Here is a 55346-nt window from a genome sequence, read left to right as displayed (position 1 = left end):
AGTACTGATCAGCTACATGCAGGTCCTGGTGTTCGTGGTCACCCTGGTCGCCATGACCCTGCTCACCCTGTTCATCTCCCGCTCCCGCCTGGGCCGCGCCTGCCGCGCCTGCGCCGAGGACATCAAGATGGCCAACCTGCTGGGCATCAACACCAACAACATCATCGCCCTCACCTTCGTCATCGGTGCCGCCCTGGCCGCCGTGGCGGCCGTGCTGCTGAGCATGCAGTACGGGGTGATCAACCCCAACGCCGGTTTCCTGGTGGGCCTGAAGGCCTTCACCGCGGCGGTGCTGGGCGGCATCGGCAGCATCCCGGGCGCCATGCTCGGCGGGCTGGTGCTGGGCGTGGCCGAAGCGTTTGGCGCCGATATCTTCGGCGACCAGTACAAGGACGTGGTGGCATTCGGCTTGTTGGTTCTTGTCCTGCTGTTCCGGCCGACCGGCATCCTCGGCCGCCCGGAGGTTGAAAAAGTATGAACAGAAATCTCAAACAGGCGTTCTTCAGCGCCTTGCTGGTATGGGCCGTGGCCTTCCCGGTGCTGGGCCTGAAACTGAGCATCGACGGCATCAGCCTGGTCGTGCACAGCCAAGGCTCGTTCACCATCAGCATCATCGCCGTGTGTTCGGTGCTGATGTTCCTGCGCGTGCTGTTCGACAAGCAGTGGAGCGCGGTGATGGGCCGCCGTTCGGATCGCAAACTGATCCCGCCGGCTGTCAGCAACTACCTGACCCTGCCGAAAACCCAGCGCTATGTGATCATGGGGCTGATCGTCGCGGCACTGGTATGGCCGTTCTTCGGTTCGCGCGGCGCGGTCGACATTGCCACGCTGATCCTGATCTACGTGTTGCTGGGCCTGGGCCTGAACATCGTGGTCGGCCTGGCAGGCCTGCTCGATCTCGGTTACGTCGGCTTCTACGCCGTCGGCGCCTACAGCTACGCCATGCTCTCGCACTACCTGGGCTGGAGCTTCTGGGTGTGCCTGCCGATCGCCGGCCTGATGGCCGCCACCTTCGGCTTCCTCCTCGGCTTCCCGGTACTGCGCCTGCGTGGTGACTACCTGGCGATCGTGACCCTCGGCTTCGGCGAGATCATCCGCCTGTTCCTGCGCAACCTCACCGACTGGACCGGTGGCCCGAACGGCATCAGCAACATCCCCAAGCCAGAGTTCTTTGGCCTCACCTTCGAACGTCGTGCCGCAGAGGGCATGCAGACCTTCCACGAGTTCTTCGGGCTGGAATACAACTCGATCAACAAGGTCATCTTCCTCTACCTGGTCGCCCTGCTGCTGGCGCTGCTGGCGCTGTTCGTGATCAACCGCCTGCTGCGCATGCCGATCGGCCGTGCCTGGGAAGCACTGCGTGAAGACGAGATCGCCTGCCGTGCACTGGGCCTGAACCCGACCGTGATCAAGCTCTCGGCGTTCACCCTGGGTGCCTGCTTCGCCGGTTTCGCCGGCAGCTTCTTCGCCGCGCGCCAGGGCCTGGTCACACCGGAGTCGTTTACCTTCATCGAGTCGGCGATCATCCTCGCCATCGTCGTGCTCGGCGGCATGGGCTCACAACTGGGCGTGATCCTCGCGGCCATTGTGATGATCCTGCTGCCCGAGCTGATGCGTGAGTTCAGCGAATACCGGATGCTGATGTTCGGTGCGCTGATGGTGTTGATGATGATCTGGCGTCCGCAAGGCTTGCTGCCTATGCAACGTCCACACATGGAGCTGCATCGATGAGCCGTGAAATTCTGCAAGTCAGCGGCCTGAGCATGCGCTTCGGCGGCTTGTTGGCGGTCAACGGCGTGGCCCTGACCGTCAAGGAAAAACAGGTGGTGGCATTGATCGGCCCGAACGGTGCCGGCAAGACCACCGTGTTCAACTGCCTGACCGGCTTCTACAAGCCCAGCGGCGGCACGATCCTGCTCGATGGCCAGCCGATTCAGGGCCTGGCCGGCCACCAGATCGCCCGCAAGGGCGTGGTGCGGACCTTCCAGAACGTGCGCCTGTTCAAGGAAATGACCGCACTGGAAAACCTGCTGATCGCCCAGCACCGTCACCTCAACACCAACTTCTTCGCCGGCCTGTTCAAGACCCCAGGCTTCCGCCGCAGCGAGAAGGAGGCCATGGAACGCGCGCAGTACTGGCTGGAGAAAGTCAACCTGACCGAGTTCGCCAACCGTACCGCCGGCACCCTCGCCTACGGGCAGCAACGCCGCCTGGAAATCGCCCGCTGCATGATGACCCAGCCACGCATCATCATGCTCGATGAACCGGCAGCCGGCCTGAACCCGAAGGAAACCGAAGACCTCAAGGCTCTGATCGCCTACCTGCGTGAGTCGCACAACGTCACCGTGCTGCTGATCGAGCACGACATGAAGCTGGTGATGAGCATCTCCGACCATATCGTGGTGATCAACCAGGGTACCCCCCTGGCGCACGGCACGCCGGAGGAGATCCGCGACAACCCTGACGTGATCAAAGCCTACCTGGGGGAAGCGTAAATGCTGAAGTTCGAAAACGTTTCCACCTTCTACGGCAAGATTCAGGCGCTGCACAGCGTCAACGTGGAGATCAACCAGGGCGAGATCGTCACCCTGATCGGCGCCAACGGTGCCGGCAAGTCGACCTTGCTGATGACCCTGTGCGGTTCGCCGCAGGCGCACAGCGGCAGCATCAAGTACCTGGGTGAAGAACTGGTTGGCCAGCCGTCATCGCACATCATGCGCAAGAGCATCGCGGTAGTGCCGGAAGGCCGTCGCGTGTTCGCTCGCCTGACCGTCGAGGAAAACCTGGCCATGGGCGGTTTCTTCACCGACAAGGGCGACTATCAGGAGCAACTGGACAAAGTCCTGCAACTGTTCCCGCGCCTGAAGGAACGTTACATCCAGCGCGGCGGCACCATGTCCGGTGGCGAGCAACAAATGCTTGCCATCGGCCGGGCGCTGATGAGCAAGCCCAAGCTGCTGCTGCTCGATGAGCCTTCGCTGGGCCTGGCGCCGATCATCATCCAGCAGATCTTCGACATCATCGAACAGCTGCGCCGCGATGGCGTGACGGTGTTCCTGGTGGAGCAGAACGCCAACCAGGCGCTGAAGATCGCCGACCGGGCGTATGTGCTGGAGAACGGCCGGGTAGTGATGCAGGGCACCGGTGAGGCACTGCTGACCGACCCGAAGGTGCGCGATGCCTACCTGGGGGGTTGAATGAAAAAGGGCCTTCGGGCCCTTTTTTCTGCCCGCAGGACGTGTATCGTGGCCAGCTCTTTGGCAAAGATTTCCGGAGCCCGCCCCATGCGCCTCACCCCGACCCTGCTGCTCAGTGCCCTGCTGCCCCTGTTCGCTGGCTGCCAGTTACTGGCCGAGCAGCCCCGTGACCCGAACATCGGCACCACGCGCATGCAGGGCGAACTGAGCGCTAACGGCGGCCGCCTGTTGTTCAAACCCTGCGGCGAAGCACGCCGCTTCGTGATCAACGACGTCGCCAGCACCGGCATCCTGCAGGAGTCCGCCAACCTGGCCAAGGACGCCAACGCCAAGTTGTTCGCCGACGTGCGCGGTCGCCTCACGGGCGCCAAGCAGGCCGACAACGACGGCCAGCTGGAAGTCAGCCGCCTGTACCGCCTGGAGCCCTCCACCCGTGCTTGCGACGACCCCAACTTCAAGCAGCTGACCCTGCGCGCCAATGGCCATGAACCGGACTGGGACATCAAGGCCAGCGGCAAGGGCATGGTGCTCAACCGCATCGGCAAAGACCCGCTGCCCCTGCCGTTCCTCGAAGAAGAAGTGCCCGGCGGCGGCCTGACCCTGACCAGCGAAGCCAACGGCCAGCACGTGGAACTGTGGGTCGCCCCGCAACGCTGCGTCGACAGCGCCACCGGCGCCATCCACCACCTGCGCGCCGAACTGCGCATCGACGGTCAGACCCTGCGAGGCTGCGGTTACTACGGGGGTGCGCGCGACAACTGATCGCCGGGCGCTTTTATCCTGCCAGTCGGGGCGGCTAACAGCTTATACTTGGCGGTTTGAGTAAAGCCGCCGGCCGCCCATGGCCGGGATACTGGACCCTGCCATGCTACGAATCACCGAACTGAAGCTGCCCCTGGACCATCCCGACGAAGCGTTGCGCGAAGCCATCGTCCAGCGCCTGGGCATCCGCGACGAGCAACTGCTCAGCTTCAACCTGTTCAAGCGCAGCTACGATGCGCGCAAGAAGAACAGCGAACTGCTGTTCATCTACACCATCGACCTGGAAGCCAGCAACGAAGCCGAACTGCTCGACAAGTTCGCCGACGATCGCAACATCGGTCCCGCCCCGGACGTTACCTACAAGTTCGTTGGCCAGGCCCCGGCCGACCTGCAAGAGCGTCCGATCGTGGTCGGTTTCGGCCCGTGCGGCATCTTTGCGGGCCTGCTGCTGGCACAAATGGGCTTCAAGCCGATCATCCTCGAACGCGGCAAGGAAGTGCGCCAGCGCACCAAGGATACCTGGGGCCTGTGGCGCAAAAGCGTGCTCAACCCAGAGTCCAACGTGCAGTTCGGTGAAGGCGGCGCCGGCACCTTCTCCGACGGCAAGCTCTACAGCCAGATCAAGGACCCGCAACACCACGGCCGCAAGGTGCTGGAAGAATTCGTCAAGGCCGGTGCGCCGGACGAGATCCTCTACATCAACAAGCCGCACATCGGTACCTTCCGCCTTACCGGCATGGTCGAGCAAATGCGCCAGGACATGATCGCCCTGGGTGCAGAAGTGCGCTTTCAGGAGAAGGTCACCGACCTGCTGATCGACAATGGCCAACTGACGGGTGTGGTCCTGGAAAGTGGCGAGCAACTGCATTCACGTCACGTCGTCCTGGCCCTGGGCCATAGCGCCCGCGACACCTTCCGCATGCTGCACGCCAAGGGCGTGTACATGGAAGCCAAGCCGTTTTCGGTAGGCTTCCGTATCGAACACCCGCAAACGCTGATCGACAAGGCACGCCTGGGCAAGTACGCCGGCCACCCAAAACTCGGTGCTGCCGATTACAAGCTGGTGTATCACGCCAAGAACGGACGCTCGGTGTACAGCTTCTGCATGTGCCCAGGTGGCACCGTGGTCGCGGCCACCAGCGAGCCGGGCCGGGTGGTTACCAACGGCATGAGCCAGTACTCGCGTAACGAGCGCAATGCCAACTCCGGCATCGTCGTCGGCATCGACCCCGAACGCGACTACCCGGGCGGCCCACTGGCCGGTATCGAACTGCAGGAGCGCCTGGAAGCCCACGCCTACGTGATGGGTGGCAGCAACTACCAGGCCCCGGCGCAACTGGTAGGCGACTTTGTCGCCGGCCGGCCATCCACCGCATTGGGCAGTGTCGAGCCGTCCTACAAGCCGGGCGTGACCTTGGGTGACCTGGCGCCGAGCTTGCCGGACTTTGCCATCGAGGCGATCCGCGAGGCGCTGCCGGCGTTCGATCGGCAGATCAAGGGTTACAACCTGCATGACGCGGTGTTGACCGGGATCGAGACGCGTACCTCGTCGCCATTGCGGATTACCCGCGCAGAGGATTACCAGAGCCTGAACGTCAAGGGGCTGTTCCCGGCGGGTGAAGGGGCCGGTTATGCCGGCGGGATCCTGTCGGCAGGTGTCGATGGCATTCGTATTGCCGAGGCGGTGGCGCGGGATATGCTCGGGCTCTAACCCTTTTATCGACAGACAGGCATTCTTCGCGGGTACACCCGCTCATGCACGTGACAGTGATCTCACTGCAGGAGCGGTTTGCCCGCGTAAGGGCCCTGGCAGGCATCAGAAAAATCCACCCCAGACGCCAGACTTCCCCTCCCCCTTCCTTCCCTGAATCCATCTAGGCTTGCTCCAGGCCTGTCTGCAACAACATATAACGAAAACGAATATAGTTTTTGTTTTAAAGCATATCCCTACAGGCTAGGGTGTACGCCCGTACCATTCTTAAACTGCTCATGGAGAGCCAACAGCCCGTGCGTAGCCTGTTCACCCGTTTCTTCCAGCTGGAAGCCGCCAGCGGCCTGCTGCTGATTGCCGCCGCCGTATTGGCACTGCTCATCAATAATTCGCCACTGTCCTACCTGTACAGTGGCCTGCTCGACGTGCCCGTCGCGGTCCAGGTCGGCGCGCTGAACATCGCCAAGCCATTGTTGCTGTGGATCAACGACGGCCTGATGGCCCTGTTCTTCCTGCTGATCGGCCTGGAGGTCAAGCGCGAGGTGGTCGATGGCCACCTGTCCAAACCGTCGCAGATCGTGCTACCTGCCACGGCCGCCATCGGCGGCATGGTGGTGCCCGCGCTGATCTATTGGTTCATCAACCGTCACGACCCTGCCGCCGTTGCCGGATGGGCAATCCCTACCGCTACCGACATCGCCTTCGCCCTGGGTGTATTGGCGCTGCTGGGCAAGCGCGTGCCGGTATCGCTGAAACTGTTCCTGATGACCTTGGCGATCATCGACGACCTGGGGGCGATCATTGTCATCGCGCTGTTCTACTCCGGCACCCTGTCCAGCCTATCGCTGCTGCTTGCCGCAGCCTGCCTGGTGGTGCTGGTGGCGATGAACCGGCTTGGCGTGGTCAAGCTCGGGCCCTATATGGTGGTTGGCCTGATCCTGTGGGTCTGCGTGCTCAAGAGCGGCGTGCATGCCACCCTGGCCGGTGTCGCCCTGGCCCTGTGCATCCCGCTGCGCACGCGCAACGCCGAAACTTCGCCACTGCTGGCGCTCGAACATGCCCTGCACCCTTGGGTCGCCTACGCCATCCTGCCGCTGTTCGCCTTCGCCAATGCCGGCGTTTCGTTGGCAGGCATGAGCGTGCAGAGCTTCACCCACCCCGTGCCGATGGGTATCACAGCCGGCCTGTTGCTGGGCAAGACGGTGGGTGTATTCGGCCTCACCTGGCTGGCAGTCAAACTGCGCCTGGCCGCACTGCCTGCAGGGGCCCGTTGGGGGCAATTGCTCGGGGTCGCGATACTCTGTGGCATCGGCTTTACCATGAGCCTGTTCGTGGGTTCGCTCGCCTTCGTACCGGGTAGCAGCGACTACGCGGGCATGGACCGCATGGGCATCCTGACCGGCTCGTTCTTCGCCGCTGTTATCGGCTATGCCGTCACCGCCATGGCCAGCCGCAAGCCGACTGCAGGTTAACTGCGTGAGGCATTGAAAAAACCCCGACTGGCAGCCGCCAGGTCGGGGTTTTGTTTTACTGCGTTACGGTCAGTGCGAGACGCGGCTGGTACCGTCAACAGTCATGATGCGCACACGGTCGCCAACGCGGAAGATTTCGTTCTCCTGCACCGCCTGCACATAGGCACGCATGCTGCCGTCGTCTTCACGCACCGTGATCTCCACACCCTGGGTGCGGGTCAAGCCCTCTTCGGCAGCGGAACCGGCCAGGCCACCGGCCACGGCACCGATCACTGCGGCAACGATGCTGCCGCGGCCGCCACCCACCGCACTGCCGGCCACACCACCGACGATGGCGCCAGCACCACCGCCGATCGGAGTCTTGGTGCCCTCGATCTTGACCGGACGCAGCGATTCGATGGTGCCCATGCGTACGGTTTGCACGCGGCGGGCTTCATCACGGGAGTAGCTGTCACCGGTCAGGCTCGAGGCACAGCCTCCCAGCAACAGCGACATGGTGGTAAAGGTCGCCACCAGCAAAGCGGATTTACGCATGGGTAAAGTCTCCATAAGTCAGGTGCTCATTAGACGCTGCACGTTGACGGCTGTCACGGTACAAACGTAATAAAATTGTTTTCATTCAGCCGGGGTACAGCCTGCATGGCTGTGTCCAAGGGCCTTTAATGTGAGACCAAGGATAGCCATGGATTACTTCATCGTCGTGGTCGCCACCGTTGCAGGGTTGTATTTCCACGGGTGGCTGTATGTGCGCATGCGCCGATGGATGGACCGTGACCAGGCGTTGTCGCTGGCGGGGGCGGATCCGCAGAAGCGGGTCTACATGCTGCAGAAGCTGGAGCAGGCGCGGGTCGAGAGGGTAAAGCGCAAGGAACTGGCGGGGTGGTTGGAGCGGGAGGCGGCGGGCTATCCGGGGTAAGCGTGAACATTGCAGGGGCCGCAAAGCGGCCCCAAAACCTCAGGGCGCCAGCCGCTCGCGCAGCCATTGCCCATCCACCAACCGGTAGTTCAGACGGTCATGCAGGCGGCTAGCCCGCCCCTGCCAGAACTCGATACGCTCAGGCAGCAAACGGTAACCACCCCAATGCTCCGGGCAATGCGGCTGAGTATCCGAGAAACGCGCTTCGGTTGCCTTGACCAAGCCCTCCAACTCTTCACGCCCGGCAATGACCCGGCTCTGCGGCGAAGCCCAAGCCCCCAGGCGGCTGCCCAAGGGGCGCACCTGGTAGTAATCATCCGACTCCTTGGCCGAAACCTTTGCCACCCGCCCTTCGATTCGAACCTGGCGCTCCAGCGCCGGCCAGAAGAAGGTCATGGCGGCAAACGGGTTGGCCTGCAGTTGCTGGCCTTTGGCGCTTTCGTAGTTGGTGAAGAAGGTGAAACCCTGCTCATCGAGCCCCTTCAGCAGCAATACACGGCAATGTGGGCGGCCTTCGCCGTCCACAGTAGCCAGGGTCATGGCATTGGCTTCCACAGGGGCCTGCTCGGTTTTCACCGCATCGGCAAACCACTGGTGAAACAGTGCGAAGGGCTCCCCCGGGGCCTGGGCTTCAGCCAGGCCATCACGGGTGTAGTCGCGGCGCATATCGGCCAGGGATTGGGTCATTGCTGCGTTCCTTGACGATCAGTTGGTCTTCGCAGGGCTGTTGGCAGCTACTTTTTTATCAGTGGTAGCTTTTTTCGCGGCTGGCTTGGCGGCTGGCTTGGCCGGCGCGGCTTTTTTCTTGGCGACAGTCTTGGCAGGGGCCTTGGCCTTGGCGACCGGCTTTTTAGCTGCCGGCTTGGCCGCCGCCTTGCTGTCGGTGGCCTTGGCGGCGGGTGCCTTGGCGGCGGGTGCCTTGGCATCCTGGACTGCCACCATCGAGGCCGGGACGGGTGTCGGGGCGGCCTGCTGGTACTTGGCCAACAGTGCGACCATGGTGTTTTGCGGGGTCAGCAGCATTTCCACACGGCGGTTCAGTGCGCGGCCCTCGGCGCTGTCGTTGGCGGCGCGCGGCATCACCGAGCCCATGCCCTTGAGAGTGAGGCGGTCACGCTGCAGGCCGCTGAGACGGAAGATGGCCGATACCGAAGCGGCGCGCTCCAGGCTGAGCTTCTGGTTGGCAGCGGCGGCACCACTGGTGTCGGCATGGCCGAGTACCAGCACGGCAGTCTTTGGGTCACCTTCAACCGTCTTGGCCACCCGGGTGATCGGGCCAAGGGTCATTGGCAGCAGCATGTTTGGGCGGTCGGGGTTGTATGAACTGTCCACCGGGAGGGTAACGGCCAGCACGTTGTCGCGGCGCTCCAGTTCCAGCTTGCTGTCCTTGATCGCTTCACGCAGCTTGGGCTCGTACTCGTCCAGCCAGGCCTGGGTAGCCTTCTGGTCGATTTTCGGCACCACAGGGCCCTTGGCCTGCGCTTCGTCACCACCGAACGGCCACCACCAGCGGCTGGCGCTTTCGGACTTGGCATCGGCCTTGGCCACTTTTTCAGTGACGGCTGCCTTCACTTCCTGCTCGGCAACCTTGTCCGAACCGAAAGGCCACCAGCTGGAGCCACCTTCCTTGGAGCCGTCCGGGGCGTGGCTGGCGCAGCCGGTAACGGCGGTCAGGCACAGGGCGAGTGCTAAGGTTTTATGTGAAGACATCAGCGATACACCATGAAATAGAAAGATATTTTGCCTAGGCACTTCAGGCGTTGGCATTGAGGATAGTCAAAGGGGTGGGCCAATACCCGCATTACCCGATCAAAGGCAACTGGCGAGCACGCGTACCAGCTTCTGCGCGCGAGGGTCCATGAGTACATATGGGCCGAGGGTATTGACCACGAAACCGAATGCCACATCGTGCTCCGGGTCGGCAAAACCGACAGAACCTCCGGCACCTGGGTGGCCGAAAGCACGGGCGCCGAGACCAAAGGTAGCGTTGGCCACGTCAGGCTGGTCGAGCATGCAGCCCAGGCCGAAACGGGTCTGGGTGAGCAAGGTGCGGTCCTGGCCGAGGCTGTGCTCGCGGGTCAACTCGTCGAGCAGTTCGGATTCAAGCAAGCTGCCGTCCAGCAAACCGGCATAGAAACCCGCCAGGCTGCGCGCGTTGCCATGGCCGTTGGCCGCTGGCTGCTGCATGCGCCGCCATTCCGGCTTGTTGGTACTGGTCAGGATCGCCGGCGGGTTGGTAAAGGCACGGGTCGACAGGGCTTCGGGCTCACGCATGGTCACTTGCAGCAAGCGCTGCGCCGCCGCGTCCCCGGGGTTGCCCTTGCCACGGGCGATATGCGCCACGCGGTCGAATTCCTCATCGGCCAAGCCAACATGAAAATCCAGCCCCAGCGGCCGAGCGGTACGGGCCACGATCGAGTCACCTGGACCACGACCATCGGCACGCCGGATCAGCTCGCCGATCAGCCAGCCGTAAGTGATGGCGGCATAGCCGTGCTCCGTGCCTGGCGTCCACCATGGGGTCTCGGCCGCCAAGGCATCGACCATGGTCTGCCAGTCATACAGGGCCTCGGCCGGCAGCAACTCACGGATGGCCGGCAAACCGGCACGGTGGCTGAGCAACTGGCGCAGGGTCACCGACTGCTTACCGGCCTGGGCAAACTCGGGCCAATAGTTGGCCACCGGAGCATCGAGGGCCAGCTTGCCTTCGCCGACCAACTGCAGGGCAGTAACGGCAGTGAAGGTCTTGGTGCAGGAGAACAGGTTGGCGATGGTGTCGCTGTGCCAGGCCTGCTGGCCGTCCTTGTCGGCGCTGCCGGCCCAAAGGTCGACGACGGTTTCGCCACCCACCTGGATGCACAGCGCGGCACCACGCTCCTGGGGATCATCGAACAACGCGGCAAAGGCCTCGCGCACGGCTTCGAACTTCAGCTCATAGTGACCCTGGATCTGCACCCGCTGCTCTCCGTACGACCATATTCAAAAAGGTGTGCATTGTTTCAGTAGTTTGGCGTTTTGCAAACTGCCTTGGGCTGGGTGGTCGCGATGAAAGGTACCCAAGCTGGACGTGCTGTTTGCCAGAACCCCACAACCCTGAGCAATTTCTGTGGGGAGCAAAAGCGCCCGCGCCCCACGGAACTTGTGCATCAGTCAGGGAGCCGGTTTTTCCAGTTCGGTACGCAACTGAGCCATGGCCTGCACGTTGCTCTTGCGCACAGCATCGACAAAACCCGGATACGGCATGTCGGTGATCGCTACCAGCCCCAGATGGCCGTTCTCACCGTCGAGCAACCGGCCGCTGGCCGGCTGGTCGAGGTACTGGAACCAATGCGCGCCGACGATCATCGGCTGCGCCAGGGCCGCTTTGAGGAAGTTACCGTACGCCGGGCCACGGTCTTCCTCCCGAACCAGCTCCAGCGGGCCCGGCCAGAACGGTCCGCGGTCGCGCGAGCCGAACTGGAACTCCGACACCAGCACGGGTTTGTCCAGCTCGGCCAGGCGGGCAAAGTCGTAGCCGTCCTGTGGCTTGAGGGTATAGAAGTTGAAACTGAGCACATCACAGAACTCGGCACAGGCCTTGACCGCTTCGGGCGTGCTGACGGCATAGCGGCCACCCAGCAGCAGGTGGTTGGGTGCATGCCAATTCAACGCATCGGCAATGGTCTTGAAGTAGGTTTCGGCAAAGACCTGCTGGAAGTGCTGATAATCGCGCTCGATTTCGGGGTGCTCAGGGTTGGGCATTGGCGCCTCGAAGCCCGGGTCTTCCATCAGTTCCCAAGCCGTCAGTTCGATGCCCCAGGCCTTGGACAAACCTTCCTGGTTACGGTACTTGTCACGCAACTGCTTGAGGAAGGCGCGCTTGGCCGGCACGTCGGTGGTCAGCCGCAAGGTACCGTAGGCCAAGCCATAGCGTGCCTTGGGGTCGCTGCCAGGCGCAGCCCAGGCCAGCTCGTTGTCGGCGAAGTAGCCGATCAGCCACGGGTCGTCACGGTGATCACGGGCAGCAATCGCCACGGCGCGCTCGGTGGCCATGGCAAAACGTGGGTCGAACGGGTCGGGCATGCTGCCCCACCAGTCCATGCCGGTGCTGATGCTGGCGTAATCGCCGACGATCGACAGCGGCAGGGTATATGGCATGCGCCGGGCCTGACCCAAGGCAGGCTCGCTCCAGTTGCCGATAGTGTTGAAGCCCCAGGCCTGCAGCCGGTCGAGTGCATGGGCCTGCCAGCGGGCCGCGTCCAGCACCAGCGGTGGGCAACTGGCCGGCTGCCCTTCGGCGGCGGGAGGGCAAGGTTTGCCGTGGGTGCGCTGCAGGTTGGCGGCATAGAAGTCGAACCAGCGACCCTTCTTGAAATTGCGCCCTTTTGACGAGGCATTGCCATCGTCGTTGTTGCCTTCGCCGTAGAACGCCGACAGGGCATCTGCTTCGCCCGGCAGGGCCTTGAACATACCTTCACGCCCGGCGACGTAGGTCCGCCCGCCGTCTGCCGCTACGGCGTTCACCCCCAGGGAATAAAATGGGTGCCCTTCCGGAGTCACCAGGTACCAGCGGCCGTCACGCTTTTCCGTGCGGAAGAAGCCCTTGGCCGCGAAAGCCGGCCCGGCCACCAGGCCGCCGTATGCGTCCAGTTGCTGCTTGCCGCGCTCTGCCAGCCAGCCCTTGAGCTGTTGCTGTTCACGTGCACCCGCGGCCTTGAGCTGCTCGTCAGCCGCCACCTTTTCCGGCCAGTTGCCGCGGGTGGACTGGCCATAGGCATCGATCAACCCTTGATAGGCCGCCTGGTATGCCTGGTCGTCATCCTGGATGCCGACGCGCTCGATCAGCAGGCTCTGCGCCACCTGGGGGTTGGGAATACTGAGACTCACTGAAGCCACCTGCTTGAGGTCGACCGCGCCGGCGCTGCTGCTCAGCAGCAGGCGCTGACCACCGTGGCTCCACGGCATCGGTGGGCCGGCGCGCATGCCCTGGCTCAGCGGCGAGTTGGCGGTCAGCGGCACCATCACGGTTTGCGCGGGCCCAGCAGGCAGGTCGATACGGCTGGTCAGGGTGCGGCCGTCACTACCTTGCACCGTCACATCCACAGTCAGCGCCCAGTCCATGGCACTTTGCAAGCGCAAGGTCAGGAACTGCCCGGTGGACCAGTCCCATACCCCGCCTTGGGGGCTCAGGCGCAGGGTGGGCCGCTGGGCCGGATTGAACACCACGCGGCGCAACACCTCGCCCTCGGCCGTTTGCTCCGCGTTGTACTGCGGCATGCCGGCATCCTCGGTCGCCACATTGACCACCGAGGCCGGGCGCACGAAGCTGAACAGCGTCTGCTGCCCGGCCAGCAAGGGCGAGCTGAACAACAGGGCGAAAACGGCAGGCAGGGTACGGCGGACCATAAGGCTGAGGCTCTCCTTCAGGGCCGTCATGGCCCCAAGACTGAGTAATGGACAACACGCCGGCGCAAGTGCTCCGGCGGTCAGGAAATCTCCCGCCGGAACGGCGGCAGCGCATTGAGGATAGCCTTGCCGTAGCGCTGGGTGACCAGACGCCGGTCCAGCAAGGTGATAATGCCGCGATCCTGTTCGGTACGCAGCAGGCGGCCACAGGCCTGAATCAGCTTGAGCGAGGCGTCGGGTACGGCAATTTCCATGAACGGGTTACCGCCGCGGGCCTCGATCCACTCCGACAATGCCGCCTCGACCGGGTCGTCGGGCACGGAGAAAGGAATCTTGGCGATGACCACGTGCTCGCAGTACGCTCCTGGCAAGTCGACCCCTTCGGCAAAGCTGGCCAGGCCGAACAACACACTGTGCTGGCCGTCGTCGACCCGCGCCTTGTGCTTGTTCAGGGTTTCCTGCTTGGACAGGTTGCCCTGGATCAGTACCAGTTTGCGCCAGTCACGGTCCAGGCCATCGAACACATCCTGCATCTGCTTGCGCGAGGAGAACAACACCAGCGCGCCACGGGCGCCTTCGACGATGTTCGGCAGCTCGCGGATGATCGCTGCGGTGTGCGCCGTGGCGTCGCGCGGGTCGGCCTGCAGGTCGGGGACCCGCAACAGGCCGGCATCGCCATGCACGAACGGGCTGGGCACCACACAAGTGACGGCATCGCGTGGCAACCCCGAACGCATGCGAAAACGGTCGAATTTGCCCAGGGCGGTCAATGTCGCCGAGGTCACGAGCGCGCCATGGGCCACACTCCACAAGCTGCGGCGAAGCATTTCGGCGGCGAGGATGGGGCTGGCGTTGACCTCGATGTCGAACAGCGCACCACTCTCGGCCAAGGTTAGCCAGCGCGCCATCGGCGGGCTGTCTTCCGGGTCTTCGGCGGTGAAGGCCGTCCACAGTTCCCAGTTGCCCTGGGCGCGCGTGACCAGGCTGCCGAACAGCGGGTACCACTCCTCGGCCTGGTGGCTGGCGATACCGATGTTGACCTCACCGTCCATACCTTCTTTCAGCAGGTCGGCGAGGCGGGTAAACAGGTCGTTGAGGCGGGCAAAGCCCTTTTTCAGCTCGATGCCCACTTCGCGGATCTGTTCCGGCACCACGCCACCCTCAAAGCGGTAACGTGGGCGCTCGCGGCCTTCGGTGTCCTCGCTGGGGCGGAAGTCGGCCACCTGTTCGCACAGGGTGAACATGAACTGCTGCTGGGTGCGCACTTCGCGCGCCAGCTCGGGTACCTGCTCGATGTACTTGCCCAGGTCGCCAGGCAGTGGATGCTGGGCCAGCAGCTTGGTCAGGTTCTTGGCAGTCTGTTCCAGCCAGTCGGCGGTGGAGCGCAGGCGCGAGTAATGAGCGAAATGGCCAATGGCCTTGTCTGGCAGGTGGTGCCCTTCGTCGAACACATACATGGTGTCGCGCGGGTCGGGCAATACCGCCCCGCCGCCCAGGGCCAGGTCGGCCAGAACCATGTCGTGGTTGGTCACGATCACATCGACCTTGCCCATGCCTTCGCGAGCCTTGTAGAACACGCACTGCTGGAAGTTCGGGCAATGGCGGCCCGTGCACTGGCTGTGGTCGGTGGTCAGGCGCGCCCAGTCCTGGTCTTCCAGGGCTTCGGGCCAGCTGTCGCGATCACCGTCCCAGCGGTTGCCGGCAAGCTTCTCGATCATGCTGTTGAACAGTTTCTGGCTGCGCTCGTCGACTTCGATGTGGAAGCCTTCTTCCTCGAACAGCTGGGCGGTGGCCGACTGGGCGTGGCCCTCCTGCAAGAGGATGTCGAGCTTGGACAGGCACAGATAGCGACCGCGGCCTTTGGCCAGGGCGAAGCTGAAGTTGAGGCCGCTGCTGCGCATCAAGTCGGGCAAGTCCTTGATGACGATCTGCTCCTGCAAGGCCACGGTTGCAGTGGCGATCACCAGGCGCTTGCCTGCAGCCTTGGCGGCAGGGATCGCAGCCAGTGCATACGCGACCGTCTTGCCGGTACCTGTGCCCGCCTCCACCGCGACCACGGCAGGTTCGCCGGCACGGCGGCCGTCATCGTCGCAGGCGATGTCGCCAAGTACCTTGGCCACTTCGGCGATCATCAGGCGCTGGCCATAGCGCGGCTTGAGGCTCTTGGCTTCGAGAAAACGCGTATAGGCGCCCTGGATGGTGGCTTTGAGTTCGTTGCTGATCATGGTCTGCAGGCGCCCGGAGGGCTGGATATATTTTCAGTGTTTCGCATGGGGCGGCTATCATACCCCGCTATTGCCCATTGTGCCGCATGGAGATCCTGATGCTCGCCTTCGCCCTCCCCTACACACTGCATGTCCTGGCCGCCCTGGTGTGGGTCGGCGGCATGTTCTTCGCCTGGCTGGTGCTACGCCCGGCAACGGTTGCAGCCCTCGAAGGGCCTGCCCGCCTGCGCTTGTGGGTGGAAGTTTTCCGACGCTTCTTCGTCTGGGTCTGGCTGGCAGTGGCGATTTTGGCGATCAGTGGTATCGGGATGTTGCACATGCGCTTCAGCGGTTTCGAGACGGCGCCGAAGTATGTGCACGTGATGATCGGTGGCGGGATCGCCATGTTTGCCTTGTTCATGCGTATTCAGGCGCTGCTGCTGCCGGAGTTGAAAGCCGCGGTGCTGGCCGAGGACTGGCCGACGGGCGCGGCGGCGCTGGGGCGGATTCGGCGGATGGTGGGCATCAACCTGCTGCTGGGCCTGGCCGTGGTTGTGGTGGCCAGTTCGCGACTGGTGCTTTGACAACGGTGGGAGCTGCCTCCCACACGGTTCAGAGCCGCTGCAGGATCAACTCCCCTGCAGCCCCGGCCAGGCCAGGCTGCCCCGGCTGGCCTGGTCGGCCATTGGCGCCGGCATCTGTGCTGTACACCAGGCAACCCTTGCTCGCGCCACCTTTGCCGGCTTTGCCTGCTGCCCCGGGCTTACCCGGGGCGCCGCCATCCAGGCGCACGACGATGCGCGCTTGCGGGAAGCCCTGTGGCAAGCTCAGGCGAATGCGACCGCCCGGGGCACCATCGTGCCCGTTGCCGCCATCATCGCCATTGGCACCGCGGCTGGCCTGGCCCCACGTGCACCCACCGGCCTGGCCGTTGCCACCATCGAGCCCCACGTAACCCGGTGCCCCTGCGCCGCCGCGGGCATCGATCGCTAGCCGCTCGGCATCCACTTCCGCCAGCTTCAGGTCCAGGCTGCGACCCGAGCGGGCTGCCCGCTGATAGCTACCCGCCGCCCCGGTGGCGCTGAACTCGCTGCCCTCGCCCAGCCGCGCGCTGCGCGCCTCGATCAGCAGCGGGCTATCGGCGGGGGCCACGACAATTCGCGCATCGCGGCCCAGCTCCAGCTGGTCAATCTTCAACTCTGTCAGCGTAGCCGGCAGCATCAGGGTCGCCGCATCAGCGACATGCAACTGGGTCAAGTGCACACTGGCCGACTTGTCGGGCAGGCGCAGCATGGAGTTAGCGGCAACCTCCAGGTTTTCGGCCTGGGCCAGGGGGGTGGCCAACATGGCCAGCAATATCAGATTACGCATTGCGCGGCGCCTCCTGCGCACGGGGAATGGACATGACATGGAAGATACCCGTCAACAGGATCTGCAAACGGTCGAACCAGCGGTGACTACGCCCGCGCAGGCTGCGATTGAAGAACAGTACCTCAAGCAGGTGCAGGCCCAGCAGGAAGATGCCGGACGCATTGATCAGCAGATTGAAGGGCAACGGCTGTGGCATCAGCTGATTGAACAACACCACGCCCCAGAAAGCGACCGTCAGGACCTTGCCCAGGCCCAGGATGAACTTCATACCCCGCCCCTATGAATTGTCGTTATGTCGGGACGGCCCGCGCGCGAGCCGTGCGACCCACATTAACTGCAAGGCCAAGACCGGCGCCAGCACCGCTTAGTTGAGGTGCAGCTCCACCCGTCGGTTGCGTGTGCGGCCCTCTTCGGTTTCATTGTCCGTGACCGGTTCACTTTCGCCGCGGCCCTGGCTGGTGACCTTGCCGGCCTCGAGACCCTGGCCGATCAGGTACTCGGCCACGCTGCTGGCGCGGCGTTCGGAAAGCGCCTGGTTGTAGCTGTCGGAACCGACGCTGTCGGTGTGGCCGACCACCCTGACCTTGGCCACCGTCGGTGAATTGAGTTTCGCCACCAGGTCCTGCAAACGCGCCTTGGCCGCCGGCGTCAGTTCGGCGGAGTCGAAGGCGAACATCACCGCGCCGTTGTCATCGAGGATGATCACTTCAGGCGAGGGTTCGGGAGCAGTGGCCGGCGGCGCTGCCGGGTATTCCTTCAACGGGCAACCCATGTGGTCGACCGGGGTGTTGGCAGGGGTGTCGGGGCAATGGTCGCGCCGATCGAAAATACCGTCGCCATCTTCATCACCGTCCTGGGCATAACAGATCAACCCGCCGGCGATCGCGCCCAGGGCACCGCCACCAGCCGCCCACGTAGAGCTTTCGATAGCGCCCAGGCCGCCACCGACAAGGCCGCCCAACAGGCTGCAGACGGGCCAGGTCCTTTGATTGAGCGGCGCGCTGCCATCGCTGTGCGTAGCGCACCCTGCGAGCAGGCTAACGGCCACCAGCAGCGGCAATGCCGCCTTTGACGTCACACGCATGCTAAATGCTCCTGTGTCATTGGCCACCAACGTCTGACCGGCATGCAGACGCACCCGTGCCACTGCTCAAGGCACGGGCGCATACCGATTTACCGCTGGATCTTGATCTCGGTACGACGGTTCATGGCCCGCCCATCGGCCGTGGCATTGTCTGCCACTGGCTGGGTTTCACCGGCACCCACCACCGAAATGAAGCTGCTGCGCGGCACACCGCTCTCGACCAGGTAATCGGTCACCGAATGGGCACGGCGCTCGGACAGTTTCTGGTTGTAGCTGTCGGAGCCGACGCTGTCGGTATGGCCGCTGACGCTCAGCCGGGCTGATGGCGCTTCCTGTTTCAGGCGCGTGGCAATGGTATTGAGGCGTTCCTTGTCGCTGGCGGTCAGGCGCGCAGAGTCAAACTCGAAGTGCACATCGCGGATGACGATGACCTCTTCCTTCTGCACCACCACTTCCTCGACCACTGGGGCTGGCGGCTCGGGCGGGCAGCCATTGGCATCGACCTGCACCCCGCGCGGGGTGCCAGGGCACTTGTCACGGCTGTCCGGCACGCCGTCGCCATCCTCGTCGCCATCGCCATGGGCCCAGCAGTAGCCCGCTGCCAGGCCACCGCCCAGCAACGCACCCCAGCCCGCCCAGCTGGAACTTTCGATAGCGCCCAGGGCGGCGCCGCCGACACCCCCGACGGCAGCACATTTCGGCCAGTCGGTTTTTTGCAAACCTGCACAACCAGTCAACACACTGGTGAGCAGTACCAGGGGTAACGCTGTGCGTACTATGCTCATTTGATTGCTTCTCCTAGGGGAATCGGCATATGGCCGATCTCTGGGAGTAAAGACCGCGCATTCCAATGCTGCCAGCAATAAGCCACGACGCGGTCACATGCCTCTTTGCCCACACGCTGCGGCCAGCTAGTCTTGGACGACTTGAACGAGGACAGGCAATGACCGACGGTTTTTCCCAACGCACCCCGCAGCAGGCCCTGGCGGCGCTGCTCGAGCGCTTCACCCCGCAACGCCTGCTGCTGGTGGGCACGCGCTTCCCGGCACTGGATGCCTTCGCCCAGGCGCACCCTCACGTGACTATCGCCACTGCCGCCCCCGGCCCACTACCAGCCGAGCTCGCTGCCCAGCGCTTCGACCTGGCGGTGCTGGTGGACTGCCTGGAGCACCTGCCCAAGCGCACCGGCCTGGAATTGCTCGGTGGCATTCGCAACCTCAATGCCAGCCGGGTTGCCGTATTGGCCGACCTGGCCGCTTGTGGGTGGCAGGACACCGACTTCTTCGCCCTGGCCTTGTCGGCCAGCGAGAAATTCAGGCGTGACCAGCAGGTCTTGAGCCTGTTCACCTATGATCTACATGACTACAAGCAGGTCCCGGACTGGCTCAATGCCAGGTTCTGGGCCAACCCTGAAAACTTCGGCAAGTACTGGTGGTGATGATGAGTGTCTCGGTCTGCCCGTGTGGCAGTGGCAACCTGCTCGACGCCTGCTGTGGGCATTACCATGCCGGCACCCCGGCGCCGGATGCCCAGGCGCTGATGCGTTCACGCTACAGTGCCTACGTACTGGGCCTGGTCGACTACTTGGTGGCCACCACGCTGCCCGCCCAGCAAGCCGACCTGGACCGCGTCGCCATGGCTGCCTGGAGTGCGCAGAGCACCTGGCTGGGCCTGGAGGTGGAAAGCGCGGAAGTACTGGGAGGCCAGCCGGAGCACGGTTTTGTCACCTTCACCGCACGCTGGCACGACCTGGACGGCGACCACCAGCACCGCGAGCGCTCGGCGTTCGTCCAGCACGCCGGGCGCTGGTACTTCATCGACCCCACGGTCGGGCTGAAGGCCGGGCGCAATGACCCCTGCCCCTGCGCCAGCGGGCAGAAGTTCAAGAAATGCTGTGCCAGTTACGTGGCGAACTGATCATGACGGCCCGCGCCCGCCTGCTGCTACTCGCTACGCTGATGGCATGCCTGGCCGGCTGTGCGAGCTGGGGCGGTGACGACTGGCGCGAACCTGAGGTACGCCTGGTCGAGGTCGAAACGGTCAAGGCCAGTTTGCTGCAGCAGGAGTTCGTGCTGCACCTGCAGGTCGACAACCCCAACGACAGCCGCCTGTTCATCCGCAGCCTGTCATATGCCGTACGGCTCAACGACCTGTTGCTGGTGCAGGACGAGACCAGCCTCTGGCGCAGCGTCGGCGGGCATGCCGGGCGAACCTTCAAGATCACCGCGCGAACCAACCTGTGGCAACACCTCAAGCCGCTGGCCAAGCTGCTCAGAAGCAAGCAACCGCTGCACTACACACTGCAGGGCGAACTGGCCACCGGGCTGCTCATCCACCGGGACCTGCACTTATCGCGCAGTGGTGAGATAATCCCCGGCGATCATATCCCGGAGTAACCCTGCAATGTCCCAACAACCTCACGTTCATGGCCCTGACTGCAACCACGACCATGACCATCATCACGACCACGGCCATGTCCACGGCCCGCACTGCAACCACGGTCACCAGGAACCGGTCCGCAACGCCCTGAAGGACGTTGGCCGTAACGACCCGTGCCCATGCGGCAGCGAGAAAAAATTCAAGAAGTGCCACGGGGCTTGATTAGCCGCCCATCGCGGTAGGCAACCATCCTGGCGCTGGCGCTGTACCTGTGGGGGCGGCTGCAGCCGCGATCACCGGCACAGCCGGTGCCATCTACCGCGCTGGATCCGTCGCGGACAAGCCCGCTGCCACATGAACCGTGCAGGCTTCAGGCACACCTGTACCTGCATGGAGCTACGCTGCGTTACGCCGGCTCGTCCCCAGCAGGTCCTGATACCACAGGCCGGCGTCATAGGCGATGGTCACCAGGGTGGTCTCGACATAGCGCGGATGCTGCGCCATGCGCTGGGCAACCGCCAGGCAGGCGGCGGCGGTGTTGCCGACGAAAATGCCGCTTTGCATGTAGAACCAGCGTTGCGCGGCCAGCATTTCGGCGTGCTGCACCTGGGCCCGCTCGTCCACCAGCGACCAGTCCATGAAAGGCGGGCAAACCCCCACCGCCATGCCCTCGAAGCGATGATCGGCGAACACACCCGCCCGCGAATCACAGCCGCTGGGGTCAACCAGCACCGTCGACACGTCAAAACCATGATCCTTCAACCCCAGGGTAATGCCGGTGAAACTGGCACCCGTACCTGCACAGCCGACAAACAGGATGTCCCGCCCCGCACCGGCATTGGTCAGTTGCACGGCCAGTTCGCTGGCGGTCTGATACCGATGGGCTTCGACCCCCACAGGGTTGTTGAACTGGTCGGTGTAGAAGTATGACTTGCCCAGCGCGGCCTGGTTTTCCAGGTGGTGCATCACCACGTCCTTGGGTGTTGCACCGGCCAGGAGCATTTCCTTGCCAATCAACCGGGCACCGAAGCACTCCAGCAAGTCACGCTTGGTCTGGCTGAAACTCAGCCCAACGGCCAGTTCGACCGCAACCTGATACTTGTGGCAAGCCGCCAGCAGGCCGAAGCCGAAACTGCCACCGGTCTTCTCGATGACGGTCGTCACCCCAGGGATGATGTCGCCATTGCGCACGGCATGCTCGATGATGCGCCGGGCCGCACGGTATTTGTGGCTGCCACCCGGGTTGTTCATTTCCAGCTTGGTATAGATGCGTTCACTGACGCTGATCAGCTCGCTCATTTGCGGCCACCTTCCATTGAAGCACGCAGGCAGGCCTTGTTCTGCAGCAGGCCGGCAGTGGCGATGAGCAGGCCGATGCACAAGACCATGCAAATGGCATTGGTGCCGTCCCAGCCGACCGTACTCAGCAACAGCGAAGGGCTGAAGGCGCCGATGGTGGCGAAAATGGCGATGGCCAGGTCGTTCTTGCCCTGCATCTGCATCGCTGCCGGGCTATTCTGCAGCGACTGCGCCAGCAAGGCACCGCCCCCCACATACGTCAGGTTCCAGCCGAGCCCGAGAGCAACCAGCGCCAGGGTCATCATGGCGTAGCTGTGCGACCAGATATTCAACGCCGAGCAACCGATCAACAGGGCCAAGCCTGCGCAGATTGTGGTCCTGATGCCTAGCCGCTGGATGATTGCACCGGTGAAGAACGACGGCGCAAACATGGCAATCACATGCCATTGGATCGCCAAACGCACGTCAGTGAAGTCCTGGTGCATGTGCTTCATGTGCATCGAGGCCTGGATCATCAGCAGGTTCATGATCCCGTAGCCCAGCGCAGCGACGGCCATTGCCACTAGAACGCTCGGGCTTGCCGGCTCGGCGCGGGCACTGGCCGATCTGACGGCGCTGTTGGCCGCATTGGCCGTGTGGGTATCGTTGGGCAAGCACAGGGCGATCAGCAGTGACAGCAGCGCCAGGCCGACAAACGCGGCGTAACACAACGAAAACAACGGATAGCCGCCCATGTCGCGCAGCCATTCGGTGAGCGTCGGCCCCACCACGGCAGCGATGACGCCGCCGGCCACGACCAGCGAAAGGGCCTTGGGTTTCAGGGCCTGGGCAAGGTTGTCTGTGGCTGCAAAGCGGTTGAAGTTGGCAAAAGCGATGTACACACCCAGCGCAGAATGGCTGAGTATCAAGGTTGCGAAGTGCTGGTGCTGCACCGCCAGAAAGCCGCTGACGCCTGACAGCGCCAGGGGAATCGCGCCGAGCATGAAGGCTTTCTTGCGACCAATGCGGCTCATCAACCCGGAAACCGGATAGGTTGCCAGCATCAGGCACAGAAACTGGAAGCCATAAGGCACCGTAGACCACGCGGCATCTGGCGCCAGCGCGGCACCGACGATGGCAGCCATGGTTACCGACATGACCGCCGTGGTCAGGTTGATCGACTGTGCGCTGAAATACAGGTAAGTGCGCCGCGGCAGGGTGCTGGTCATAGTGCATGCTCGTGATAGGTGGACAGGTCGATTTCGGCATCAGGGAACACGCAGATCAGCCGTTCCTTGCCTTTGCCCAGACGCTTGCGCCGAACGCTCAGCCGCCCGATGCGTCGAGGTGAATCCAGGTGCGTGCCACCGCACGGGATCTCGATGCCGTCGTAGGTCCACAAGCGGGCGTCCTCCAGCCCCTCGACCGCGTAGTGCTCGATGGGCGCGTTGCAACCGATCAGTTCATTCGCCCGCCGTTCTATCTCGACCACGTCCTCGGCCGTGAAGGCGTCCTCGACCAAAAAGTCGAAGCGGGCCGTGTCCTCCTTGATATGGCAGCCGATGGTCCACTGCTTCAGCTCCTCCCGCAGCCCGACGGCAGCGGCATACAGAAAGTGGCTGGCACTGTGCGAAAGCGTTAGACGTTCGCGCCGTTCAACGTCGATGGTGACGCGGGCCGGCATGCCGACCGTGACCTCATCCAGCAAATGCAGGTCGTCAGGGTGCAAGCTGTGAATAATGATGCCGCCCAGCTTTCCGCCCTTGAAACCTTCCAGGCGGATGGGGCTACCGTAGAGTTTTTTAACCCAGACAAATCGCACGGTACCCATGGGGAGTTCAATCGTGCCGAAGTCCGCCTCCTGGCCGCCACCTTCGGGATAAGCGACGGTACTTTGCAACTCGATGCCGTCACTGTGCACCCGGGTTACTTGCGTGTTGGCACCCGCCAGGTATTGATCCTTGTAATACAGTTTTTCGGTATTGCGCATAACTTCATAGTTCAGAGCGTTCATGATTCAAGTACCACCTGCAATGATGTTTTAACCTGCACCCGGGCAGCAGCAGGAACGTCTTTGGTCACAATGCAACCCGGCCCGATAAAGGCGCCGTCACCGACATGGATTGCACCCAGTACACTGGCGAAAGCGCCGATCTGCACGCGGTTGCCAAGCGTCGGATGCCTCGCGTTCGACGGGTTGTCGCTGATACCGCGAGCACCCAGGGTGACGCCGCCGAGCACGTAGCAATCGTCACCAATGGTCGAGGTCTCACCGATGACGGTGCCCATGCCGTGATCGATGATGAAGCGCGCGCCGATGCGGCTACGGAAGTGGATCTCCGCGCCAGAAAGCATTTTTCCGCGCCGTGAGATCATGGCGGCCAGGCATTGGCCGCCGGCGCCGTATGCAGCTGCGGTGTTGCTGTAGACCCAGTGGGCAAGCCGGTAATGCAACACAGCGGAATAAGAGGTATAGGTTCTGGCAATGAAGATCAGGTCACGGCCGGCGGCCGGGTCCTTCATGGCAAATGCCAGCAGGTCGGCATGCGCCTGCTCGGTCACGTCATCAATAATCGCTGTTGTTTTCAGCGCTTCGAATTCTTCAATTGAACAGCACTCCAATAACGCAGAGGTCACAAGGTTTTTTACAACTTTGTATGACTCCAGTTCATCAGGCACAGGAAGCCTGGCAATGACGGCTGATTGCATGTCCATAGGGGGCAGGGCTCGATATCCAGTTGTCTGGTTTGAACAGACGTTAAATGTGCTGCCTAGGCGGGCAGCTGAAAGTTCCGACAAGGGGATAGTGGCATGTACTGGCCACTTGCAAACGAACAGTCGACAAGCATTTCCGTTAACTGTTAGGCTTTTTTTTCTAACGGTTTCGGACCTGCCATGATCACCAGCAACCTTCATCTCCTGTTGAAACAACGCCTGGATGCGGGTGAATGGTTGCCTGGCCAGCGCATGCCCTCGATTCGCAAGCTGACGGCTGCCGTCGACTTCAGTTACCACGATGTGGTGTCGGCCTATGCCCAGCTGGTCAGCGAGGGTGTGTTGACGGCGTCACCCGGCCGCGGCTACTTCGTTGCCAACCGCAGCCGCCAAGCCAGCGTGATCCACGAACCCGAGTGCATGGCCGGCGACCCGCTGTTCCGCCTGCTGCAGGGTGGGCAGCACTACACCAAACTGGGCAGCGGCTGGCTGCCGCCCGCCTGGCGCGACACCGAGCTGCTGGCCAAGGCGATACGGCGCACCGCGCGGCTGGAACAAAGTTCGCTGGCCGAATATGGCGATATCCAGGGCTACCTGCCCATGCGCAAGCAGCTGTGCGTGCACATGAAACGGCTGACCCGCGTCGAAGCCCGCCCCAACCAGCTGCTGACCACGCTGGGCGCCACCCAAGGGCTGGACCTGGTCGCCCGGCTATTGATCAAGCCGGGCGACCATGTATTCGTCGATGAGCCGGGCAACGGCAACCTGATCAAGCTGATCCAGCTGGCGGGTGGTCACGTGGTCGGCATCCGACGGACCCAGGACGGGCCGGATGTGGATGAAATGCGCAGCTACCTGGCCACGCACAAGGTCAAGGCGTTTTTCTGCAACAGCACCTTCCACAACCCGACCGGCAGCAACATCAGCCCACACATTGCCTTCAGCGTGCTACGCCTGGCGGTGGAGCACGAGTTCTACGTGGTCGAGGACGATGTGTATGGCGACTTCAGCCCGGCCGTGCGCCAGACCTTCGCCGAACTGGACAACCTGGACCGAGTCATTTACGTGGGCAGTTTCTCCAAATGCCTGTCGGCCTCACTGCGCGTAGGCTTCATTGCCTGCTCGCAAGACCTGATCGAACCGCTGACGCGGCTGAAGCTGCTGACCTGTGTCGCCGTGCCGGCGTTCTGCGAACGCTTCGTCAACACCATATTGTCGGATGGCACTTATGCCCGGCACATGAAGGACGTGCAGCAGCGCCTGATTCGCCAGCAAGTGCAAACCCAACGCCTGTTGCTCGAGCGCGGCTGGCAGTTCGAAATTGCCCCGCAAGGGGGTATGTTCCTGTGGGTCTACCACCCAGACCTGCCCGACCTGCAACCTTTCATGCGCAAACTGGAACAGCACAAGATCCTGCTGATGCCCGGTTCTGCATTTGCTGTCACCCGGGACTACCGGCGCTACGCACGTATCAATTGCACACATTTTTCGGACGCCCTGGCCGATCACTTCGACGTTTGATCCGCCGCCGGCAAATAAACCGACCCAGGACCTTGCATGGCGCCTGCGCGCTAACTACCTTTAGCGCCTTTCCAAACCAGCCTCGCCTTGCAGGAGCCCTTGCCATGGCCGCCCCCGCCTTTCCACCCTTCCGCCCGCGGTTCGCAACCGCTGCCACGCTGCTCGGCATGCTCGGGCTGGCCGGCTGCCAGACGGGCGGCTACCAGAACAGCGTGCCACCGACCAGTGGTGTGCAGCCGCTCAAGGGCCTGGCGCAGAATGTTTCGGTGCGGCGCAATGCCATGGGCGCGCCGCTGATCGAAAGCAGCAGCTTTCATGACGCGCTGTTCAGCCTGGGCTATGTACATGCCGGCGATCGCATCGAGCAGATGGTCGCCATGCGCCTGCTGGCCCAAGGCCGCTTGGCTGAACTGGCCGGCAGCGAAGCACTGGACATCGACCGCCTGATGCGCGCCGCCAACCTCAAGCAGAGCGCCGCCCAGCAATATGCCGACGCGTCGCCACGGCTCAAGCGCTTGTTTGAAGTGTATGCGCGCGGGGTCAACGCCTACCTGTTCCGCTACCGCGACAAATTGCCTGCCGAACTGGCCAGCACTGGCTATCGCCCGGAATACTGGAAGCCCGAGGACTCCGCGCTGATCTTCTGCCTGTACGCGTTCAGCCAGTCAGTCAACCTGCAGGAAGAGCTCAGCGCCCTGACCTTGGCGCAGAAGGTCGGCAGCGACAAGCTGGCCTGGCTGCTGCCCGGTGCCCCGGACGAGCCGTTGGCGCACAGCGAAATGGACAAGCTCAAGGGGCTGAACCTTGCCAGCCAGTTGCCGGGGCTGCCAGCCCTGGCGGCCACCAGCCAGAAACTGGCCGATCTCGACCTGCTCGGCAGCCCAGGCTCCGCCAACCTGGCCCTGGGCCCGCAGCGCAGCCGCAGCGGCAAAAGCCTACTGGCCAGCGACAGCCGCGCGGCCTGGGCCCTGAGCCCGGTGCAAATCCATACCAGCAAATATCAGGTTGCCGGGCTGTCGCTGCCTGGCCTGCCCATCGTGCTGGCCGGTTACAACGGCAAGCTGGCCTGGAGCAGCAGCGCGGTCATGGCCGACAACCAGGACTTGTTCCTGGAGCAGTTGCGTCGCCAGGGCAGCCAGCTGAACTATCTGGCCGACGGCAAATGGCTGCCCGCCCGCCCCCGTAGCGAAACCTTCTTCGTCCGCGGCCAACGGCCGCTGCGCGAGGTCATGTACGACACCCGTCACGGCACCCTGCTGGCTCAGCCAGACAACGCCAGCCTGGGCCTGGCGTTGAACCTGCCGCAGTTCAAGGCCGACCGCAGTCTGGATGCGCTGTTCAACCTGACCCGGGCCAGCAACGTCGAGCGGGCGTTCGACAGCACCCGTGAAGTGACTGCCGCGGCGCTAAACTTCGTATTCGCCGAACCCGAGCACATCGGCTGGCAAGTCAGTGGCCGCTACCCGAACCGCCGTGAAGGCCAGGGCCTGCTACCCTCGCCAGGTTGGGACGGGCGCTACGATTGGGACGGCTACGCCGACCCGATGCTGCACCCGTATGACCAGGACCCGAGCGCGGGCTGGATCGGCCACGCCAACCAGCGCAGTCAGCCGCGTGGCTATGGCATGCAGCTGTCCAATACCTGGTACTACCCTGAGCGCGCCGAACGCCTGGCCCAGCTGGCAGGCAACGGTCGCCACGACAGCCGCAGCCTGATGGCCCTGCAGAACGACCAGGTGACCTTGCTGGCTGACAAACTCAAGCAGATGTTCGACGCCCCCGGCATGGCCCTGCCACTGAAGCAGGCGATCGACGCCCTGCCTCCCGCCCAGCGCGACAAGGCCCGTGAGGCACTGACCCGGCTCAAGGCTTTCGATGGCCGCCTGAGCCCGGTGTCGGCGGATGCCGCGTTGTACGAACTGTTCCTTCAGGAAGTGGCGCGGCAGACCTTCCTCGACGACCTCGGACCGGAGTCTGGCCCGGCCTGGCAAGCCCTTGTCAGCAATGCACGGCTGTCATTCTCGGCACAGGCCGATCACCTGTTGGGCCGTGATGACAGCCCGTTCTGGGATGATCGCAACACCGCGCAGAAAGAAGACAAGCCCACCATCCTCGCCCGCAGCCTGGCGGGCGCGGTGGACGCCGGCACCGCGCAACTGGGGGCCGACCGCCGGGCCTGGCAGTGGGGCCAGCTGCACCAGTATCGCTGGCCGGCACCGGCCTACCATGGCCTGGGCGACGCCCTGAGCCGCTCGCCGCTGGCCGCAGGCGGCGACTTCAGCACCCTGGCCCTCACCCCATACGCCTGGGGCAGCGACTTCGATACCCGTCTGCCGGCCTCGGCGCGGATGATCGTCGACTTCAGTCAGGCCGAACCGCTGCAGGTGCTGACCAGCAGCGGCCAGTCCGGCAACCCGGCCAGCGCGCACCACGGCGACGGGCTGGATGCCTGGTTCAAAGGGCGTTTCATGAGCCTGCCACTGCAGCAGCAGAATTTCGGGCGGGCGTATGGCAACCAGCGTTTGACCTTGGTGCCGGGGCGGTAAGGCATATGTAACGGGGGAGGCAGGGAAACGCCCGGCCGGATATTGGCAGCGCCCGGAGCCTGCCAACCCCAACCCGTCCGAACTTCCCGTCTCAACCATGGCTCCTAACTGGTAACTCAACCGGTGCAAAACGCCCATGGACCTCGTAATTGCTCGCCCCGAAGGCCTGTACTGCCCGCCTGGGGATTTCTATATCGACCCCTGGCGGCCCGTGGACCGAGCCGTGATCACTCATGGCCACGGCGACCACGCACGCACCGGCAATGGCCATTATCTGACCGCCAGCCCCGGGGCCGGTATCCTGCGCAGCCGCCTGGGCCAGGACATCGATCTGCAGACCCTGCCCTACGGCCAGCGCCTGCTACACCATGGCGTGACACTGAGCCTGCATCCGGCCGGGCATGTGCTGGGCTCGGCGCAAGTGCGCCTGGAGTATCAAGGCGAAGTCTGGGTCGCCTCAGGCGACTACAAAGTCGAGCCCGATGGCACCTGCACGCCTTTCGAACCTGTGCCGTGCCATACCTTCATCACCGAATCGACCTTCGGCCTGCCGATCTACCGCTGGCCGAGCCAGGCCGAGATCTTCGCCGGCATCAATACCTGGTGGCGGGCCAATAGCGAGCAGGGCAAGGCCAGCGTGTTGTTCTGCTATGCCTTCGGCAAGGCCCAGCGGATTCTGCACGGGCTGGACGCCAGTATCGGCCCGATACTGGTGCATGGTGCCGTCGAGCCCCTCAACCGGGTCTACCGCGAGGCTGGTGTCCGGCTACCGGAAACCCGCTATGCCGGCGACATCCCACGCAACGACCCACTGCTGCGCCAGGCATTGGTCCTGGCCCCGCCATCAGCCGGAGGCAGCAGCTGGATGCGCCGTTTTGGTGACTACAGCGATGCGTTCGCCAGCGGCTGGATGCTGTTGCGTGGGACACGCCGACGCCGGGGCGTAGACCGCGGTTTCGTGCTTTCCGACCATGCCGACTGGCCAGGCCTGCTCTGGGCCATCGGCCAGACCGGCGCAGAACGGGTTATGGTCACCCACGGCTCGGTCAACGTGCTGGTGCGCTACCTCAACGAGCAAGGCCTGGATGCCCGTGCCTTCGTCACCGAATATGGTAACGAGGACGACGCACCGGACACTGGGCTTTCGCCATGAAAGCCTTCGCCATGCTGTACCTGCGCCTGGACGCGACCACCTCCAGCAACGCCAAGCTCGAGGCTCTGCGCGACTACTTCGCGGCAGCGCCCGCCGAAGATGCTGCCTGGGCCGTGTACTTCCTGGCCGGCGGGCGCCCTCGCCAACTGGTGCCCACGCGTCTTCTGCGCGAACTGGCCACGGCCTTGGCCGGCTTGCCTGACTGGCTGTTCGAAGAAAGCTACCAAGCCGTCGGCGACCTGGCAGAGACCATTTCGCTGCTGCTACCGCAGCATGCCCAAGGCAGCGACGAAGGCTTGGCGACCTGGGTTGAACAACACTTGCTGCCCTTGCGTGGACTGCCGCCTGAACAGGTCCGGCAGCGCCTGCCACCGCTGTGGGCGCAACTCGAACGCCCCACCCTGATGCTTTGCCTGAAACTGATCACCGGCAGTTTTCGCGTGGGCGTGTCCAAGTTGCTGGTTACCCGCGCGCTGGCGCAATTGGCCGGGCTGGATGCCAAACGCGTGGCCCAGCGCCTGGTCGGCTACACCGATATCAGCCATCGCCCTACGGCCGCCAGCTATCAAAAGCTGATTGCTGCTGAATCCGCCGATGAACACAGCCAGCGTGGTGGCCAGCCCTATCCATTCTTCCTCGCCCATCCGCTGCAAGTCCCAGTCGAGCAGTTCGATGCCTTCCTCGGGCCGCCGAGTGCCTGGCAAATCGAGTGGAAGTGGGACGGTATTCGCGCCCAGGTGGTCAAGCGCGATGGCCAAATCTGGATCTGGTCACGCGGCGAGGAACTGGTGACCGACCGTTTCCCCGAACTGCACAGCCTGGCGCAGACGCTACCGGACGGCGTGGTGCTCGACGGGGAGATTCTGGTCTGGAAGCCGGGAAATGGAGATGAACTGGCCGTACAGCCGTTTGCCTTGCTGCAGCAGCGCATCGGGCGCAAAACGCTGGGCAAGAAGCTGCTGAACGATGCGCCTGTCGTGCTGCAGGCCTACGACCTGCTGGAGTGGCAAGGCGAAGACTGGCGCAGCCGAGCGCAACACGAACGGCGCAGCCAACTGCAACGGCTGGTCGATGAACACCCGCTTGCACCGGTGCTGCTGTCGCCGCTGCTTGAAGGCCAGGACTGGGCCGACCTTGCCCGACAGCGCGAGCTTTCGCGCAGCCTGGGCGTCGAGGGCCTGATGCTCAAGCAGCGCGAAGCCCTTTACGGAGTGGGCCGGACCAAGGACATGGGCACCTGGTGGAAGTGGAAGATCGACCCGTTCAGCATCGATGCCGTGCTGATCTATGCCCAGCGCGGGCACGGCCGTCGGGCCAGCCTGTACAGCGACTACACCTTCGCTGTCTGGGACGCGCCAGCCGGCTCGCCGGGGCGGGCACTGGTGCCGTTTGCCAAGGCCTATTCCGGGCTCAGTGATGAAGAAATGCGCAAGGTCGACGCCATCATTCGCAAGACCACGGTGGAAACCTTTGGCCCTGTACGCAGCGTGACGCCCACGCTGGTGTTCGAGCTGGGCTTCGAAGGCATCGCCCTGTCCCGCCGGCACAAAAGCGGCATCGCCGTACGCTTTCCGCGCATGCTGCGCTGGCGCCTGGACAAGCCGGTGGATGAAGCGGATGACCTGGCGACGCTGCAGGGGCTGCTGGCCTGACCCCCGGTCCGGACCGTGCTGGCTGGTGCGCGGTAGCCAGGTAAACACCGATGGAGGCGCAAGGCCGGAAACTGTGCTTCTATCTGAATGCCGACCCGTGTCGCAGACCGTTTTCGCCACGCAGCCAGGACCACCATGCACCATTCAACCCACGACCTGCTCTCGCCCGTTCCGGGCATCACCCGTCAACTGCACAGTTTCCACTTCGGCCCCCGCGGTGGCGGCAAGGTGTATATCCAGGCCTCGCTGCACGCCGACGAGCTGCCGGGCATGCTGGTGGCCTGGCACCTGAAGCGCCACTTGGCAGAACTGGAGCAACAGGGTCACCTGCAGCGCGAGATCATCCTGGTACCGGTAGCCAACCCGGTCGGCCTGGAGCAGGTGTTGCTGGACGCACCACTGGGGCGGTTCGAACTGCAAAGCGGCGAAAACTTCAACCGCAACTTCGTCGACCTGTCGGACAGCATCGGCGACCAGATCGAAGGGCACCTGACCCAGGACCCGGCACACAACGTCGCGCTGATCCGCGAATTCCTGCGCAGGGGGTTGGACGCGCACCCTGCTCGCACCCCTCTGCAGGCCCAGCGCCTGATCCTGCAACGGCTGGCCTGTGACGCCGACATGGTGCTGGACCTGCACTGCGACTTCGAGGCGGTCGAGCACCTGTACACCACGCCAGACGCTTGGCCGCAGATCGAGCCGCTGGCCCGCTACCTGGGCGCCCAGGCCAGCCTGCTGGCGACCGACTCGGGCGGGCAGTCGTTCGATGAATGCTTCAGCCTGGTCTGGTGGCAGTTGCAGCAACGCTTTGGCAAGCGCTTCCCGATGCCGCTGGGTTGCTGCTCGGTAACCGTCGAGTTGCGTGGCCAAGCGGACGTAAGCCATGACCTGGCCAGCAAGGACTGCCGCGCGATCCTCGACTTCCTCACCCATGCAGGCGTTATCGAGGGCACTTGCGCGGCCCTGCCCGCCTTACCCCGCCCGGCTACACCGCTGGCAGCAGTGGAACCGGTGGCGACACCACTGGGCGGGTTGCTGGTGTATCACGCCAAACCCGGCCAACACCTGGAAGCCGGCCATTTGATAGCCGAAGTCATCGACCCGCTCAATGACCGGGTCACCGCCATACGCAATAGCCAGCCCGGCCTTCTGTATGCCCGCAGCGCACGGCGCATGGCAACGGCCGGTATGGTCATCGCCCATGTGGCCGGCGAGCAGGTGTGCCGTAGCGGCTACCTGCTGGGCAATTGATCCGGTAAAACCATTGCCGCCAACGGGAGGTCTGTAGAAGCACAGCCTTCGAAGGACCACCCGCCACATGCCCTCCACCCCCGACCTCGCCAATGCCTGGTTCGCCAAACGTGGCTGGAAGCCATTCGCATTCCAGCGTCGGGTATGGGCGGCGCTGGAGCGCGGCGAGTCCGGCCTGCTCCACGCCAGTACCGGCGCCGGCAAGACCTACGCGGTATGGCTCGGTGCGCTACGTGCATTCAAGGCTCCAGCCCAGGGTCGCCAGCCGGCGCCGTTGCAAGTGGTATGGGTTACCCCCATGCGCGCACTGGCCGCAGACACCGCACGCGCTTTGCAGGCGCCGCTGGAGGAGCTGGAGCTGCCCTGGAGCGTTGGCGTGCGCAGCGGTGACACCGGGAGTGCAGAGCGCGCCCGGCAAAGCCGGCGACTGCCAAGCGTGTTGGTCACCACCCCCGAGAGCCTGACCTTGCTGTTGACCCGAGCCCAGGCCCGTGAGGACTTCGCCACGCTGCGCCTGGTAGTGGTGGACGAATGGCACGAACTGCTTGGCAACAAACGGGGCGTGCAACTGCAACTGGCCCTTGCCCACCTGCGCCAATGGCTACCTGGGCTGACGACCTGGGGCCTCTCGGCCACCCTCGGTAACCTGCAGCACGCGCTGGATGTGCTGCTGCCGCAAGGCGGCCAGCTGGTACAGGGGCGACAAGACAAGGCATTGCAGGTCGACACCCTACTGCCGACGGCGATAGAACGCTTCCCCTGGGCCGGCCATATGGGGCTGAAGATGCTTGCCCAGGTCAGCCAGGAAATCGATGCCAGTACCAGTTGCCTGGTATTTACCAATACCCGAGCCCAGGCCGAGCTGTGGTACCAGGCCCTGCTTGAAGCCCGCCCGGACTGGGCCGGCCTGATTGCCCTGCACCATGCCTCGCTGGCCCGCGATACTCGCGATTGGGTCGAGCGCAGCCTCAAGCAAGGCAACCTGAAAGCAGTGGTCTGCACCTCCAGCCTGGACCTGGGCGTGGACTTCCTGCCAGTGGAGCGGGTGCTGCAGATCGGCTCAGCCAAAGGCATTGCGCGGCTGATGCAACGGGCGGGGCGCTCGGGGCACGCGCCTGGGCGGCGCTCGCGGGTCACGCTGGTGCCTACCCACAGCCTGGAACTGGTCGAGGCGGCGGCGGCCCGGCAGGCCCTGGCCGCCGGGCACATCGAAGCCCGCTTCTCACCGCGCCTGTGCATGGACGTGCTGGTGCAGCACGTGGTCAGCATGGCGCTGGGCAGTGGCTTTCACCCCGAGCAACTACTGGCCGAAGTGCGCAGCACGTGGGCTTTTGCCGGGTTGCGCGACAGCCAGTGGCAGTGGGCACTGGATTTTGTCTGCCACGGCGGCAGTTCACTTACCGCCTACCCCGACTACCAGCGCGTTGAGCGCCATGCCGACGGGGTGTATCGAGTGGCCAGCGAACGCCTCGCTCGTCGCCACCGCATGGGCATCGGTACCATCGTCAGCGATGCCAACCTGCAACTGAAATTCTGGAGCAAGGGCGGTGGCGGCAAGACCTTGGGCAGTGTCGAAGAAGCGTTCATCGCCCGCCTGCGGCCCGGCGATACGCTGGTGTTTGCCGGGCGGGTACTGGAACTGGTACGCGTTGAGAACATGACCGCCTATGTGCGTCGCAGCACCGCGCGCAAGGCTGCGGTAGCCCGTTGGAACGGTGGGCGCATGCCGCTCTCGAGCGAACTGGCCGATGCGCTGGTCGAACAGCTCGACGCGGCTGCCCATGAACGCTTCGACGGCCCGGAGATGCGCGCAGTGCGCCCATTGCTGGCACTGCAGGCGCAATGGTCAGCGCTGCCCACAACCGGGACGCTGTTGGCCGAAACCTTCAAGTCCCGCCAGGGCTGGCACTTGTTCCTGTATCCGTTCGCCGGGCGCATGGCCAACCTGGGCCTGGCCAACCTGATTGCCTGGCGGGTCAGCCGCACCCAGCCACTGTCGGTTTCGATCGCTGTCAATGACTATGGGTTCGAACTGCTCAGCCCGGGGAATGTGGACTGGGCTACGCATCTGCCCCAGGCACTGAGCACCGAGCAGCTGCTGGAGGATGTGCTGGCCAGCCTGAATGCGGGGGAGATGGCGCTACGGCGCTTTCGCGAAATTGCCCAGATTGCTGGGCTGGTGTTTGGCGGATACCCGGCCGCGCAAAAAAGCACCCGGCAGATCCAGGCGTCCAGCGGGTTGTTCTACGAAGTGTTTCGCAAACATGATGCGGGTAACCTGCTGCTTGGCCAGGCCCGGGATGAGGTATTGAGTGAAGAACTGGAGATTGAACGGTTGCACCGGCAGTTGCTGAAAATGAATGGGTTGCGGTTGGACCTGCAGGCACTGAAGCGGCCAGGGCCGCTGGCGTTCGCCTTGTTGGTGGAGGGAATGCGCGAAACTTTGAGTACCGAAAAACTGGCGGACCGGATTGCGCGGATGGTTGCGGAGCTGGAGCACGCGGCAGGCGCGGGACAATGAACCATCAGGCCATCGAGCACTGCGGCCAGCTTCTATGGCTGCTCCCGGACAAGTCCATTTACTGGCCAGCACAGCGCGCCCTGTTGGTTGCCGATGTGCATATCGGCAAGGCCGCCAGCTATCGCGCGTTGCATCAACCTGTGCCACGCGGCACCACGGAGGCGAATTTCGCCCGCCTGGACGCCTTGCTGGAGGCCTATGACTGCGAATCACTGATCGTGCTAGGCGACTTTCTGCATGCGCGCACAGCCCGGGCACCCGCAACGCTAGCGCGCCTGCATGCCTGGCGAGAACGGCATCAGGACCTGAAAATCGTGCTAATTCGCGGCAATCATGATCGCAACGCCGGCGATCCTCCTGCTTCGCTGAATATCGAGGTGCAGGACGAGCCGTGGATTCTGGGCCCCTTTGCGCTGCAACATGAACCCAAGGCCCACCCGACACACCCGGTACTGGCAGGCCACGTGCACCCGGTCTTCGTCTTGCGCGGCAAGGCCCGTCAACGCCTGCGCTTGCCGTGCTTCCTGATCGATGCGCAGGTCAGCCTGCTACCGGCATTCGGTGAATTCACAGGTGGCTGGGAGGTCACTCCTGCCGGCACCAGCCAGGTTTACCTGGCCGGCGCCGGCCGCGTCTGGCCGCTGTAGCGGCGCTCAGGCCACCGGTGCTGGAGGTGGCTCGTCTGGCAAGGTCGGTTCGCCGGGCTCCATGGGGGGAGATTCACCAGGCTCCGCAGGTTGCGGGGTATCGGGATCAGGCTGGTGAGGCACGCCCCCCGCCTGCATCGGCAGCGGGTGCGCCAGCAGTGACCAGGGCAACAACCCGACGTGATTGGGCTGCAGGCCTGCCAGCTTGGCACTGATTGCGGGGTGGAGTTTCATTGGCTGCTCCTGACGAGAGCCGCTACACATCATGCGCAGCAGCATTATCAGGTTGGAGTGCCAAAGGCGCGGGTAATTCCCCGCGCTTGTCGGCTCAGGTACGCGGCAGGGTGACGCCGCGCTGGCCCTGGTATTTGCCACCACGGTCCTTGTACGACACTTCGCATTCTTCGTCGGACTGCAGGAACAGCATCTGTGCCACACCTTCGTTGGCGTAGATCTTCGCCGGCAGCGTGGTGGTGTTGGAGAACTCCAGCGTCACGTGGCCTTCCCACTCGGGCTCGAGCGGGGTGACGTTGACGATGATGCCGCAGCGGGCGTAGGTGCTCTTGCCCAAGCAGATGGTCAGCACGTCACGCGGGATGCGGAAGTACTCGACGGTGCGGGCCAGGGCGAACGAGTTTGGCGGAATGATGCACACGTCGCTCTTGATGTCGACAAAGCTGCCGGCATCGAAGTTTTTCGGGTCGACGGTGGCGGAATTGATGTTGGTGAACACCTTGAATTCGTCTGCGCAGCGCACGTCGTAGCCGTAGCTGGAAACGCCGAAGGAGATGACCCGGCTGTCCTGCTCGCCGCGCACCTGGCGCTCGACGAACGGCTCGATCATGCCGTGTTCCTGCGCCATGCGGCGAATCCACTTGTCCGATTTGATGCTCATGGCGGGGGTGTCCTGAAGAGTTGCGTGGTGAAAATCGTGACGCGCATCTTACCGGTCCCGGCGCCCAGGTTAAAGTTCCCTGCCGCATCCCGCGCCGGGCGGGGGTTGTAGCCGCCGTCGATCCGAATTTGCGTAAAGCGCCTTCAGACCATTGGCAGGTTGCGGAAAGTGGGGTAAGGTGACGCCACTGTGCTGCACGTGACACCGAGAATCTCTAGTTTGATGCACGATCCTGATCGGCCCATCGCTGAATTTTCTGCTCTCTTTGCGCTCAGTCCCGGGCAGGGTTTTTCCTGACCGTTATCAAATTGTCCAAGGAGACAGAAAAATGTCCAACCGTCAATCCGGTGTTGTTAAGTGGTTCAACGATGAGAAAGGCTACGGCTTCATCACCCCTCAGTCGGGCGACGACCTGTTCGTGCACTTCAAAGCCATCCAAGCTGACGGCTTCAAAACCCTGAAAGAAGGCCAGGCTGTTACTTTCGTCGCTACCCGCGGCCAGAAAGGCATGCAGGCTGAAGAAGTTCAGATCGCCTAAGTCGATCTCGCTTCCTAGCTTTCAAAAAACCCGCCTTCTGGCGGGTTTTTTTATGCCTGTGAAAGGCCCTGCATGCAAAGCCGCTCCCATAGCACAAAACATGACTGACTCATTTCGCCGGGCCCCTGTGGGAGCGGGACCGCGAACACCGGCAAAGCCGGTGCCCAAGCGGCTGGCCAATCTCCCACAGGAAATGCGTCAGTCTTCGGTGATGGTAATGCTCGGCATGGCCGGCGCCGCAGCTTCCTGCAGCACGATCCGCGCCCCCACCTGGCGGGCCAGCTCCTGGTAAACCATGGCGATCTGGCTTTCCGGTTCGGCAACCGCCGTCGGCTTGCCGCTGTCAGCCTGCTCGCGAATCAGCATCGACAATGGCAGCGACGCCAGCAGGTCGACACCATACTGACTGGCCAGCTTCTCGCCACCACCTTCGCCGAAGAGGTGCTCGGCATGGCCGCAGTTCGAACAAATGTGCACGGCCATGTTTTCGACCACGCCCAGCACCGGGATGTTGACCTTGCGGAACATTTCCACGCCCTTCTTGGCATCCAGCAAGGCCAGGTCCTGCGGCGTGGTCACGATCACCGAACCGGCGACCGGTACCTTCTGCGCCAGGGTCAGCTGGATGTCACCGGTACCTGGCGGCATGTCGATCACCAGGTAATCCAGGTCGTCCCAGGCAGTCTGGGTGACCAACTGCAGCAGCGCGCCCGAAACCATGGGCCCACGCCAGACCATCGGCGTATTGTCGTCAGTGAGGAATGCCATGGACATGACTTCTACACCATGGGCCTTGATCGGCACGAACCACTTTTGCTCACGGATCTGTGGCCGGGTGCCTTCAGCGATACCGAACATCACGCCCTGACTTGGGCCGTAGATGTCGGCATCGAGAATACCCACCCGTGCACCTTCGCGGGCGAGGGCCAAGGCCAGGTTGGCCGCGGTGGTCGACTTGCCCACCCCGCCCTTGCCCGAAGCCACGGCGATAATGTTCTTGACGTTGGCCATGGCCGGCACCTGGGCCTGAGCCTTGTGCGCAGCCACTACGCAGTCGATCGACACCTCGGCGCCGCTGACGCCCTCCAGGTTGCCGATGGCAGTCTGCAGTACCTGCGCCCAGCCGTTCTTGAACAGCCCTGCGGCATACCCCAACTGCAACTGCACGCGGACCTGCCCGCCCTGGATATCGATGGCGCGCACGCAACCGGCGCTGACCGGGTCCTGGTTCAGGTAGGGGTCGGTGTACTGGCGAAGCACGCCTTCGACGGCGGCACGGGTGACGGCACTCATGGAGACTCCCATTGGCAAACTGAATGTAAAACAGGCGCCTATCCTAACCCGTCAATCGTCAGCAGATGCGCTTGCGGGGTGAAATATCTTCGCCAGCCCTTTATAGTGGCCGATCACCCTCATTTTTACCCCGAGCCAGATAAGTAGCCGAGCCACCATGTCCGAGCCACGTCAGATTCTCGTTACCAGCGCCCTGCCCTATGCCAATGGATCGATCCATCTCGGCCATATGCTGGAGTACATCCAGACGGACATGTGGGTGCGCTTCCAGAAACTGCGCGGCAACCAGTGCATCTATGTCTGCGCCGACGACGCCCACGGTTCGGCCATCATGCTGCGCGCCGAAAAGGAAGGCATCACCCCGGAGCAACTGATCGCCAATGTCCAGGCCGAGCACAGCAGCGACTTCGCCGACTTCCTGGTGGACTTCGACAATTTCCACTCCACCCACAGTGAAGAAAACCGCGAGCTGTCCAGCCTGATCTACTCGCGCCTGCGTGATGCCGGCCACATCGCTACCCGTTCGGTGACGCAGTATTTCGACCCGGAAAAGGGCATGTTCCTCGCTGACCGCTTCATCAAGGGCACTTGCCCCAAGTGTGCGGCCGAAGACCAGTACGGCGACAACTGCGAAAAGTGCGGCGCCACCTACGCGCCAACCGAGCTGAAGAACCCCAAGTCGGCGATCTCCGGTGCCACCCCGGTACTGCGCGACTCCCAGCACTTCTTCTTCAAGTTGCCAGACTTCCAGGCCATGCTGCAGCAATGGACCCGTAGCGGCACCCTGCAGGACGCGGTCGCCAACAAGCTGGCCGAATGGCTGGACTCCGGCCTGCAGGAATGGGACATTTCCCGCGATGCACCGTACTTCGGCTTTGAAATCCCGGGCGAGCCAGGCAAGTACTTCTACGTGTGGCTGGATGCACCGATCGGCTACATGGCCAGCTTCAAGAACCTTTGCGCCCGCCGCCCGGAGCTGGACTTCGACGCGTTCTGGAATCAAGACTCGAAGGCCGAGCTGTATCACTTCATCGGCAAGGACATCGTCAACTTCCACGCCCTGTTCTGGCCAGCCATGCTCGAAGGGGCCGGCTTCCGCAAGCCGACCGCAGTCAACGTGCACGGCTACCTGACCGTCAACGGCGCCAAGATGTCCAAGTCGCGCGGCACCTTCATCAAGGCCCGCACCTACCTCGACCACCTGCAGCCGGAATACCTGCGCTACTACTACGCAGCCAAGCTGGGTCGCGGCGTCGATGACCTCGACCTGAACCTTGAAGACTTCGTGCAGAAGGTCAACTCCGACCTGGTTGGCAAGGTGGTCAACATCGCCAGCCGCTGCGCCGGCTTCATCCACAAGGGCAACGACGGTGTCATGGTCAGCGGTGATGCTGCCCCTGAGCTGACCGAGGCCTTCCTGGCAGCGGCCCCGTCCATCGCCGAAGCTTACGAAGGCCGCGACTTTGGCCGTGCCATGCGCGAGATCATGGCGCTGGCCGACCGTGCCAACGCATGGATCGCCGACAAAGCGCCCTGGTCGTTGGCCAAGCAGGAAGGCAAGCAGGATGAAGTGCAGGCCATCTGCGCCCAGGGCATCAACCTGTTCCGCCAGCTGGTGATCTTCCTCAAGCCAGTGTTGCCCCTGCTGGCTGCCGACGCCGAAGCTTTCCTCAACGTGGCCCCGCTGACCTGGAACGACCACTTGTCGCGCCTGGAAAACCACCCGTTGAACCCGTTCAAGGCGCTGATGAGCCGCATCGAGCCGGCCAAGGTGGAAGCCATGGTCGCGGCCAGCAAGGAAGACCTGCTGGCAGCCGAAGCCAAAGCCCCGGCAGGCAACGGCGAGCTGACCAAGGACCCGCTGTCCGCAGAAATCGAGTTCGACACCTTCGCCGCCGTCGACCTGCGCGTAGCGCTGATCGTCAAGGCCGAGGCCGTGCCGGGTGCCGACAAACTGCTGCAACTGACCCTGGACATTGGTGACGAGCGCCGCAACGTCTTCTCCGGCATCAAGTCGGCTTACCCTGAACCGTCCAAGCTGGAAGGTCGCCTGACCATGATGGTAGCTAACCTCAAACCACGCAAAATGCGCTTTGGCGTGTCCGAAGGCATGGTCATGGCGGCGGGCCCTGGCGGCGAAGAAATCTACCTGCTCAGCCCAGACAGCGGCGCCAAGCCAGGGCAGCGCATCAAGTAAGCAACCTTGCCGAGGGCTGCTTCGCAGCCCATCGCAACGCAACGCCGTTCCTGCCGGGTGCAAGCGCACACCTGTGGGGGCGGCATTGTGTTGAGACAGGGCCGCAAAGCGACCCCAAGGCTCCCGCGCCAATCACCGGACCATCCCCCCGATTCCCGGCTATCGTTTTCTCATGAGCGATTTCCTCCTGGTCCTGATCAGCGCTGCGCTGGTCAATCACCTGTGCCAACCACCACAGCCCGTTTCCCGGCGGCATCTGCATGTGCACGGCTTGGCCTGCGCCCTGTGCATTGTCCTGGGCGTGATCGGTGCGCAAGTGCTGGTGCGCGGGATACTGGCTCCGCTGCACGCCCTCGACCTTGCACTGTTCCTGCTTCTGCCATGGCTAGCGCTGCTCGCCTGGGGCCTGCCACGGCTGCTGGCCAAGTTGCGCCCGGCTTGGCCCGTTGCGGCGTTGCCAGCTCTGCTGTCGAGCAATGCCGTAGTCCTGGGGCTTGCCCTGCAACAGACCAGCGACAGCAGCCCCTGGTTTGCCGCACTGTTGCAAGGCGTGCTGGCGGGCGCAGGTTTCTGGCTGGCACTGGCCTTGTTCGCCGACCTGCGACAACGCACCGAGCACGCCGATATCCCCGGCGTACTGCGCGGCCTGCCCCTTGAATTGATCGGCGCTGGCGTGATGGCCATGGCGTTTTCCGGCTTCAACGGCATGTTCGCTCAATGACTAGCCCACCCGACCCACGACTGCGCGCGAGCATGGGCCTGGTTTTGCTGGCCTGTGTGCCCGGCCTGCTGGCGCTGCTGTGGCTGCACGGCTGGGGTATGCTGCTGAACCTGTTGCTGTGTGCCTGCGCCGCACTCTTGAGTGAAGCCGCGCTGCTGAAGCTACGTGGCCAGCCGTGCACTGCAGCGCTGAATGACGGCAGCGCACTGGTGACTGCCGTATTGCTGGCGGCCGCGCTGCCGACGTTGGCGCCATGGTGGTTGCCGGTAGTAGCCACATGCGTTGCCATCGGCATCGGCAAGCAGGCCTTCGGTGGCGTGGGGCGTAACCTGTACAACCCGGCCATGGTTGGTTATGCCTTCGTGTTGCTGAGCTTCCCGCTGCAGATGAGCCATTGGCCTGGGCCAGCACCTGGCTTGGTCGACAGCCTGCAGCAGTTGTATGCCGGTGGCGAACAGATCGACGCGTGGGCCCGGCCGACCGTTCTCGACGTGCTGCGCCACAATCGCAGCCTCACCATTGAAGAGCTGTTTGCCACCCATCCGGGGTTCGGCGCTATTGGCGGCAGAGGCAGTGAATGGGTGAACCTGGCCTTCCTGCTCGGCGGCCTGTTCCTGCTGCAGCGCAAAGTGATCAGCTGGCATGCGCCACTCGGCCTGCTGGCGGGGCTGTTCTTGTTCAGCCTGCTGGGCTGGAACGGTTCCGGCTCGGATTCCAACGGCTCGCCGTTGCTGCACCTGTTCTCTGGCTCGACCATGCTGGCGGCGTTCTTCATTGCGACCGAGCCGGTGTCCGGCCCCAGGAGCGCGTGGGCCAGGCTTGGCTTCGGCCTGGGTGCAGGGCTGCTGATCTACCTGATTCGCACATGGGGTAGCTACCCGGATGGCACGGCGTTCGCCATTTTGCTGATGAACCTGATATCACCGACGCTCGACCGCCTGGCCATGCGGCGTCAGCAGGCCGGCCCATGAAACGCCTGGCACGAGACGCAGGCTTGCTGTTACTCACGTGCGCATTGGCGGTGTCTGCCACCCTGGCCTGGCGGCAGTGGACCAGCCCAGCCATCGCCAACGCCGAGAAGCAGCTGCAAAGCCGCCAGCGGCTGGCCGTGCTGCCAGCAGGTATTCATGACAACCAGCCTTTGGACAATCCACTGCCCAAGCCCGCAGCCCAGCGCCCCAACAGCCGTATCCTGGCGGCTTATCGGGCGACAATGGCCGGTAAGCCAACTGCCATTATCCTGATCACCCAGACCCAGGGCTATGCCGGGCCAATCGTGCTAAGCGTGGCCATTACCATAAATGGCCGGTTGATCGGCAGCCAAGTGGTCGAGCAGCAGGAAAGCCCTGGCCTGGGTGCGCGCCTGGGCGACCCGAAGCTGCACTGGCTGGAGCAGTTTGCCAACCGCGATCTGGGCGATCATTGGGCATTGCAACGAGACCAAGGCGACTTTGACCAGTTGGCGGGCGCAACCGTGACCTCACGCGCAGTCATCACTGCACTGCAGGAGGCGCTTAGCTATTTCGATGAGCAGCGCAGCGTTCTACTGAAGGACAACGGGCATGAATAGGCTGTATCTACTGGGGGCAAGCCTGGTGCCCCTGCTGGGCGCCACCCGGTCCCTGCGCGAAGGCGCCGCCATTGGCTTGTGCGCAATCGTGATGGTCGGCCTGCACCAACTGTTACTGGCCCCCCTGCGCCAGCGCCTGGCGAATTGCGCCTATGTCGTGGCCAGCCTGCTGCTGCTGGCAGCCTTGGCCAGTTGCCTGCAGATGGCCCTGCGTGCCTGGTCGCTGCCAACGGCACTTGCTCTTGGCTACTATCCACAATTGCTGTGCCTGCTATGCCTGGCCAGCGACCTCCTACTTCCCGAAGAAGGGCGCTGGCGACTGCTTGCCAGCAACCTCGGCGCTGTATTCGCCGTTTGCCTGCTGCTCGGCGCCATTCGCCAATGGCTGGCCGAATTTGCCAACCTGCACCTGGCCAGCCTGGCCCCAGGTGCGCTGATACTGCTCGGACTGCTGCTGGCCTTGTACAATCGTCTGCGTCCGGGCTCCGCCCATTCCCGCCGTCAAGGAAAGCTCTGATTTCATGAATGCCGCCAAACGCCTGGAGATTTTTCGCAGGCTGCACGAAGACAACCCCGACCCAAAGACAGAACTGGCCTACACCACCCCGTTCGAACTGCTGGTAGCGGTGACACTGTCCGCGCAATCCACCGACGTCGGCGTCAACAAGGCCACTGCCCGCCTGTTCCCGGTCGCCAATACCCCCGAGGCCATCTATGCCCTCGGGGTTGACGGCCTTAGCGAATACATCAAGACCATCGGGCTGTACAACAGCAAGGCCAAGAACGTCATCGAAGCCTGCAGGCTGCTGATCGAGCGCCACGCCAGCCAGGTACCTGAAACCCGCGAAGCCCTGGAGGCGCTGCCCGGTGTTGGCCGCAAGACCGCCAACGTGGTGCTGAACACAGCATTCCGCCAACCGACCATGGCGGTGGACACCCACATATTCCGCGTCAGTAACCGCACAGGTATCGCGCCAGGCAAGACGGTGCTGGAAGTGGAAAAGAAGCTGGTCAAATTCGTACCCAAGGATTACCTGCTCGACGCCCACCACTGGCTCATTCTGCACGGGCGCTATGTATGCCAGGCGCGCAAGCCAAGATGCGGCAGCTGCAGGATCGAAGACCTGTGCGAGTACAAGCACAAAACCTCTGACGATTGAGGCGATAGCTGAAAACCCATCACCACGATTGAAAAAATCTTTTTTACCAGCGTCTGCTTTCTGGTTATAAGGACGGCCAATGGCCCCTTGGCTTGGAGCGACTCATGAGTGCCGATAAAGACGACCTGTCGATCGAAGATGATTTTGTTGCCGCAGACGATGACGCGGAACCGCAGGTGGAAACCGCAAAGACCAACCTGAGCAAGCGCCGTACCATTGACAACATGCTGGAAGAGCGGCGCCTGCAAAAGCAGCTGGCCGATTTCGACTACGATCTGTAGCCCTGCACCGGTGCCCCTGGCAAAGCCTCCTGGCTGGAGGCTTCAAGGCCAGGCGGTCAGTTCAGCCCCTGACGTTGTGCCAGCTCGATCAGGTCGACCAGCGAGCGCGCATTGAGCTTCAGCAACAAGCGCGACTTGTAGGTGCTGACCGTCTTGTTGCTGAGGTACATGCTGTCGGCAATTTCCTTGTTCGAACGCCCTCGCGCAAGCTGCTGCAGCACCGTCATTTCACGCGCCGAAAGGCGGTTGACCATGTCGGTCTCGCTGGCCGCCGTCCTGCCACGTGAAGCGTGCATGGCCTGGTTGGGGAAGTAGCTGTAACCCGACAACACCGCCTTGATGGCACTTAGCAGCTCGGTGAGCTCCTGCTGCTTGCACACGTAACCTGCCGCCCCCGCCTGCATGCAGCGCATCGAAAAGTTACCGGGCGCTTGCGATGTCAAAACCAATACCTTGCTGCCCGGGCTCGAAGTCGCCATGCGGGCGATCACCTCCAGGCCATCGAGTTTCGGGATACCGATATCCAGCACCACAATATCCGGCCGGTGTTGCCGTGTCAGCTGCAGCGCAGCCACTCCATTGTCGGTCTCTGCCACGACTTCATACCCATGCCGTTCCATCAGCATGCGTACGGCAAGGCGTATGACCGGATGATCATCCACGATAAGCACTTTATTCATGCGACATCCATTCATTCATTGTTGTTGCTTTGGCACGTCACCATAACCGACGGGACGCCTGCTGGCGCGACGATTTGCCGAGGAAACACAAGGGCAGAATAAACTCACAGCACTTACAGAAATTTCCTACACATCATGACTATGGTTGTAACAAGCAAAGTCCTTATTACCGAAATTCCCCGCTTAATCCACGGTTACTAGGCATTGGCCGAAAACGCGCTGCAGCTTGAAGAAACATTCAATTCGAGCACGGTGAATAACCAATTGCGTGTAGCTGTTTACGCCTCACCCGGAAAGCACTCCAGTCTTTAGTTGATCGCGGCCATCAGGTAAAGATGGACAAAATCGCTGAAGATGCCCCCATGCCCCAAGCACAACCTGTCGCCCCGCTGACGATTATTGCCATCTTCTCGGGGATCATCGAAGCTTCCGCCCTCGCCACGCTGCCGTTTCTCAGCGAGTCCAGCCAAAATCTCTACACCTGGTTTTTGGTAGGCTTCCCGTTCTTTCTGACGGCACTGTTTTTCCTGACACTGAACTTCAATTCCAAGTCTTTCTACAACTCGCCCGCTGCCCGAACGACACACGACAGTACGCCACCACCGGACAGCGAGGCTACAGCCGCAGTGGTCAATGATGCCCCAGAGGCATTGGCGGACGAACCGCTCACCTTCATGTTCTCCGGCCCCGAGGCCCAGCGCATGCTGGAACGTCAACTCCTCCATGCCCTTGCCCAACCGCCTGGACCAACGCGCACCTGGCGCTTTTGCAACCTGGACAAACGTCAATGTGCACAGCTGTCGATCAGTGCACTTGATAGCGATATCGCTCAACACCACTGTTGAACGCACTGGCTTTGCGCAGGCAAAAAAAACCCTGGCATGAGCCAGGGCTTTCGTTGCACAAGCCAGCTATCAGAGCAGCGAACGGCCCTTGTTGGCAGCAATGCGCATGCGCAGAGCGTTGAGCTTGATGAAGCCGGCAGCGTCAGCCTGGTTGTAGGCGCCGCCATCTTCTTCGAAGGTCGCGATGTTGGCATCGAACAGCGAATCGTCCGACTTGCGGCCAACCACGGTCACGTTGCCCTTGTACAGCTTCAGGCGTACCACGCCGTTCACGTTGACCTGCGAAGCGTCGATCATCTGCTGCAGCATCACACGCTCCGGGCTCCACCAGTAGCCGGTGTAGATCAGGCTGGCGTACTTCGGCATCAGCTCGTCTTTCAGGTGAGCGACTTCGCGGTCCAGGGTGATCGACTCGATGGCACGGTGGGCCTTGAGCATGATGGTGCCGCCAGGGGTTTCGTAGCAGCCGCGCGACTTCATGCCGACGTAGCGGTTTTCCACGATGTCCAGGCGGCCGATGCCGTTGGCACCGCCGATGCGGTTCAGGTCGGCCAGGACGGTGGCCGGGGACTTCTCGACGCCGTCGATGGCAACGATGTCACCGTTGCGGTAGGTCAGTTCGAGGTAAGTGGCTTGGTCCGGGGCGTTCTCAGGCGAGACACTCCAGCGCCACATGTCTTCTTCGTGCTCGGTCCAGGTATCTTCCAGGACACCGCCCTCGTAAGAGATGTGCAGCAGGTTGGCGTCCATCGAGTACGGCGACTTCTTCTTGCCGTGACGCTCGATCGGGATGCCGTGCTTCTCGGCGTAGTCCATCAGCTTCTCGCGGGACAGCAGGTCCCACTCGCGCCATGGAGCAATGACCTTCACGCCTGGCTTCAGCGCATACGCGCCCAGCTCGAAACGTACCTGGTCGTTGCCTTTGCCGGTGGCGCCATGGGAAATGGCGTCAGCGCCGGTTTCGTTGGCGATTTCGATCAGACGCTTGGCGATCAGCGGACGGGCGATGGAAGTACCCAGCAGGTACTCGCCTTCGTAGACGGTGTTGGCGCGGAACATCGGGAATACGAAATCACGCACGAACTCTTCGCGCAGGTCGTCGATGTAGATCTCTTTCACACCCATTGCCTGAGCCTTGGCACGGGCCGGCTCGACCTCTTCGCCCTGACCCAGGTCAGCGGTGAAGGTCACCACTTCGCAGTTGTAGGTATCCTGCAGCCACTTGAGAATCACCGAAGTATCAAGGCCGCCGGAATACGCCAGTACGACCTTTTTTACGTCCGCCATGCCATCACTCCACGGGGTTGTACGGAAAGGGGTCGATTCTAACGGCGTTGCGGATAAATTTACAGTGGGGCGACAGCTTCTGACGACAAAGCGACAAGAACTTTCGCAGGCGCGACGGATATCATTTGCGGTATGACCTGGCAGCAGACGGATGGCTTCAAGGCACCTTCGCACCGGGCACGGCGGTAGCCGGGTTTGCCGCCGCCGGTGCTGGCGCAGCGACCGGCGCCACTTGCCCTGCCGGCTTCTCCACCGGTTTCTCAACCACCGCCACCCGATCCAGCTCGATATTCACCCGCCGATTCCGCGCTCGATTCGCCGCACTGTTGTTCTTCGCCAGCGGATAACGCTCGCCATGGAAGCGCACGGTAATCTGCTCTTCCGCCACCCCATGGGCCTTCAGGTAGTCGGCCACTGCCAATGCCCGGCGGCGCGACAGGTCGCGGTTGGTCAGGCGGTTACCGCTATTGTCGGAGTGGCCGTTGAGCTCGACATGATTTACCGTCGGGTCGGCTTTCATGTAGTCGAGGATCACGTCCAACCGAGCCTTGGCCGCCTCATCCAACTCGATACCGCCCCCCGGGAAACCGACTTGGGTCTGGCGCACCTGATCGTAATTCATCGGCAGCAGCTTGCCGGCACATACCTGGTAGTCGTTGTAAGCCTTGGCGAAGCTGACCGGCAGCACCCGCACTTCCATCGGCCTGCCGGCCTCTGCAGTGTAATTGCGCACCACCGTGCTGCGCCCATCGAGCAAGCCATTGATCAGGCGGCTGGCCTGGCCCTGGGACGAGCTGAACAGGACACCCGTGCGGGCCAGGCGCACATTACCCAGGTTGATATCGCCCCGCCCCGGTTGCCAGGGCGCCGCTGCCGCCAGCAAACTGGCGTTGCCGGCACCCAGCACGTTGCTGTCCGAGCGCAGCTGGAACACGGGCTGCTCGCCCGCTCGGCGCACGAATTCACCACTGCCAAAACCGTCGATCGGCTGGATCAGGCGACACTCGAACTGGTCACCCTCGACCTTCCAGGCAATGTTCTCCATGCGCGTCTGGAAAGTCAGTGCGCCGGCCGGCAGGCTGGCGAACAGGGTCAAGAGGGCTAGGTAACGCTGGCGCACGGGCGGCTCCACAAATTCTGACGGCTTACCTGCAGGCTATCGGACGCTGTCCGGAAAACTTGATAGCCGTGCTCGCCCCGGGGTTTTCCGGTAGGATTGGGGCTTGAGTTCGACCCGCCTGGAATCCCCAATGTCCGATCGCCTGACCCTCCTGCGCCCCGACGACTGGCACATCCATCTGCGCGATGGTGCCGTCCTGCCCCACACCGTTGGCGACGTGGCGCGTACCTTCGCCCGTGCCATCATCATGCCCAACCTGGTTCCTCCGGTGCGTAATGCCCAGCAGGCCGATGAGTACCGTCAGCGCATTCTGGCTGCCCGCCCGGCCGGCAGCCGCTTCGAGCCGCTGATGGTGCTGTACCTCACCGACCGCACCAGCCCAGAGGACATCCGCGCGGCCAAGGCCAGCGGTTTCGTGTACGCCGCCAAGATGTACCCAGCCGGCGCCACCACCAACTCCGATTCGGGCGTGACCAGCCTCGACAACATCTTCCCAGCCATAGAGGCACTGGCGGAAGCTGGTATGCCGCTGCTGGTGCATGGTGAAGTCACCCGCAGCGAGATCGATGTGTTCGACCGCGAAAAGCGCTTCATCGACGAGCACATGCGCCGTCTGGTCGAGCGCTTCCCGACGCTGAAGGTGGTGTTCGAACACATCACCACCAGCGACGCCGCGCAGTTCGTCACCGAGGCCCCGGCCAACGTCGGCGCGACCATCACCGCCCAGCACCTGCTGTACAACCGCAACCACATGCTGGTTGGCGGCATTCGCCCGCATTTCTACTGCCTGCCGATCCTCAAGCGCAACATCCACCAGGTGGCGCTGCTGGATGCGGCCACCAGCGGTAACCCGAAGTTCTTCCTGGGCACCGACTCGGCTCCACACGCTCGTCACGCCAAGGAGGCCGCCTGCGGCTGTGCCGGTTGCTACACCGCCTACGCGGCCATCGAGATGTACGCCGAAGCGTTCGAGCAGCGTAACGCGCTGGACAAGCTGGAAGGCTTTGCCAGCCTGCACGGCCCGGCCTTCTACGGCCTGCCGGCAAACACCGACACCATTACCCTGGTCCGCGAAGAATGGACTGCCCCGGACAACCTGCCATTTGGCGAGCAGACCATAGTGCCACTGCGCGCCGGTGAAAAACTGCGCTGGCGCCTGCTGGAGGAAAACGCGTGAGCGAAGACCTCTACGAAGACGACCTGGACACCCAGGGCAGCAGCGGTTCGCGCCACCCCATGGCCGAGCGCTTCCGCGGCTACCTGCCGGTAGTGGTGGATGTGGAAACCGGTGGCTTCAACAGCGCCACCGATGCCCTGCTGGAAATTGCCGCCGTCACCATCGGCATGGACGAGAAAGGCTTCCTGTTCCCCGAACACACCTACTTCCACCGCGTGGAGCCGTTCGAGGGCGCCAACATCGAGCAAGCGGCGCTGGAGTTCACCGGGATCAAGCTGGACCACCCGCTGCGCATGGCCGTCAGCGAGGAAAGCGCGCTGACCGATATCTTCCGCGGTGTGCGCAAGGCGCTCAAGGCCAATGGCTGCAAGCGGGCGATCCTGGTCGGTCATAACAGCAGCTTCGACCTGGGCTTCCTCAATGCAGCAGTGGCGCGCAATGACCTGAAGCGCAACCCGTTCCACCCGTTCTCCAGCTTCGACACCGCTACCCTCGCCGGCCTGGCATACGGCCAGACCGTGCTGGCGCGGGCCTGCCAGAGCGCCGACATCGACTTCGACGGGCGTGAGGCGCACTCAGCGCGTTACGATACCGAGAAGACGGCCGAGCTGTTCTGCGGCATCGTCAACCGCTGGAAAGAAATGGGCGGCTGGCGCGACTTCAACGACTGAGTCAGGGTTCCGGGGCTGCTTCGCACGCCCCAAAGCCAGACACAAAAAAACCGGCCACCTGGGCCGGTTTTTTCATGCACGCAGCAATTACAGCTTGCCGGCGTTCTCGCTCAGGTAGGCAGCAACGCCTTCTGGCGAAGCGTTCATGCCTTTGTCGCCTTTTTTCCAGTTGGCAGGGCAGACTTCGCCGTGCTCTTCGTGGAATTGCAGGGCGTCGACCAAGCGCAGCAGCTCGTCCATGTTACGGCCCAGTGGCAGGTCGTTGATGATCTGCGAACGGACAACACCGTTGGTGTCGATCAGGAAGGCGCCACGGAAGGCCACGCCACCTTCGGACTCTACGTCGTACGCCTTGCAGATTTCGTGGGTCATGTCGGCAGCCAGGGTGTACTTCACCTGGCCGATGCCGCCGTTGTTGACCGGGGTGTTACGCCAGGCGTTGTGGGTGAAGTGCGAGTCGATCGACACGCCGATCACTTCCACGTTGCGCGCCTGGAAGTCAGGGATGCGGTTGTCCAGGGCGATCAGCTCGGACGGGCAGACGAAGGTGAAGTCCAGCGGGTAGAAGAACACCAGGCCGTACTTGCCCTTGATGGCCGAAGCCAGGTTGAAGCTGTCAACGATCTCGCCATTGCCCAGCACGGCCGGAACGGTGAAATCGGGGGCTTTCTTACCAACGAGTACGCTCATTGTAATCTCCTGATGAGGGTGAAAAACCGTTTGCCGGGCCAGACGGGCTTGCCCGACATCCAACAAAGGCCGACCATCATACACGGCTTCTGGTGACAGGCCGAATCCAACGATCAGGCAACCGCCGGTCGCTCAAGCACGGCCCTTTCAGAAAGTCCTTTGACAAGCATTCTCATTAACATTAAGCTCCAACCCATCGACTCAACCAGCGATGGTCAGCCCTTATGTATGTGTGTCTTTGTGTCGGCGTTACCGACGGACAGATCCGCGATGCGATCTATGAAGGATGCTGCAGTTACAAGGAAGTGCGAGCCGCGACCAACGTCGCCAGCCAGTGTGGCAAATGCGCCTGCCTGGCCAAGGAAGTGGTCCGTGAGACCCTGACCGAGCTTCAGGTCAGCCAAGCAGCCCTGCCCTACCCGGTGGAATTTACCGCCGCCTGAAAAGCCAGATTTCAAAGAACCGGACCGAGTGTCCGGTTTTTTTATGCCTAAAATTCAATAAGTTAGCGTTCCAACGCGGTTCACAAACATTCTTATTCCTATTAATTTTCACTTATTATTCAACAACTTAGGTTTGACACACCTTAGTATCGGGCTCAGACTTCTCTGTATTGGCACACTTCGACAGGGCAGGAACCCAAATGAAAGGCGACGTAAGCGTCATCCAGCATCTCAACAAGATCCTCGGAAACGAGCTGGTCGCGATCAACCAGTACTTCCTGCACGCCCGCATGTATGAAGATTGGGGCCTGAACAAGCTCGGCAAGCACGAGTACAAGGAATCGATCGACGAGATGAAGCACGCTGACAAATTGATCAAGCGTATTCTCTTCCTCGAAGGCATTCCCAACGTACAGGACCTGGGCAAGCTGCTGATCGGTGAGCACACCAAGGAAATGCTCGAGTGCGACCTGAAACTCGAGAAGAAAGGCCTGGCCGATCTCAAGGCAGCGATCGCCCACTGCGAGACTGCAGGCGACTTTGGCTCGCGTGACATGCTTGAAGACATCCTCGAAGCCGAGGAAGAACATATCGACTGGCTGGAAACCCAACTGGGGCTGATCGACAAGATCGGTATCGAGAACTACCTGCAGTCGCAAATGGGCGAAGAGTAAATATCCGCCTCATAAAAAAACCCGCATCACGCGGGTTTTTTTATGCTTGCCGAAAATCAGGCTTCGGAGGCCTTGGCCTTGGCAGCAGCGTCCTTGATCAGGGTCTGCAGCTCGCCGGTCTGGAACATTTCCAGCATGATGTCGCTGCCGCCGACCAGCTCACCGGCTACCCACAGCTGCGGGAAGGTCGGCCAGTTGGCGTACTTCGGCAGGTTGGCGCGGATCTCTGGGTTCTGCAGGATGTCGACGTAGGCGAACTTTTCGCCACAGCCCATCACAGCCTGGGATGCCTTGGCCGAGAACCCGCACTGCGGGGCATTCGGCGAGCCTTTCATGTAAAGCAGAATGGTGTTGTTGGCAATCTGCTCTTTGATCGTATCGATGATATCCATCTAGCACCTCAGCTGAACTTTCCGACGCGGTCGTCGGCACGGTGAGGCATTGTATCGGAAAGCCGACCCGTGTGCTCGGCCTTGCCGTCCCTCAAGCGGCCTCCACCTGCACGGGTACGCCATTGAGTGCAGCGTTACCGGAAACCGGGTCGCGCAGGCGCTCGTCGGTCAGGTCATTGGCACTTACCCCAGGTTGCGCCCGGGCAATCTGCATGTGCACGCCCTGGCGACCATGACCGAAGCCATGGGGCAGGCTGACCACACCCGGCATCATGTCCTCGCTGGCCTGCACTTCGACTTCCAGGCTGCCGGTGCGCGAGCGGACGCGTACCCGCTGGCCATCCTGAAGGTGCCGCAGCTGCAGGTCTTGCGGGTGCATCAGCAACTGATGGCGAGGCTTGCCTTTCACCAGGCGATGGAAGTTGTGCATCCACGAGTTGTTGCTGCGGACGTGGCGGCGGCCGATCAGCAGCAGTTCGCCCGGCGCCGGTGGTGCCTGTTGCGCCAAGCGCTGCAAGTCATCCAACAGCACCTGAGGCGCAGCTTCGACAGCCTTGCTGGTGGTCGCCAGACGCCCGGCGAGGCTGGCGCGCAACGGCCCGAGGTCGATGCCGTGCGGGTGCTCATCCAGCGTGGCCAACGATAGCTGCCAAGGCGTCGCTTCCCCGTAGCGCCCTTTGCGCAGCGCCAAGTCGATCATCTGCGCCGGCGCCCAGGTCGGTTTCAGCTCCAGCCCGGCACGCCTGGCAAACGCCTGAGCCAGGCCGACAAAAATCTCCCAGTCGTGCAGGGCGCCGTCCGGCTTGGCCAGAACTGCCCGGTTGAAACGGGTGACGTTGCGCACGGCCAGCAAGTTGAAGGTGCTGTCGTAGTGGTCGTTTTCCAGCGCCGAGGTAGAGGGCAGGATCAGGTCGGCGTGGCGCGTGGTTTCGTTGATATAGAGGTCGATGCTGAGCATGAACTCAAGCCCCTCTAGCGCCGTATCCAGCTGACGGCCGTTGGGCGTTGACAGCACCGGGTTGCCGGCCACCGTCACCAGGGCGCGCACCTGCCCTTCACCTGCGGTGAGCATTTCTTCGGCCAGCGCCGCCACGGGCAGCTCGCCGCCGTATTCGGGCAAACCTGAGACGCGGCTTTGCCACGCGTTGAAATGGCCACCCGAGGTGCTTGCCACCAGGTCGACGGCGGGCTCGGTGCATAGCACTCCGCCCTCACGGTCGAGGTTGCCGGTGACCAGGTTTATCAGTTGCACCAGCCAATGACACAGCGTGCCGAATGCCTGGGTCGAGACGCCCATGCGGCCGTAGCACACCGCCCGCTCGGCAGCGGCGAAGTCCCGCGCCAGCTGGCGTATGTCCACAGCAGCAACGCCGCAGTGTGCGCTCATGGCCTCGGCGCCAAAGGGCGCAATGGCCTCGCGAACGTGCTGCAGGCCGCTGACCGGCAAGTGCGAGCCGCGCGCCAGGCCCTCTTCGAACAGGGTGTTGAGCACGCCGCACAGCAAGGCCGCATCGCCACCAGGGCGGATGAACAGGTGGCTGTCAGCCATGGCCGCCGTTTCGCTGCGCCGCGGGTCAACCACCACCAGCCGCCCGCCCCGTGCACGCAGGGCCTTCAGGCGCTTTTCCACATCGGGCACGGTCATGATGCTGCCATTGGAGGCCAACGGGTTGCCTCCCAGTATCAACATGAAGTCGGTATGGTCGATGTCCGGGATCGGCAGTAACAAGCCATGGCCATACATCAGGTGGCTGACCAGGTGTTGTGGCAGCTGATCCACCGAGGTGGCCGAGAAGCGGTTGCGGGTTTTCAGCAGCCCAAGGAAGTAGTTGCTATGGGTCATCAAGCCATAGTTGTGCACGCTAGGGTTACCCTGATACACCGCCACGGCATTGCGCCCATGAGCCTGCTGGACCGCCCACAACTTGTCGGCGGCCAGGGCGAACGCCTCGTCCCAGCCGATGGCCTGCCAATGCTCGCCAACGCGCTTGTGTGGCTGGCGCAGGCGGTCAGGGTCGTACTGGATGTCCTGCAAGGCCACGGCCTTGGGGCAGACATGGCCACGGCTGAACGGGTCCTGGGGGTCGCCCTTGATCGAGCTGATCAGCGCCCGCCCGTCGCTTTGGTGACTGACTTCGATGTTCAGCCCGCAGATTGCTTCGCACAGGTGACAGGCACGGTGATGCAGGGTCTTGGTCATGGCCGCCTCTGCCTTGTTGTGGTGGAATGTGGCGTGACTGGGACTATGCACCCCGCCCTTCAACACCGCCAGCGTGCTTCGCCGCGTGAATCCACCGACATCAGGCCCACGATTTGCGACAGTGATTTGCCAAATTGCCAGCAAGCCGTGTACAACCTTCTGTAGCAAATAAAGAACAGCACGGGCCAACGGGTGAAGACACCCTTTGCAACACCCTATGAAATCTGGCTGCTGTTCCCCCCTTGGCTTCAGGCGACATTTACTTATAGTATTGCGCCTTTCCCTATTTCGTCCGCCCCGTGCGGCTTACGCCGCAGGTCACTCCCGTTGTCAAAAAAAACCATACGGTCGACCTGCATACAGTTGCAGATAAGGTAGTCAATCATGAGCGCTAGGCACTTTCTCTCCCTGCTGGACTTCACCACCGACGAATTGCTCGGGGTGATCCGCCGCGGCATCGAGCTGAAGGACCTGCGCAAGCGAGGCGTGCTGTTCGAACCCCTGAAAAACCGCGTGCTGGGCATGATCTTCGAAAAGTCCTCGACCCGTACCCGTGTTTCGTTCGAGGCCGGGATGATCCAGCTCGGCGGCCAGGCCATCTTCCTGTCCCCGCGCGACACCCAACTGGGCCGTGGCGAGCCAATCGGTGACAGCGCCATCGTGCTGTCGAGCATGCTCGATGTGGTGATGATTCGGACCCACGCCCACAGCACCCTGACCGAGTTCGCCGCCAAATCGCGCGTGCCG

General features: G+C 62.9%; 57 protein-coding genes (2 of these 57 cut by a window edge). 34 read left to right on the top strand and 23 right to left on the bottom strand.

From position 1 onward, the window contains the following. The 7 genes from livH to nhaA form a co-directional block, all read left to right on the top strand. Positions 1 to 478: the 3' portion of a high-affinity branched-chain amino acid ABC transporter permease LivH gene (gene livH, locus DMX11_RS01865; protein ID WP_003254876.1), read on the top strand. It extends 446 nt beyond the left edge of the window; the window shows 478 of its 924 coding nt (coding positions 447–924); its start codon lies beyond the left edge, outside the window; it ends in the stop codon at positions 476 to 478. After that, positions 475 to 1731, top strand: a complete 1257-nt coding sequence (locus DMX11_RS01860; protein WP_110742860.1) for a high-affinity branched-chain amino acid ABC transporter permease LivM — start codon at positions 475 to 477, stop codon at positions 1729 to 1731. Before livH ends, DMX11_RS01860 begins: the two co-directional genes overlap by 4 nt. Then, the gene (gene livG, locus DMX11_RS01855; protein WP_110742859.1) at positions 1728 to 2495 is read left to right on the top strand and encodes a high-affinity branched-chain amino acid ABC transporter ATP-binding protein LivG; all 768 of its coding nucleotides are present in this window, start codon (positions 1728 to 1730) and stop codon (positions 2493 to 2495) included. The genes DMX11_RS01860 and livG overlap by 4 nt, the downstream gene beginning before the upstream one ends. Continuing rightward, positions 2496 to 3197 carry an ABC transporter ATP-binding protein gene (locus DMX11_RS01850; protein WP_003254879.1) on the top strand — a complete coding sequence of 234 codons (702 nt, stop codon included), beginning with the start codon at positions 2496 to 2498 and terminating at the stop codon, positions 3195 to 3197. Positions 3198 to 3284: 87 nt separating this feature from the next. Next, complete coding sequence (locus tag DMX11_RS01845) at positions 3285 to 3959, top strand: COG3650 family protein (RefSeq protein ID WP_110742857.1); 675 nt, start codon at positions 3285 to 3287, stop codon at positions 3957 to 3959. Between the two features lie 103 nt (positions 3960 to 4062). Next, on the top strand, positions 4063 to 5670 hold the full coding sequence (locus tag DMX11_RS01840; protein WP_110742855.1) for an NAD(P)/FAD-dependent oxidoreductase: 1608 nt from the start codon (positions 4063 to 4065) through the stop codon (positions 5668 to 5670). A gap of 278 nt (positions 5671 to 5948) precedes the next feature. Beyond that, positions 5949 to 7142 (top strand): Na+/H+ antiporter NhaA, encoded by a 1194-nt coding sequence (nhaA, locus tag DMX11_RS01835; RefSeq protein ID WP_110742854.1) that lies wholly within the window; start codon positions 5949 to 5951, stop codon positions 7140 to 7142. A 69-nt stretch (positions 7143 to 7211) separates the two neighbouring features. Here the strand turns inward: nhaA and DMX11_RS01830 are convergent, their stop codons facing one another. Then, positions 7212 to 7676, bottom strand: coding sequence for a glycine zipper 2TM domain-containing protein (locus tag DMX11_RS01830; protein WP_009684613.1), 465 nt, complete (start codon positions 7674 to 7676; stop codon positions 7212 to 7214). A gap of 148 nt (positions 7677 to 7824) precedes the next feature. On the opposite strand from DMX11_RS01830, the gene DMX11_RS01825 reads away from it, so the two are divergent. After that, the gene (locus DMX11_RS01825) at positions 7825 to 8058 is read left to right on the top strand and encodes a hypothetical protein (RefSeq protein ID WP_110742852.1); all 234 of its coding nucleotides are present in this window, start codon (positions 7825 to 7827) and stop codon (positions 8056 to 8058) included. A gap of 39 nt (positions 8059 to 8097) precedes the next feature. Here the strand turns inward: DMX11_RS01825 and pdxH are convergent, their stop codons facing one another. From pdxH to dinG, 5 genes are all read right to left on the bottom strand, one after another. Further along, entirely contained in the window at positions 8098 to 8745 is a 648-nt protein-coding gene (gene pdxH, locus DMX11_RS01820) for a pyridoxamine 5'-phosphate oxidase (protein WP_110742850.1), read from the bottom strand. Positions 8746 to 8763: 18 nt separating this feature from the next. Then, positions 8764 to 9768 carry an OmpA family protein gene (locus DMX11_RS01815; protein ID WP_110742848.1) on the bottom strand — a complete coding sequence of 335 codons (1005 nt, stop codon included), beginning with the start codon at positions 9766 to 9768 and terminating at the stop codon, positions 8764 to 8766. 99 nt (positions 9769 to 9867) lie between these two features. Beyond that, positions 9868 to 11013 carry a serine hydrolase domain-containing protein gene (locus tag DMX11_RS01810; RefSeq protein WP_110742846.1) on the bottom strand — a complete coding sequence of 382 codons (1146 nt, stop codon included), beginning with the start codon at positions 11011 to 11013 and terminating at the stop codon, positions 9868 to 9870. 195 nt (positions 11014 to 11208) lie between these two features. Further along, entirely contained in the window at positions 11209 to 13443 is a 2235-nt protein-coding gene (locus DMX11_RS01805) for a beta-galactosidase (RefSeq protein WP_110742844.1), read from the bottom strand. An 80-nt stretch (positions 13444 to 13523) separates the two neighbouring features. Then, positions 13524 to 15668 (bottom strand): ATP-dependent DNA helicase DinG, encoded by a 2145-nt coding sequence (gene dinG / locus DMX11_RS01800; RefSeq protein ID WP_110742842.1) that lies wholly within the window; start codon positions 15666 to 15668, stop codon positions 13524 to 13526. A 98-nt stretch (positions 15669 to 15766) separates the two neighbouring features. Here dinG and DMX11_RS01795 point away from each other — a divergent pair, with 98 nt between their 5' ends. After that, a complete protein-coding gene (locus tag DMX11_RS01795) occupies positions 15767 to 16231 on the top strand; it encodes a CopD family protein (RefSeq protein ID WP_110742840.1) in 465 nt (154 codons plus the stop codon). 28 nt (positions 16232 to 16259) lie between these two features. On the opposite strand, the gene DMX11_RS01790 is transcribed toward DMX11_RS01795, so the two are convergent. The 4 genes from DMX11_RS01790 to DMX11_RS01775 form a co-directional block, all read right to left on the bottom strand. Beyond that, the gene (locus DMX11_RS01790; RefSeq protein ID WP_110742839.1) at positions 16260 to 17018 is read right to left on the bottom strand and encodes a collagen-like protein; all 759 of its coding nucleotides are present in this window, start codon (positions 17016 to 17018) and stop codon (positions 16260 to 16262) included. Next, the gene (locus tag DMX11_RS01785) at positions 17011 to 17286 is read right to left on the bottom strand and encodes a DUF1145 domain-containing protein (RefSeq protein WP_110742837.1); all 276 of its coding nucleotides are present in this window, start codon (positions 17284 to 17286) and stop codon (positions 17011 to 17013) included. The genes DMX11_RS01790 and DMX11_RS01785 overlap by 8 nt, the downstream gene beginning before the upstream one ends. A gap of 96 nt (positions 17287 to 17382) precedes the next feature. Then, positions 17383 to 18102 carry an OmpA family protein gene (locus tag DMX11_RS01780; protein WP_110742835.1) on the bottom strand — a complete coding sequence of 240 codons (720 nt, stop codon included), beginning with the start codon at positions 18100 to 18102 and terminating at the stop codon, positions 17383 to 17385. 89 nt (positions 18103 to 18191) lie between these two features. Then, positions 18192 to 18887: an OmpA family protein gene (locus DMX11_RS01775; protein WP_110742834.1), complete on the bottom strand. Its 696-nt coding sequence runs from the start codon at positions 18885 to 18887 to the stop codon at positions 18192 to 18194. A 158-nt stretch (positions 18888 to 19045) separates the two neighbouring features. On the opposite strand from DMX11_RS01775, the gene DMX11_RS01770 reads away from it, so the two are divergent. From DMX11_RS01770 to DMX11_RS01755, 4 genes are read left to right on the top strand one after another with little or no spacing between them, the layout of a single operon-like run. Next, positions 19046 to 19540, top strand: a complete 495-nt coding sequence (locus tag DMX11_RS01770) for a DUF6231 family protein (protein WP_110742833.1) — start codon at positions 19046 to 19048, stop codon at positions 19538 to 19540. A gap of 2 nt (positions 19541 to 19542) precedes the next feature. Beyond that, positions 19543 to 20019, top strand: coding sequence for a YchJ family protein (locus tag DMX11_RS01765; RefSeq protein ID WP_110742831.1), 477 nt, complete (start codon positions 19543 to 19545; stop codon positions 20017 to 20019). 2 nt (positions 20020 to 20021) lie between these two features. Further along, positions 20022 to 20498, top strand: coding sequence for an LEA type 2 family protein (locus tag DMX11_RS01760; RefSeq protein ID WP_110742906.1), 477 nt, complete (start codon positions 20022 to 20024; stop codon positions 20496 to 20498). A 7-nt stretch (positions 20499 to 20505) separates the two neighbouring features. Further along, positions 20506 to 20703, top strand: a complete 198-nt coding sequence (locus tag DMX11_RS01755) for an SEC-C metal-binding domain-containing protein (protein WP_009684590.1) — start codon at positions 20506 to 20508, stop codon at positions 20701 to 20703. A 174-nt stretch (positions 20704 to 20877) separates the two neighbouring features. On the opposite strand, the gene DMX11_RS01750 is transcribed toward DMX11_RS01755, so the two are convergent. The 4 genes from DMX11_RS01750 to DMX11_RS01735 are packed head-to-tail and all read right to left on the bottom strand — an operon-like array spanning position 20878 to position 24474. Continuing rightward, on the bottom strand, positions 20878 to 21780 hold the full coding sequence (locus tag DMX11_RS01750; RefSeq protein WP_110742829.1) for a pyridoxal-phosphate dependent enzyme: 903 nt from the start codon (positions 21778 to 21780) through the stop codon (positions 20878 to 20880). Next, positions 21777 to 22988: an MFS transporter gene (locus DMX11_RS01745; RefSeq protein ID WP_110742828.1), complete on the bottom strand. Its 1212-nt coding sequence runs from the start codon at positions 22986 to 22988 to the stop codon at positions 21777 to 21779. Before DMX11_RS01745 ends, DMX11_RS01750 begins: the two co-directional genes overlap by 4 nt. Further along, a complete protein-coding gene (locus tag DMX11_RS01740) occupies positions 22985 to 23773 on the bottom strand; it encodes an alanyl-tRNA editing protein (RefSeq protein WP_110742827.1) in 789 nt (262 codons plus the stop codon). Before DMX11_RS01740 ends, DMX11_RS01745 begins: the two co-directional genes overlap by 4 nt. Next, positions 23770 to 24474: a serine O-acetyltransferase gene (locus DMX11_RS01735; protein ID WP_110742826.1), complete on the bottom strand. Its 705-nt coding sequence runs from the start codon at positions 24472 to 24474 to the stop codon at positions 23770 to 23772. Before DMX11_RS01735 ends, DMX11_RS01740 begins: the two co-directional genes overlap by 4 nt. Before the next feature lie 180 nt (positions 24475 to 24654). On the opposite strand from DMX11_RS01735, the gene DMX11_RS01730 reads away from it, so the two are divergent. From DMX11_RS01730 to pdeM, 7 genes are all read left to right on the top strand, one after another. After that, positions 24655 to 25995 carry a PLP-dependent aminotransferase family protein gene (locus DMX11_RS01730; RefSeq protein WP_110742825.1) on the top strand — a complete coding sequence of 447 codons (1341 nt, stop codon included), beginning with the start codon at positions 24655 to 24657 and terminating at the stop codon, positions 25993 to 25995. A gap of 104 nt (positions 25996 to 26099) precedes the next feature. Then, the gene (locus DMX11_RS01725) at positions 26100 to 28541 is read left to right on the top strand and encodes a penicillin acylase family protein (RefSeq protein ID WP_110742823.1); all 2442 of its coding nucleotides are present in this window, start codon (positions 26100 to 26102) and stop codon (positions 28539 to 28541) included. Between the two features lie 136 nt (positions 28542 to 28677). Beyond that, positions 28678 to 29694: a ligase-associated DNA damage response exonuclease gene (locus DMX11_RS01720; RefSeq protein ID WP_110742821.1), complete on the top strand. Its 1017-nt coding sequence runs from the start codon at positions 28678 to 28680 to the stop codon at positions 29692 to 29694. Then, positions 29691 to 31346 (top strand): ATP-dependent DNA ligase, encoded by a 1656-nt coding sequence (locus tag DMX11_RS01715; protein WP_110742819.1) that lies wholly within the window; start codon positions 29691 to 29693, stop codon positions 31344 to 31346. The genes DMX11_RS01720 and DMX11_RS01715 overlap by 4 nt, the downstream gene beginning before the upstream one ends. 135 nt (positions 31347 to 31481) lie before the next feature. Further along, positions 31482 to 32597 carry a succinylglutamate desuccinylase/aspartoacylase family protein gene (locus tag DMX11_RS01710; protein WP_110742817.1) on the top strand — a complete coding sequence of 372 codons (1116 nt, stop codon included), beginning with the start codon at positions 31482 to 31484 and terminating at the stop codon, positions 32595 to 32597. Between the two features lie 67 nt (positions 32598 to 32664). Beyond that, positions 32665 to 35118: a ligase-associated DNA damage response DEXH box helicase gene (locus DMX11_RS01705; RefSeq protein ID WP_110742815.1), complete on the top strand. Its 2454-nt coding sequence runs from the start codon at positions 32665 to 32667 to the stop codon at positions 35116 to 35118. Next, on the top strand, positions 35115 to 35765 hold the full coding sequence (pdeM, locus tag DMX11_RS01700) for a ligase-associated DNA damage response endonuclease PdeM (RefSeq protein ID WP_110742814.1): 651 nt from the start codon (positions 35115 to 35117) through the stop codon (positions 35763 to 35765). Before DMX11_RS01705 ends, pdeM begins: the two co-directional genes overlap by 4 nt. 6 nt (positions 35766 to 35771) lie before the next feature. On the opposite strand, the gene DMX11_RS01695 is transcribed toward pdeM, so the two are convergent. Further along, positions 35772 to 35999: a hypothetical protein gene (locus DMX11_RS01695; RefSeq protein ID WP_110742812.1), complete on the bottom strand. Its 228-nt coding sequence runs from the start codon at positions 35997 to 35999 to the stop codon at positions 35772 to 35774. A 94-nt stretch (positions 36000 to 36093) separates the two neighbouring features. Then, entirely contained in the window at positions 36094 to 36660 is a 567-nt protein-coding gene (gene dcd, locus DMX11_RS01690) for a dCTP deaminase (RefSeq protein ID WP_003258001.1), read from the bottom strand. A gap of 328 nt (positions 36661 to 36988) precedes the next feature. On the opposite strand from dcd, the gene DMX11_RS01685 reads away from it, so the two are divergent. Then, complete coding sequence (locus tag DMX11_RS01685; protein ID WP_003254922.1) at positions 36989 to 37198, top strand: cold-shock protein; 210 nt, start codon at positions 36989 to 36991, stop codon at positions 37196 to 37198. A 198-nt stretch (positions 37199 to 37396) separates the two neighbouring features. On the opposite strand, the gene apbC is transcribed toward DMX11_RS01685, so the two are convergent. Further along, positions 37397 to 38491, bottom strand: coding sequence for an iron-sulfur cluster carrier protein ApbC (apbC, locus tag DMX11_RS01680; RefSeq protein ID WP_110742810.1), 1095 nt, complete (start codon positions 38489 to 38491; stop codon positions 37397 to 37399). A gap of 157 nt (positions 38492 to 38648) precedes the next feature. On the opposite strand from apbC, the gene metG reads away from it, so the two are divergent. The 7 genes from metG to DMX11_RS26005 all read left to right on the top strand — a co-directional run bounded on the left by metG (position 38649) and on the right by DMX11_RS26005 (position 44420). Then, positions 38649 to 40688, top strand: coding sequence for a methionine--tRNA ligase (gene metG, locus DMX11_RS01675; protein WP_110742808.1), 2040 nt, complete (start codon positions 38649 to 38651; stop codon positions 40686 to 40688). A gap of 172 nt (positions 40689 to 40860) precedes the next feature. Further along, positions 40861 to 41409 (top strand): Rnf-Nqr domain containing protein, encoded by a 549-nt coding sequence (locus DMX11_RS01670; protein ID WP_110742807.1) that lies wholly within the window; start codon positions 40861 to 40863, stop codon positions 41407 to 41409. Continuing rightward, a complete protein-coding gene (locus DMX11_RS01665; protein WP_110742805.1) occupies positions 41406 to 42380 on the top strand; it encodes an RnfABCDGE type electron transport complex subunit D in 975 nt (324 codons plus the stop codon). Before DMX11_RS01670 ends, DMX11_RS01665 begins: the two co-directional genes overlap by 4 nt. Then, positions 42377 to 42979, top strand: a complete 603-nt coding sequence (locus DMX11_RS01660) for an RnfABCDGE type electron transport complex subunit G (protein ID WP_110742803.1) — start codon at positions 42377 to 42379, stop codon at positions 42977 to 42979. The genes DMX11_RS01665 and DMX11_RS01660 overlap by 4 nt, the downstream gene beginning before the upstream one ends. Continuing rightward, positions 42972 to 43496 carry an Rnf-Nqr domain containing protein gene (locus DMX11_RS01655; RefSeq protein ID WP_110742801.1) on the top strand — a complete coding sequence of 175 codons (525 nt, stop codon included), beginning with the start codon at positions 42972 to 42974 and terminating at the stop codon, positions 43494 to 43496. Before DMX11_RS01660 ends, DMX11_RS01655 begins: the two co-directional genes overlap by 8 nt. Positions 43497 to 43500: 4 nt before the next feature. Then, positions 43501 to 44139, top strand: a complete 639-nt coding sequence (gene nth, locus DMX11_RS01650) for an endonuclease III (RefSeq protein ID WP_110742799.1) — start codon at positions 43501 to 43503, stop codon at positions 44137 to 44139. A gap of 104 nt (positions 44140 to 44243) precedes the next feature. Next, positions 44244 to 44420: a PA3496 family putative envelope integrity protein gene (locus DMX11_RS26005; RefSeq protein ID WP_177410695.1), complete on the top strand. Its 177-nt coding sequence runs from the start codon at positions 44244 to 44246 to the stop codon at positions 44418 to 44420. 56 nt (positions 44421 to 44476) lie between these two features. Here the strand turns inward: DMX11_RS26005 and DMX11_RS01645 are convergent, their stop codons facing one another. Next, positions 44477 to 45100, bottom strand: coding sequence for a response regulator transcription factor (locus tag DMX11_RS01645; RefSeq protein ID WP_110742797.1), 624 nt, complete (start codon positions 45098 to 45100; stop codon positions 44477 to 44479). 362 nt (positions 45101 to 45462) lie between these two features. Here DMX11_RS01645 and DMX11_RS01640 point away from each other — a divergent pair, with 362 nt between their 5' ends. Further along, positions 45463 to 45945, top strand: coding sequence for a hypothetical protein (locus tag DMX11_RS01640; RefSeq protein ID WP_110742904.1), 483 nt, complete (start codon positions 45463 to 45465; stop codon positions 45943 to 45945). Between the two features lie 69 nt (positions 45946 to 46014). Here the strand turns inward: DMX11_RS01640 and DMX11_RS01635 are convergent, their stop codons facing one another. Further along, positions 46015 to 47232 (bottom strand): argininosuccinate synthase, encoded by a 1218-nt coding sequence (locus tag DMX11_RS01635; RefSeq protein ID WP_110742796.1) that lies wholly within the window; start codon positions 47230 to 47232, stop codon positions 46015 to 46017. Between the two features lie 157 nt (positions 47233 to 47389). Continuing rightward, entirely contained in the window at positions 47390 to 48352 is a 963-nt protein-coding gene (locus DMX11_RS01630; protein WP_110742795.1) for an OmpA family protein, read from the bottom strand. Between the two features lie 130 nt (positions 48353 to 48482). Between DMX11_RS01630 and pyrC the strand changes: the two genes are divergently transcribed. Both pyrC and rnt read left to right on the top strand, forming a co-directional pair. After that, positions 48483 to 49529, top strand: coding sequence for a dihydroorotase (gene pyrC, locus DMX11_RS01625; protein WP_110742793.1), 1047 nt, complete (start codon positions 48483 to 48485; stop codon positions 49527 to 49529). 59 nt (positions 49530 to 49588) lie between these two features. After that, a complete protein-coding gene (rnt, locus tag DMX11_RS01620; RefSeq protein ID WP_236548543.1) occupies positions 49589 to 50200 on the top strand; it encodes a ribonuclease T in 612 nt (203 codons plus the stop codon). 87 nt (positions 50201 to 50287) lie between these two features. Here rnt and DMX11_RS01615 read toward each other — a convergent pair whose 3' ends face one another. After that, a complete protein-coding gene (locus DMX11_RS01615; protein WP_012273884.1) occupies positions 50288 to 50890 on the bottom strand; it encodes a peroxiredoxin in 603 nt (200 codons plus the stop codon). Between the two features lie 224 nt (positions 50891 to 51114). Here DMX11_RS01615 and DMX11_RS01605 point away from each other — a divergent pair, with 224 nt between their 5' ends. Both DMX11_RS01605 and bfr read left to right on the top strand, forming a co-directional pair. Further along, on the top strand, positions 51115 to 51333 hold the full coding sequence (locus DMX11_RS01605; RefSeq protein ID WP_016488781.1) for a bacterioferritin-associated ferredoxin: 219 nt from the start codon (positions 51115 to 51117) through the stop codon (positions 51331 to 51333). Between the two features lie 200 nt (positions 51334 to 51533). Continuing rightward, the gene (bfr, locus tag DMX11_RS01600; RefSeq protein WP_110742790.1) at positions 51534 to 52007 is read left to right on the top strand and encodes a bacterioferritin; all 474 of its coding nucleotides are present in this window, start codon (positions 51534 to 51536) and stop codon (positions 52005 to 52007) included. Positions 52008 to 52063: 56 nt separating this feature from the next. Here the strand turns inward: bfr and grxD are convergent, their stop codons facing one another. Both grxD and DMX11_RS01590 read right to left on the bottom strand, forming a co-directional pair. Then, positions 52064 to 52399: a Grx4 family monothiol glutaredoxin gene (grxD, locus tag DMX11_RS01595; RefSeq protein ID WP_110742788.1), complete on the bottom strand. Its 336-nt coding sequence runs from the start codon at positions 52397 to 52399 to the stop codon at positions 52064 to 52066. A 91-nt stretch (positions 52400 to 52490) separates the two neighbouring features. Then, a complete protein-coding gene (locus tag DMX11_RS01590; RefSeq protein WP_110742786.1) occupies positions 52491 to 54599 on the bottom strand; it encodes a molybdopterin oxidoreductase family protein in 2109 nt (702 codons plus the stop codon). 384 nt (positions 54600 to 54983) lie between these two features. Here DMX11_RS01590 and argF point away from each other — a divergent pair, with 384 nt between their 5' ends. After that, positions 54984 to 55346: the start of an ornithine carbamoyltransferase gene (gene argF / locus DMX11_RS01585; RefSeq protein ID WP_110742785.1), read on the top strand. The gene runs 558 nt beyond the window's last position; only the first 363 of its 921 coding nucleotides appear in the window; the start codon lies at positions 54984 to 54986; its stop codon lies beyond the right edge, outside the window.

The sequence above is a fragment of the Pseudomonas sp. LB-090624 genome, assembly GCF_003205205.1.
Taxonomy (GTDB): domain Bacteria; phylum Pseudomonadota; class Gammaproteobacteria; order Pseudomonadales; family Pseudomonadaceae; genus Aquipseudomonas.
This window is presented reverse-complemented; position numbering and strand designations above follow the sequence as displayed.

Excerpts from the sequence above, each read along its gene's own strand:
- DMX11_RS01660 (WP_110742803.1), top strand. The coding sequence starts at position 42,377 with ATGAAACGCCTGGCACGAGACGCAGGCTTGCTGTTACTCACGTGCGCA.
- DMX11_RS01710 (WP_110742817.1), top strand. The coding sequence starts at position 31,482 with ATGCACCATTCAACCCACGACCTGCTCTCGCCCGTTCCGGGCATCACC.
- DMX11_RS01665 (WP_110742805.1), top strand. The coding sequence starts at position 41,406 with ATGACTAGCCCACCCGACCCACGACTGCGCGCGAGCATGGGCCTGGTT.
- DMX11_RS01775 (WP_110742834.1), bottom strand. The coding sequence starts at position 18,887 with ATGAGCATAGTACGCACAGCGTTACCCCTGGTACTGCTCACCAGTGTG.
- apbC (WP_110742810.1), bottom strand. The coding sequence starts at position 38,491 with ATGAGTGCCGTCACCCGTGCCGCCGTCGAAGGCGTGCTTCGCCAGTAC.
- nth (WP_110742799.1), top strand. The coding sequence starts at position 43,501 with ATGAATGCCGCCAAACGCCTGGAGATTTTTCGCAGGCTGCACGAAGAC.
- DMX11_RS01615 (WP_012273884.1), bottom strand. The coding sequence starts at position 50,890 with ATGAGCGTACTCGTTGGTAAGAAAGCCCCCGATTTCACCGTTCCGGCC.
- DMX11_RS01840 (WP_110742855.1), top strand. The coding sequence starts at position 4,063 with ATGCTACGAATCACCGAACTGAAGCTGCCCCTGGACCATCCCGACGAA.
- DMX11_RS01745 (WP_110742828.1), bottom strand. The coding sequence starts at position 22,988 with ATGACCAGCACCCTGCCGCGGCGCACTTACCTGTATTTCAGCGCACAG.
- DMX11_RS01670 (WP_110742807.1), top strand. The coding sequence starts at position 40,861 with ATGAGCGATTTCCTCCTGGTCCTGATCAGCGCTGCGCTGGTCAATCAC.
- livG (WP_110742859.1), top strand. The coding sequence starts at position 1,728 with ATGAGCCGTGAAATTCTGCAAGTCAGCGGCCTGAGCATGCGCTTCGGC.
- DMX11_RS01790 (WP_110742839.1), bottom strand. The coding sequence starts at position 17,018 with ATGCGTAATCTGATATTGCTGGCCATGTTGGCCACCCCCCTGGCCCAG.
- DMX11_RS01635 (WP_110742796.1), bottom strand. The coding sequence starts at position 47,232 with ATGGCGGACGTAAAAAAGGTCGTACTGGCGTATTCCGGCGGCCTTGAT.
- DMX11_RS01655 (WP_110742801.1), top strand. The coding sequence starts at position 42,972 with ATGAATAGGCTGTATCTACTGGGGGCAAGCCTGGTGCCCCTGCTGGGC.
- DMX11_RS01730 (WP_110742825.1), top strand. The coding sequence starts at position 24,655 with ATGATCACCAGCAACCTTCATCTCCTGTTGAAACAACGCCTGGATGCG.
- DMX11_RS01725 (WP_110742823.1), top strand. The coding sequence starts at position 26,100 with ATGGCCGCCCCCGCCTTTCCACCCTTCCGCCCGCGGTTCGCAACCGCT.
- DMX11_RS01720 (WP_110742821.1), top strand. The coding sequence starts at position 28,678 with ATGGACCTCGTAATTGCTCGCCCCGAAGGCCTGTACTGCCCGCCTGGG.
- pdxH (WP_110742850.1), bottom strand. The coding sequence starts at position 8,745 with ATGACCCAATCCCTGGCCGATATGCGCCGCGACTACACCCGTGATGGC.
- DMX11_RS01740 (WP_110742827.1), bottom strand. The coding sequence starts at position 23,773 with ATGAACGCTCTGAACTATGAAGTTATGCGCAATACCGAAAAACTGTAT.
- DMX11_RS01685 (WP_003254922.1), top strand. The coding sequence starts at position 36,989 with ATGTCCAACCGTCAATCCGGTGTTGTTAAGTGGTTCAACGATGAGAAA.
- bfr (WP_110742790.1), top strand. The coding sequence starts at position 51,534 with ATGAAAGGCGACGTAAGCGTCATCCAGCATCTCAACAAGATCCTCGGA.
- DMX11_RS01760 (WP_110742906.1), top strand. The coding sequence starts at position 20,022 with ATGACGGCCCGCGCCCGCCTGCTGCTACTCGCTACGCTGATGGCATGC.
- DMX11_RS01815 (WP_110742848.1), bottom strand. The coding sequence starts at position 9,768 with ATGTCTTCACATAAAACCTTAGCACTCGCCCTGTGCCTGACCGCCGTT.
- DMX11_RS01780 (WP_110742835.1), bottom strand. The coding sequence starts at position 18,102 with ATGCGTGTGACGTCAAAGGCGGCATTGCCGCTGCTGGTGGCCGTTAGC.
- dinG (WP_110742842.1), bottom strand. The coding sequence starts at position 15,668 with ATGATCAGCAACGAACTCAAAGCCACCATCCAGGGCGCCTATACGCGT.
- DMX11_RS01850 (WP_003254879.1), top strand. The coding sequence starts at position 2,496 with ATGCTGAAGTTCGAAAACGTTTCCACCTTCTACGGCAAGATTCAGGCG.
- DMX11_RS01795 (WP_110742840.1), top strand. The coding sequence starts at position 15,767 with ATGCTCGCCTTCGCCCTCCCCTACACACTGCATGTCCTGGCCGCCCTG.
- DMX11_RS01640 (WP_110742904.1), top strand. The coding sequence starts at position 45,463 with ATGCCCCAAGCACAACCTGTCGCCCCGCTGACGATTATTGCCATCTTC.
- DMX11_RS01645 (WP_110742797.1), bottom strand. The coding sequence starts at position 45,100 with ATGAATAAAGTGCTTATCGTGGATGATCATCCGGTCATACGCCTTGCC.
- DMX11_RS01735 (WP_110742826.1), bottom strand. The coding sequence starts at position 24,474 with ATGGACATGCAATCAGCCGTCATTGCCAGGCTTCCTGTGCCTGATGAA.
- DMX11_RS01830 (WP_009684613.1), bottom strand. The coding sequence starts at position 7,676 with ATGCGTAAATCCGCTTTGCTGGTGGCGACCTTTACCACCATGTCGCTG.
- DMX11_RS01755 (WP_009684590.1), top strand. The coding sequence starts at position 20,506 with ATGTCCCAACAACCTCACGTTCATGGCCCTGACTGCAACCACGACCAT.
- DMX11_RS01785 (WP_110742837.1), bottom strand. The coding sequence starts at position 17,286 with ATGAAGTTCATCCTGGGCCTGGGCAAGGTCCTGACGGTCGCTTTCTGG.
- DMX11_RS01845 (WP_110742857.1), top strand. The coding sequence starts at position 3,285 with ATGCGCCTCACCCCGACCCTGCTGCTCAGTGCCCTGCTGCCCCTGTTC.
- DMX11_RS01705 (WP_110742815.1), top strand. The coding sequence starts at position 32,665 with ATGCCCTCCACCCCCGACCTCGCCAATGCCTGGTTCGCCAAACGTGGC.
- grxD (WP_110742788.1), bottom strand. The coding sequence starts at position 52,399 with ATGGATATCATCGATACGATCAAAGAGCAGATTGCCAACAACACCATT.
- DMX11_RS01590 (WP_110742786.1), bottom strand. The coding sequence starts at position 54,599 with ATGACCAAGACCCTGCATCACCGTGCCTGTCACCTGTGCGAAGCAATC.
- pdeM (WP_110742814.1), top strand. The coding sequence starts at position 35,115 with ATGAACCATCAGGCCATCGAGCACTGCGGCCAGCTTCTATGGCTGCTC.
- DMX11_RS01750 (WP_110742829.1), bottom strand. The coding sequence starts at position 21,780 with ATGAGCGAGCTGATCAGCGTCAGTGAACGCATCTATACCAAGCTGGAA.
- DMX11_RS01605 (WP_016488781.1), top strand. The coding sequence starts at position 51,115 with ATGTATGTGTGTCTTTGTGTCGGCGTTACCGACGGACAGATCCGCGAT.
- metG (WP_110742808.1), top strand. The coding sequence starts at position 38,649 with ATGTCCGAGCCACGTCAGATTCTCGTTACCAGCGCCCTGCCCTATGCC.
- DMX11_RS01715 (WP_110742819.1), top strand. The coding sequence starts at position 29,691 with ATGAAAGCCTTCGCCATGCTGTACCTGCGCCTGGACGCGACCACCTCC.
- DMX11_RS01825 (WP_110742852.1), top strand. The coding sequence starts at position 7,825 with ATGGATTACTTCATCGTCGTGGTCGCCACCGTTGCAGGGTTGTATTTC.
- DMX11_RS01770 (WP_110742833.1), top strand. The coding sequence starts at position 19,046 with ATGACCGACGGTTTTTCCCAACGCACCCCGCAGCAGGCCCTGGCGGCG.
- pyrC (WP_110742793.1), top strand. The coding sequence starts at position 48,483 with ATGTCCGATCGCCTGACCCTCCTGCGCCCCGACGACTGGCACATCCAT.
- dcd (WP_003258001.1), bottom strand. The coding sequence starts at position 36,660 with ATGAGCATCAAATCGGACAAGTGGATTCGCCGCATGGCGCAGGAACAC.
- nhaA (WP_110742854.1), top strand. The coding sequence starts at position 5,949 with ATGGAGAGCCAACAGCCCGTGCGTAGCCTGTTCACCCGTTTCTTCCAG.
- DMX11_RS26005 (WP_177410695.1), top strand. The coding sequence starts at position 44,244 with ATGAGTGCCGATAAAGACGACCTGTCGATCGAAGATGATTTTGTTGCC.
- DMX11_RS01860 (WP_110742860.1), top strand. The coding sequence starts at position 475 with ATGAACAGAAATCTCAAACAGGCGTTCTTCAGCGCCTTGCTGGTATGG.
- DMX11_RS01695 (WP_110742812.1), bottom strand. The coding sequence starts at position 35,999 with ATGAAACTCCACCCCGCAATCAGTGCCAAGCTGGCAGGCCTGCAGCCC.
- rnt (WP_236548543.1), top strand. The coding sequence starts at position 49,589 with ATGGCCGAGCGCTTCCGCGGCTACCTGCCGGTAGTGGTGGATGTGGAA.
- DMX11_RS01805 (WP_110742844.1), bottom strand. The coding sequence starts at position 13,443 with ATGGTCCGCCGTACCCTGCCTGCCGTTTTCGCCCTGTTGTTCAGCTCG.
- DMX11_RS01765 (WP_110742831.1), top strand. The coding sequence starts at position 19,543 with ATGAGTGTCTCGGTCTGCCCGTGTGGCAGTGGCAACCTGCTCGACGCC.